Annotated in this window: 44 protein-coding genes (1 of these 44 cut by a window edge); 19 read left to right on the forward strand and 25 right to left on the reverse strand. The window is 42.1% G+C overall.

Features of this window, described 5'->3' with window-relative positions; all coding sequences use genetic code 11:
* Positions 1-28: 28 nt before the first annotated feature.
* From AB4298_RS00365 to AB4298_RS00390, 6 genes are all read right to left on the reverse strand, one after another.
* Positions 29-1,153 carry a PQQ-dependent sugar dehydrogenase gene (locus tag AB4298_RS00365; RefSeq protein ID WP_371985369.1) on the reverse strand — a complete coding sequence of 375 codons (1,125 nt, stop codon included), beginning with the start codon at positions 1,151-1,153 and terminating at the stop codon, positions 29-31.
* 370 nt (positions 1,154-1,523) lie between these two features.
* Positions 1,524-3,518, reverse strand: coding sequence for a flavohemoglobin expression-modulating QEGLA motif protein (locus tag AB4298_RS00370; protein WP_248999345.1), 1,995 nt, complete (start codon positions 3,516-3,518; stop codon positions 1,524-1,526).
* On the reverse strand, positions 3,502-4,539 hold the full coding sequence (gene gshB, locus AB4298_RS00375) for a glutathione synthase (protein ID WP_283107280.1): 1,038 nt from the start codon (positions 4,537-4,539) through the stop codon (positions 3,502-3,504). The genes AB4298_RS00370 and gshB overlap by 17 nt, the downstream gene beginning before the upstream one ends.
* Positions 4,540-4,987: 448 nt before the next feature.
* The gene (locus tag AB4298_RS00380) at positions 4,988-6,604 is read right to left on the reverse strand and encodes a PepSY-associated TM helix domain-containing protein (RefSeq protein ID WP_371985370.1); all 1,617 of its coding nucleotides are present in this window, start codon (positions 6,602-6,604) and stop codon (positions 4,988-4,990) included.
* Positions 6,601-6,864, reverse strand: coding sequence for a hypothetical protein (locus tag AB4298_RS00385; protein ID WP_248999347.1), 264 nt, complete (start codon positions 6,862-6,864; stop codon positions 6,601-6,603). Before AB4298_RS00385 ends, AB4298_RS00380 begins: the two co-directional genes overlap by 4 nt.
* A 2-nt stretch (positions 6,865-6,866) precedes the next feature.
* A complete protein-coding gene (locus AB4298_RS00390; RefSeq protein WP_248999348.1) occupies positions 6,867-7,184 on the reverse strand; it encodes a hypothetical protein in 318 nt (105 codons plus the stop codon).
* A gap of 132 nt (positions 7,185-7,316) precedes the next feature.
* On the opposite strand from AB4298_RS00390, the gene AB4298_RS00395 reads away from it, so the two are divergent.
* A complete protein-coding gene (locus tag AB4298_RS00395; protein WP_371985371.1) occupies positions 7,317-9,683 on the forward strand; it encodes a TonB-dependent receptor in 2,367 nt (788 codons plus the stop codon).
* 402 nt (positions 9,684-10,085) lie between these two features.
* Here the strand turns inward: AB4298_RS00395 and AB4298_RS00400 are convergent, their stop codons facing one another.
* The 4 genes from AB4298_RS00400 to glnD form a co-directional block, all read right to left on the reverse strand.
* Positions 10,086-11,135 carry a GGDEF domain-containing protein gene (locus AB4298_RS00400; RefSeq protein ID WP_371985372.1) on the reverse strand — a complete coding sequence of 350 codons (1,050 nt, stop codon included), beginning with the start codon at positions 11,133-11,135 and terminating at the stop codon, positions 10,086-10,088.
* Between the two features lie 358 nt (positions 11,136-11,493).
* Positions 11,494-12,963 (reverse strand): carbon starvation CstA family protein, encoded by a 1,470-nt coding sequence (locus tag AB4298_RS00405; protein ID WP_248999351.1) that lies wholly within the window; start codon positions 12,961-12,963, stop codon positions 11,494-11,496.
* Positions 12,964-13,455: 492 nt separating this feature from the next.
* A complete protein-coding gene (locus AB4298_RS00410; RefSeq protein WP_248999352.1) occupies positions 13,456-14,049 on the reverse strand; it encodes an HAD-IB family hydrolase in 594 nt (197 codons plus the stop codon).
* Positions 14,050-14,090: 41 nt separating this feature from the next.
* Positions 14,091-16,664: a [protein-PII] uridylyltransferase gene (gene glnD / locus AB4298_RS00415; RefSeq protein ID WP_248999353.1), complete on the reverse strand. Its 2,574-nt coding sequence runs from the start codon at positions 16,662-16,664 to the stop codon at positions 14,091-14,093.
* Positions 16,665-17,103: 439 nt separating this feature from the next.
* Here glnD and AB4298_RS00420 point away from each other — a divergent pair, with 439 nt between their 5' ends.
* Positions 17,104-17,529, forward strand: coding sequence for a hypothetical protein (locus tag AB4298_RS00420; RefSeq protein WP_371985373.1), 426 nt, complete (start codon positions 17,104-17,106; stop codon positions 17,527-17,529).
* Between the two features lie 35 nt (positions 17,530-17,564).
* Here AB4298_RS00420 and AB4298_RS00425 read toward each other — a convergent pair whose 3' ends face one another.
* Entirely contained in the window at positions 17,565-18,764 is a 1,200-nt protein-coding gene (locus AB4298_RS00425; protein ID WP_371985374.1) for a hypothetical protein, read from the reverse strand.
* 473 nt (positions 18,765-19,237) lie between these two features.
* On the opposite strand from AB4298_RS00425, the gene AB4298_RS00430 reads away from it, so the two are divergent.
* The 12 genes from AB4298_RS00430 (at position 19,238) to AB4298_RS00485 (ending at position 36,181) form a co-directional block, all read left to right on the forward strand.
* Positions 19,238-20,335, forward strand: a complete 1,098-nt coding sequence (locus AB4298_RS00430) for an efflux RND transporter periplasmic adaptor subunit (RefSeq protein WP_371985375.1) — start codon at positions 19,238-19,240, stop codon at positions 20,333-20,335.
* Positions 20,335-23,481 carry an efflux RND transporter permease subunit gene (locus AB4298_RS00435; RefSeq protein WP_371985376.1) on the forward strand — a complete coding sequence of 1,049 codons (3,147 nt, stop codon included), beginning with the start codon at positions 20,335-20,337 and terminating at the stop codon, positions 23,479-23,481. Before AB4298_RS00430 ends, AB4298_RS00435 begins: the two co-directional genes overlap by 1 nt.
* Before the next feature lie 163 nt (positions 23,482-23,644).
* Positions 23,645-24,559, forward strand: a complete 915-nt coding sequence (locus tag AB4298_RS00440; protein ID WP_371985377.1) for a hypothetical protein — start codon at positions 23,645-23,647, stop codon at positions 24,557-24,559.
* A 77-nt stretch (positions 24,560-24,636) separates the two neighbouring features.
* Complete coding sequence (locus tag AB4298_RS00445) at positions 24,637-25,149, forward strand: MerR family transcriptional regulator (protein ID WP_371985378.1); 513 nt, start codon at positions 24,637-24,639, stop codon at positions 25,147-25,149.
* A gap of 201 nt (positions 25,150-25,350) precedes the next feature.
* Positions 25,351-25,596 (forward strand): HP1242/YdcH family protein, encoded by a 246-nt coding sequence (locus AB4298_RS00450; RefSeq protein WP_371985379.1) that lies wholly within the window; start codon positions 25,351-25,353, stop codon positions 25,594-25,596.
* 157 nt (positions 25,597-25,753) lie between these two features.
* Positions 25,754-26,644 (forward strand): prohibitin family protein, encoded by an 891-nt coding sequence (locus tag AB4298_RS00455; protein ID WP_371985380.1) that lies wholly within the window; start codon positions 25,754-25,756, stop codon positions 26,642-26,644.
* 206 nt (positions 26,645-26,850) lie between these two features.
* Complete coding sequence (locus tag AB4298_RS00460) at positions 26,851-28,596, forward strand: DUF3859 domain-containing protein (protein ID WP_371985381.1); 1,746 nt, start codon at positions 26,851-26,853, stop codon at positions 28,594-28,596.
* A gap of 262 nt (positions 28,597-28,858) precedes the next feature.
* On the forward strand, positions 28,859-29,938 hold the full coding sequence (locus AB4298_RS00465) for a PepSY-associated TM helix domain-containing protein (RefSeq protein WP_371985382.1): 1,080 nt from the start codon (positions 28,859-28,861) through the stop codon (positions 29,936-29,938).
* Positions 29,939-30,224: 286 nt separating this feature from the next.
* Entirely contained in the window at positions 30,225-32,294 is a 2,070-nt protein-coding gene (locus AB4298_RS00470) for a M13 family metallopeptidase (protein WP_371985383.1), read from the forward strand.
* A 241-nt stretch (positions 32,295-32,535) separates the two neighbouring features.
* Positions 32,536-33,393: a glutathione-dependent disulfide-bond oxidoreductase gene (gene yghU / locus AB4298_RS00475; protein ID WP_371985384.1), complete on the forward strand. Its 858-nt coding sequence runs from the start codon at positions 32,536-32,538 to the stop codon at positions 33,391-33,393.
* Positions 33,394-33,620: 227 nt separating this feature from the next.
* Positions 33,621-35,108 carry a GIY-YIG nuclease family protein gene (locus AB4298_RS00480; protein WP_371985385.1) on the forward strand — a complete coding sequence of 496 codons (1,488 nt, stop codon included), beginning with the start codon at positions 33,621-33,623 and terminating at the stop codon, positions 35,106-35,108.
* Entirely contained in the window at positions 35,105-36,181 is a 1,077-nt protein-coding gene (locus tag AB4298_RS00485) for a hypothetical protein (RefSeq protein ID WP_248999368.1), read from the forward strand. Before AB4298_RS00480 ends, AB4298_RS00485 begins: the two co-directional genes overlap by 4 nt.
* A 74-nt stretch (positions 36,182-36,255) precedes the next feature.
* Here the strand turns inward: AB4298_RS00485 and AB4298_RS00490 are convergent, their stop codons facing one another.
* Together AB4298_RS00490 and AB4298_RS00495 are read right to left on the reverse strand one after the other, a co-directional pair.
* The gene (locus tag AB4298_RS00490) at positions 36,256-36,741 is read right to left on the reverse strand and encodes a cupin domain-containing protein (RefSeq protein WP_371985386.1); all 486 of its coding nucleotides are present in this window, start codon (positions 36,739-36,741) and stop codon (positions 36,256-36,258) included.
* 330 nt (positions 36,742-37,071) lie between these two features.
* A complete protein-coding gene (locus tag AB4298_RS00495) occupies positions 37,072-37,320 on the reverse strand; it encodes a hypothetical protein (protein WP_248999372.1) in 249 nt (82 codons plus the stop codon).
* 268 nt (positions 37,321-37,588) lie between these two features.
* Here AB4298_RS00495 and guaD point away from each other — a divergent pair, with 268 nt between their 5' ends.
* A complete protein-coding gene (guaD, locus tag AB4298_RS00500; RefSeq protein WP_371985387.1) occupies positions 37,589-38,953 on the forward strand; it encodes a guanine deaminase in 1,365 nt (454 codons plus the stop codon).
* A gap of 535 nt (positions 38,954-39,488) precedes the next feature.
* Positions 39,489-42,146 carry an extracellular exonuclease ExeM gene (exeM, locus tag AB4298_RS00505; RefSeq protein ID WP_371985388.1) on the forward strand — a complete coding sequence of 886 codons (2,658 nt, stop codon included), beginning with the start codon at positions 39,489-39,491 and terminating at the stop codon, positions 42,144-42,146.
* A gap of 88 nt (positions 42,147-42,234) precedes the next feature.
* Here exeM and AB4298_RS00510 read toward each other — a convergent pair whose 3' ends face one another.
* The gene (locus AB4298_RS00510) at positions 42,235-43,533 is read right to left on the reverse strand and encodes an NCS2 family permease (protein ID WP_371985570.1); all 1,299 of its coding nucleotides are present in this window, start codon (positions 43,531-43,533) and stop codon (positions 42,235-42,237) included.
* A 484-nt stretch (positions 43,534-44,017) separates the two neighbouring features.
* Between AB4298_RS00510 and AB4298_RS00515 the strand changes: the two genes are divergently transcribed.
* Together AB4298_RS00515 and gltS are read left to right on the forward strand one after the other, a co-directional pair.
* On the forward strand, positions 44,018-44,770 hold the full coding sequence (locus tag AB4298_RS00515) for a sporulation protein (protein ID WP_371985389.1): 753 nt from the start codon (positions 44,018-44,020) through the stop codon (positions 44,768-44,770).
* A 338-nt stretch (positions 44,771-45,108) separates the two neighbouring features.
* Complete coding sequence (gene gltS / locus AB4298_RS00520) at positions 45,109-46,332, forward strand: sodium/glutamate symporter (protein ID WP_371985390.1); 1,224 nt, start codon at positions 45,109-45,111, stop codon at positions 46,330-46,332.
* Positions 46,333-46,388: 56 nt separating this feature from the next.
* Here the strand turns inward: gltS and AB4298_RS00525 are convergent, their stop codons facing one another.
* The 4 genes from AB4298_RS00525 to AB4298_RS00540 form a co-directional block, all read right to left on the reverse strand.
* Complete coding sequence (locus tag AB4298_RS00525; RefSeq protein ID WP_371985391.1) at positions 46,389-47,279, reverse strand: DMT family transporter; 891 nt, start codon at positions 47,277-47,279, stop codon at positions 46,389-46,391.
* Between the two features lie 158 nt (positions 47,280-47,437).
* On the reverse strand, positions 47,438-48,535 hold the full coding sequence (locus tag AB4298_RS00530) for an alkene reductase (RefSeq protein ID WP_371985392.1): 1,098 nt from the start codon (positions 48,533-48,535) through the stop codon (positions 47,438-47,440).
* Positions 48,536-48,682: 147 nt separating this feature from the next.
* Positions 48,683-49,060 carry a lactoylglutathione lyase gene (gene gloA / locus AB4298_RS00535; protein ID WP_371985393.1) on the reverse strand — a complete coding sequence of 126 codons (378 nt, stop codon included), beginning with the start codon at positions 49,058-49,060 and terminating at the stop codon, positions 48,683-48,685.
* A 161-nt stretch (positions 49,061-49,221) separates the two neighbouring features.
* Positions 49,222-49,575 carry a DoxX family protein gene (locus AB4298_RS00540; RefSeq protein ID WP_371985394.1) on the reverse strand — a complete coding sequence of 118 codons (354 nt, stop codon included), beginning with the start codon at positions 49,573-49,575 and terminating at the stop codon, positions 49,222-49,224.
* Positions 49,576-49,731: 156 nt separating this feature from the next.
* On the opposite strand from AB4298_RS00540, the gene AB4298_RS00545 reads away from it, so the two are divergent.
* Positions 49,732-50,643: a LysR family transcriptional regulator gene (locus tag AB4298_RS00545; protein WP_371985395.1), complete on the forward strand. Its 912-nt coding sequence runs from the start codon at positions 49,732-49,734 to the stop codon at positions 50,641-50,643.
* A gap of 137 nt (positions 50,644-50,780) precedes the next feature.
* On the opposite strand, the gene AB4298_RS00550 is transcribed toward AB4298_RS00545, so the two are convergent.
* The 7 genes from AB4298_RS00550 to AB4298_RS00580 form a co-directional block, all read right to left on the reverse strand.
* Entirely contained in the window at positions 50,781-52,973 is a 2,193-nt protein-coding gene (locus tag AB4298_RS00550; protein ID WP_371985396.1) for an OsmC domain/YcaO domain-containing protein, read from the reverse strand.
* A gap of 218 nt (positions 52,974-53,191) precedes the next feature.
* On the reverse strand, positions 53,192-53,401 hold the full coding sequence (locus AB4298_RS00555) for a hypothetical protein (RefSeq protein WP_371985571.1): 210 nt from the start codon (positions 53,399-53,401) through the stop codon (positions 53,192-53,194).
* Positions 53,402-53,632: 231 nt separating this feature from the next.
* A complete protein-coding gene (locus tag AB4298_RS00560; protein ID WP_371985397.1) occupies positions 53,633-54,277 on the reverse strand; it encodes a flavin reductase family protein in 645 nt (214 codons plus the stop codon).
* Between the two features lie 11 nt (positions 54,278-54,288).
* A complete protein-coding gene (locus AB4298_RS00565; RefSeq protein WP_371985398.1) occupies positions 54,289-55,932 on the reverse strand; it encodes a cryptochrome/photolyase family protein in 1,644 nt (547 codons plus the stop codon).
* Entirely contained in the window at positions 55,929-56,102 is a 174-nt protein-coding gene (locus tag AB4298_RS00570) for a DUF2256 domain-containing protein (RefSeq protein WP_371985399.1), read from the reverse strand. The genes AB4298_RS00565 and AB4298_RS00570 overlap by 4 nt, the downstream gene beginning before the upstream one ends.
* Positions 56,095-57,489 (reverse strand): DASH family cryptochrome, encoded by a 1,395-nt coding sequence (locus AB4298_RS00575; RefSeq protein WP_371985400.1) that lies wholly within the window; start codon positions 57,487-57,489, stop codon positions 56,095-56,097. Before AB4298_RS00575 ends, AB4298_RS00570 begins: the two co-directional genes overlap by 8 nt.
* Before the next feature lie 107 nt (positions 57,490-57,596).
* Positions 57,597-57,671, reverse strand: partial view of a DUF3081 family protein gene (locus AB4298_RS00580; protein WP_371985401.1) — the 3' end only. It continues 180 nt past the right edge of the window; 75 of the gene's 255 nt are visible here — the last part of the coding sequence; the start codon falls outside the window, past its right edge; it ends in the stop codon at positions 57,597-57,599.

Below are 57,671 nucleotides of genomic sequence, written 5' to 3' on the forward strand. Positions count from 1 at the left end.
AGTGGCTATTTTGTTAGTGTCATAAACGTTAATCCGCGTGCTTTAATCTATATATATTGCCGCTATCAGTACTGAAATAGATATCACCTTTTGGGGTGACCTCGATATCACGAATACGCTCACCTAGCTCTGCCATAATTCTTTGTTCTGCAATCGCTTTTGCCGCATCAGAAACAGTGACCACATTAATGTGAGTCAGCTTTAATGCGCCCGCAAGTAGCTTGCCATTAAGCTCAGGAAACTTATCGCCGCGATACAGTGCTAAGCTGCCAGGCGCAATGGAGGGAATATACACTTTAACGGGTGGCTCAACGCCCTCTTTTAGTTTGCCATCGCCGACGCTTATTGGCCCCCAATATTCTTTACCATGAGAGGTGATTGGCCAGCCATAATTGGCGCCAGATTTGATGAGGTTAAGTTCATCGCCGCCACGGGGGCCGTGCTCTATCGACCACAATTTTTGTGTTGGTGCGTCGTAAACCAAACCTTGAGGATTACGGTGGCCGTAACTCCAGATCTCATCTAAAACCGCTTTGTCTGCGATAAATGGATTATCACTTGGTACGCTGCCATCGGGCATTAATCGTAAGATTGCTCCTGCATGAGTTTGCGTATCTTGACCGTTATCGCGTACGCCACGATCACCAATTGAAAAGTACAGACTGTCATTATCGAACGCTATACGGCTACCAAAATGCCGACCAGTATCTGAACGGGAGTTTGATACAAATACATCTTGCCAATCTGTTAATGTGCCGTTTTGATAAGTCGCTTTAGCAAGGGTGGTCGCACCCTCGCCTTCGATATCTTTGCTGTAAGTGAAGTAAAGGGTATTGTCTGCAAAAGGCGATACGGCAATATCGAGCAGACCGCCTTGGCCATCAGCCCATACATTGGCAGGTTTAAATATTGTCTTATGCTCACCCGTTTTAAGGTTAAGCTGTTTCACTATGCCATCTCTTTGGCTTATCAGCATGGTGCTATCGTCAACATAGGCCAGCCCCCAAGGAATGTTGAAACCACTAGCAACCTTTTCAGCTTCCAATGCTTGTGCACTGCCCACAGCTAAAAAAACCAACATCAATGCGCTGAAGCCTTGGGTTACTGTTTGATATATAGCTTGGCTTATGTTGTTACTTTGCAATATCGACATACCTGTCCTCCTACTTTTATCTGGCTTTTATTTAGGCCTTATTTTATCTGGCTTGGATTCCGGATTTTATCTTTTTTGTTCTAGCCTTTGTTTTAATTCTTATTTTAGTTGGTATTTTAGTTGTTACCTTAACGAAGAACCAAATTGATATAAACACAGTTGTTCTTGGTTTTTATGTTCCTAAACCTTAGCGGCAATCAGTAAGTTATTAAGCCACTATGACAAGTCTTACCTACATTCGACAATCATTATCAGCAGTAAACTCCCAAAAAACACTCTGTCACCATAGCGAGTTTAAAGCATAAAAAAACGCCTCATCCCATAAGAAATAAGGCGCTTTTATGCGAGTTACAGACGGCGTTAATTATGATTAACGGATCGCTGAAACCAAGTAGTCTATCACTGCAGTATCAGGCGTTGACTTGTGCTTTAACTCAAATAGCGGCACTGGCTTTTCAAGCATATTACGCTCAACCATTTCGCTGATAATCGGTAAGTCTAGCGTACCCGCTTTACCCACTAATAAATTATCTAGCGGCGTGGTTTTACTTAGGTTAACGATATCTCTAAAGCCTTTTAAGTAAAGGAAGTCTTTAGTGAAACCGCCGCCGCGATAAACACGCGTGGTTAAGGTAAATGCCTGCTCAGTTGTTTGACCATATTCACGCATCAAAGTCTGGAACGTCATCGAGAAGTCACGCTGCTCTAGCATTAAGTTCACTGCTATAACACGAAGAGCTAAGATCTTAAGACGATTCAGAGTTAAGTTGCCTGAACAGTATTCACTGTAAATAGCAACACCTTCTTGGGTGTGAGTATTGCCCACTAAGCCTAGAGATAACACGCGTAGCTTTTGGCGGCGAGCGTTAACTGTAGTCAACATATGCACGCCCAGTTCGTGGTTAGCAAAAGCAATAAGCTCCTTACCGGTGAACATGGCATCTTTGTTGATTAATAGACAGTTTCTTTCACTATCGACCATGGCTTTCGCAACGATACGTGATGACTTTTCAACTTTGCACTTAAGGCCCCAATCATCAGCCTGCTTTTGAAACGACTTAACCGCATATGTAGCATCGTAAGTCGGTTCTTCGTCGTCACCTTCGATATCTGGTGCTCGCAGTAAGAACTCGGCATTGGCGATGTCATCTTTATCTGGCTGGCCATAATACTTCAGCGAGTTATAGACAAAATCTTCGTTGCCAATTGAGCATAACAAATCGATTTTAGTCGCTAAGTTATCAATTACATGACGATAAAGCTGCTGAATATCGGCATCCATTACGTTTTCTACCGGTAGCTTATAAAGCTGCTCGCGGAATTGGTATGGATTGAGGTTTAACTGCTTATAGCTAAACTCTGGTGCCACTGCGCCTTTACGGGCTAAAAACTTTTTACGCTCACTGGCAATATTAATCGGGTTAATATATTTCAGTGTGGCTACGTTATTAGCTAATTTATATAAGCTTTTATCTAATGATAAAATCTCAGGTGATAATGTCGATGATAATAAATCGACGTTTCTCACTGATTTGCGCTTACCAAAGCGGCGCATAAAGAATGCTGCGGTTTCTGAAATCGCCTGCTTAATACCTGCTTTTAACTCTTCTAAAACCAGCGGGTATAACTCACCCGTCGTTTCGTCCATAAACACTTTTTTCACTTCAACAGGCAGCACTAGGGTGTTGTCGAAATGTGCGTTGACGTGAGCAATTAAGTAGCCGCGACCTTGAAACACTTCATCGGTTGCTGCGCGCACGTCAAGGTTAGGCAGCTCAATCTTATTTAACTGCTTTTCAAAGTGATGGCAAGTTGCGCCCCAACGTTCAACATCAATTTGGCTAGTGCCAATATTAAAAGTTGGCGTGTCGGCCTCAATACGCTGATGGTTATAAGAATGCGTGTCAAATACGATACTGTTTTTAAACTGCTTTTCAAGACGCGCAATCAAAGCGCTCAGTACGTTATAAAACGACTGATGCTTAGCATGACTTTCGCCGCGCTGCTTTGTACTGAGTGGCTTTTGCCACACTTGCTTGTCCCACGCGGTTTTAAAATAGGTTGAATGCGCCTTTGGGCGGTTCAAGTCATATTCAAAACGTGAGTCGTTACCTATCAAGACAATAGGGAATGATGACAGCATTTCGTCTGTGTATGGATCTTCTTCATAAAAGCGCTCTTCTTTGGTGAGTAAGAAGGTCTTTTTAAGGTCATCACGCAGGCGATGACCATTATGAATAGCGGTACATACTACTGGAGAATACTCATCAATCTTAACGATAAATGAGCCACCTTCGACTTCTGCATGAAAGCATTCACCTTTGTTAATTAACGCAATACACTCTTTCTCAGATAATGTGAGCATCGTCAATCGCCTTTCTAAATTCCGTTCTTCTTTGCGTTAATACTTCTTTTGCATTAACTACACTTTCAACAAAATCGATAACTTTCTTTTGTAGCTTAACGTTATTCAGCTTGTTGATACGCATAATGCCACCAGGACTTTGTACGTTAACTTCAATCAACTTTTCGTTGATAACGTCAATACCGACAAAGAACAAACCATCGCGCACTAGTTTTGGACCAATGTGCTTACACAGTTCTTTTTCTTTCTTAGTTAATACGTGCTTAACCACACTACCGCCAGCATGAATGTTCGAACGAACTTCACCTTGAGCAGGAATACGCTTCATGGCGCCAATAGGCTCGCCGTTTAGCATAAGAATACGCACATCGCCTTCTTCAGCGCCTTCTACATACTCTTGTAAAATAACGTAATTGCCGCCTTTACCACTGTTGATATAAAACTCTAGCAAAGAGTGAAAACTCTTTTGCGCTGCTTTCTCAACTAAGATCACGCCTTGACCGCCGTAACCATCAAGTGGCTTCATGATCATCTTGTCAGTCTTAGACTCACGCAATACTTCTTCTAAGTACTCTGGTGTTTTAGACACGTGAGTCACTGGAATGAAGGTGTTATTTGGATCGTCAAATGACGCTGTGTACAGCTTATTGTTCGCAATACGCAGACCGTCAATATCATTCATGATGAACACTTCATCACGCACCGAATCTAAGAAGTTCAGCGCTACGGTATCCAATGGTGGATTCGCACGCATGATAATGCTGTCAAAGCCCGCTAACGGTAAACGTAGCTTTTTGAACTGCGCTTTTTTATAGAATGAAACAATATTATTTGGCGTAACTTGTTCTTTATCGAACACTTGGCAAAACGCACTAGCTTCTGAATCACGCATAGTTAAGTTGCTAGTCGTCGCTAAGGCTACAGTGTGGCCACGAGCAACGCATTCGTGAATTAAACGCAATGTGGTATCAGTTTCAGGCTCGATACTCGTCCAAGGGTACATCAAAAATAAAATATTCAATGGGATCTCTTACAAAAGGGGAATGCTCTAAAGATCTTGGGCCGGGTGATGGCTTGGGGAGGTGTAGAGTATTCAAAATAAATAACACAATGACTCAGGTTGGGGACAACCCAAGCCAGACAATGGCATCTATCTATCAATACAAGTTGAACTAGATATGGTGGCGCTAATTTACACCATATTTTGAAATTGGAATATAGAAATATTCACACAAAATAAAATAATTTTATTCACTAAAAAGCCAACAAGTGCGCAACACCACGAACCTCGCCACAATAGGCTTTAAACCAAGCTTGTCCAACACCAAAACGCAACAAGCCACACAACAAAGTAACAGGCATATTTGATATGGGTTTCGGTTTTCCCCCATAAAGAAACGCAGCCAAAGCTGCGTTTTGATTCTGTTTAAGATGTGACGCCACCATATTACCGGCGCAGCAAACTCTCGCTATTGGTTTGGCAACACCGTCGTCAAAGGCTTTTCTATAGCTCGACTCGCTAAAGCACTTCGACGCTTTAAGAGCATACATCCAAAAATAATTAGCAATAACATCGCAATTTCAACACCTACAACAGCCTTAAAACCGCTTTGCCAAAGCTGGATAATTTGCTCACCAAATAAATACCCGTCAGCAATTAAGGTGGCACTTAAAATAACCACACTCGCCGCAATTAATTGTGTCAGGTATCGCTGTTTATTATCGACAATGTAAGCCATTATCATTGCTGTAACTAAACCCGCAATAAAGCCATAAACCAGCCAATCAGAGCGGCTTTGTAACCCCGCAGGCAAAATTCGCTCAAGTAAAAAAGCCAAGGCTGTCGCCACAATTAGTCCACCACAGCCGCCTAAGGTTAAGCCTCTGACAATACTGATACTGCGCGGTGAGACATTTTTCTGTAAAGCCCGCTTATCTAGCCATAACATGTTACCAATGACTATCATGGCACAAATTGCGATAGAGAGAATGAAGTACAAAATACGCACATCAACGCCAGCAAAGTCGCCAAAATGTAGGGTGGCAATAATCTCTCGGCCTTTACGAAACACATTGTAGTTATTGATATCGGTCTTATTGAGTAGCTCGCCTGTTTTCACTCGGTAAAAGAACTCGTCTTTTTGTGAAAAATTAGCAAGGTCATTACCGCGTAGTTGGATAATCGCGGACTCATCTCCATAGTTATAAAAAATGACATTTCTTAAGTGGAAATCTTGCCGTTCACGCATTTGAGCAATAATCTTATATGCGTTACTCATATCAATTGTTTGCTCTATTTGTGGCTCGTCAAATAAAGTAAAACCCGCATCTTTAAATAAGGTGTCTTGGTCGCCTTGATAGATAAATACCACAAAGGCAATTTGGTAGATAATCGCCAGATTAAATACCAAGCCACTAAAGGCATACATTAAGGTAAAAGGCAGCGTCATCACCCCAACCACATTATGTAAATCAAGTAATTTGTCACGGCGATTCTTATCGCTACGGTATAAGAAAAAGTGTTTGAACAACTTTCTAGCATGGATAAACACACCTGAAATCAACGCGAAAAAGAAGAACAAGCTAATGATACCGACAAGGTATGTCCCCCCAGGTAAATTAAGGTCGTAATGCAGCCGATATAAAAAGTCTCCAAGAAAAAAGTCATCTTTATTCGCCACACTAACGCCAGTATTAGGATCCACTAACAAAGACACCACTTCGCCATGTTCATCCTCTTTGCCCTCTTCGCGAACAAGATCTAAATAGACTTTGTAATAGGGGTCATATTCCGACGGCATTTGCACCATTAAGTGCTCTTGATAATCAAAATCATGTTGGGCCAATTTATCTTCGACAATTTGCTGCAGTGGCGCTGCAGTTTGTTGCACGCTAACCGGATAATGCGGCATAACCGCCCACTGCTTTACTTCTTCATAAAACAAGGTAACTGCACCAGCCCAAAATATGACAAACAGTAAGGGCGAAATAATCACTCCAATCCAGCTATGTGATTCGGTTAAGTTTTTTACCCACTGGCTCTGTGGTTTTTTATTGTTTTGAGAGTACATAGATTGAGTGTTCATAATGGAGACTGATACCAAAAAAGAAGAGAGTTAACACCCACTGACAACAGCAAAAATTTACCGCAGGCTATGGCACTGGTTTTGCCACTGTTAAAGCTATAGTAATAAACCATTGCCGCCACCCAGATAATAAAACCAGCTAATAAACCAATAAGCAGTTTGGTACCAATAGCGAGTGGAATAAGCAGATAAAGGCTCAACATGATACTGACAGACAGCAATAGCCCCCCAAAAAAAGCGGTCAGTGTTTTTGGCCACATAGTTAATTAATCCCTAATAAAAAAATACTTGGAAACACTACCGTTCCAAGTGAAAAAACCAACACACTTCGCTCCCGAACATGTGATGCCACCACAACTAACAACAGCCACATTGCCATCGTTAACAGCAAGCTAATTAGCATTGAAACTAACCAACCAAATTGCATTGCTAAACCTGTTATGGCTATTGCAGCAGTAATGACAAAACCTGGCCAAGCCAATGCCCTAGGTATAGGTTTATAGATAAGCCGCTGTTTACTTGAAGATAAGTAGCTAGCAAAGCAGCCAAGCCACAGTGAAAATACACTCACGAATATCATAAAACCACCAACACAAATACAAATGATAATAATTTGTATTAATTATCGTAAATACGTTATCAAATTACAAGATGATTGTGTTAGCATCGCCGCGTTTACAAATAACAACCATTATCATTTGGACGATAAAACATGCGATCATCTAACTTAAACCCTATCACCAGTGCAATTCGCTTTGGCTTACTCCTTCCAGCTTCTCTGACATGTTTATCTGCTGCAGCAGATAATGCTGTCGATACCACAAATATCGAGCGGATCATGGTGACAGGTCAGAAAATTGCTCGCACCGTACAAGAGACAACAACCAGTGTTGCGGTATTGACTGAAAAGCAATTAGAGCAAGAAAACATCAATGATTTTCGCGATGTGATCATCAATACCGCTAATGCTCAAGTAACAGGCAATCGCAGCTTTAGCATTCGTGGTATTGACGGCTTTAACGTCTCCGGAGGCGGTAACAGCTTTTTAGCCAGTGTGTATGTCGACGGTGCTCCTCTGCCAGAACGGATGATTTATGGCGGTGGTTTTTCTACTTGGGACGCTAAACAAGTAGAAATATTACGAGGCCCACAATCAACTCTACAAGGACGTAACGCATTAGCTGGCGCTGTGATCATGACTACCCAAGCACCAACGCAGGAGTGGCAAGGTAAATACCAGCTAACTGTGGGTGAAAATGGTCAAAGAGAGATTGGCGTAGCCATTGGTGGCGGCCTTATCGAAGATGAACTTTCATTTAGGTTTAGTGGCGAAAAGAAAGAAATTGACGGTTATATTGAAAACTTAGTGCGCAATGAGCCCGCCGATTATCGTGACGACGGCACTTATCGATTAAAATTACTTTATCAACCATCGGCACTGCCTGAGTTTTCAGCTCAGCTAGGCTATACCCGCAGCAATAGTGACTATGGTCATACTGCGGTTGAGATAGCACAAGGTCAAAATCCTTTTGAAAATCGCTATGTCTACAATAACGATGAAAGAAAAGAGACTGTAGATGCCGACATACTAGTGCTAGAGCTAAACTACGACTTAAATGATTATTGGTCATTAGGGTCATACACCACGTGGTCTAGCGTCGATACTCGCTTTACTTGGGATTCTGACTTCTTAGAGATTGAAGGCAGTCAATTCCCAGAAGATACTGGCAGTATTTCTAACTACAAAAATACTACCGATTCACTAAGCCAAGAGCTGAGATTGACCTTTGAATACGATGATTTTAGCGGCGTGATTGGTGCTTATTACTTCAATACCGATGTTGATGATCACTCTAACGGATTAAGTAATCTAAAACTAAACCGTTTAGGGCTCACTAGCGATATATTGCAAGCAAGATATGGGTTAAGCCAACCCATTGCTGATTTAGTGGTTGGCCAATACGCTGAGTTTAATCCTGCCCACACGAGCGCACTAACCTCGTCACAGCAGACAATTTCAAACTATGCGTTATTTGCAGATGCTGTTTGGAATATTACTGAAAAATGGGACGTTTTTGGTGGTATTCGCTTTGATCATGAAAAGCAACAAACACAAAATGATGCCCAATATATTATTTTAAATGCGGATAAAATACCGGATCCAGCCAGCTATATTGGAACACCTTATGAAGGTATTTCCCCGTTAATCGCCGGTATTAACCAGCAGTTTTATGATTTAGCGGCTAGTGCCTCAACAACGACTCCCGAAATTGAAAATGATTTTAATACCATCTTACCTAAGCTAGGTGTGAGCTATCACTGGACTGAAGACTTAATCACTAGCTTTTCGTACCAAAAAGGCTATCGCTCAGGTGGCGTAGGTATTAATAACGCTCGCGGTGATGTGTTTGAATACGACCCAGAATACACTGACAACTATGAGTTATCATTGCGTTCAAGCTGGTTAGACGGTGACTTGATTGCCAATGCCAACCTGTTTTACGTTGACTGGCGTGACCAACAAGTAAACGTGCAGCTCTCACCTAACCGTTATGACAATGAAACTGTCAATGCAGGTCAATCAACAGTGCAAGGGTTTGAGCTTGAGCTGAACTACCAAGTCACTAGCGAACTCGCACTTTATGCGTCTGTGGGTCAGTCAAAGACCGAGTTTACTGACTTTGTGATCACCATTCCCACTGAAACTACGCGAATAGTCAATGACTTATCCGGTCGCCAATTTACCGCTCCCGAGTGGACAGGTAATATTGGTGCCACTTACAGCGCCGATAACGGTATTTTTGCTAACGTAAATGCCAACTATGCCCAAAGCGCACCGGTAAAGGTTGACCCATACCGTGAAGGATATAAAGAGGGTGATGAACTGTTTGATCCTTACAATGACAGCCGCACTCTGGTCAATATGCAGATAGGCTATGAGTGGCAAAACGTCGGGATTTACCTGCAAGGTAAAAACTTATTTGATGAAGAATACATTACTAATAACTTCACTCGCACACCGGCCTTAGGCGAACCAAGACAACTAGCGTTAACCTTACGTGGCGAGTTTAGCCTTTAGCAAAAAAATGCAATAAACACATATAAGAAGGTCAACTCAATGTTGGCCTTTTTCTTAAACTAATCAGTATAAGAATTTGATCTACTCAGAGCGGTTTTTGGCAAACTAATTCAAGGCGAATAGCTGCAATAATGGTTATTCCCTTATAAAGCTAATCAACGCAGAAGTAGGCAGTCAAAAACGCTCCTGAAGGCGAGTTTTAGCGATTCTGATGCTGTGACTCTTAATAAACAAAGAAGGAGCTTGAACCTAGTTCAACTATGCTCTTCACTCGTTGCAAACCACATGGATGTAGTGAATGTCATTAATGCTGGAGCATTTAATGACTTTGCCTCAAAACCGCTAAACTCTCGCTAAGTGACTAAATGTTTATACTGATTGGTATTAATCGTTTGTCAGGCATTAGAGCTGCACGACCTTCTGAGCGTAAAACTCAGCAGGATCATTCACTTTAATTTGATCTCTGCCAGCTTGTTTTGCCATATATAAAGACGTATCAGCACGTTTAACCCAAAGCTCACTGTCTTCGTTTGCAATTGCCTCGGCAATGCCAATACTTAAGGTCACTTGCTCAATATCAGGGCATTGTTGCGCCAGCCCTTCTACAACACTTTTACGAATTTTTTGCACCGCTTTAAAAGCACTATCGAGCTCAGTGTTATCAAATAACAATAAAAACTCATCCCCTCCTAAGCGAAACAGTAAATCGGTTTGCCGGCTATTAACATTAACAAGTTCCACCACGGACTTAATGATTTTGTCGCCCATATCATGTCCGTGTAGATCATTCACTTTTTTGAAGTAATCAATGTCAATAACGGCGATGCAGGTAAGATGCCCTGCTTTCGCTCTTTGGCTTGCAGCTTGTAGACTAAGATCCATTTGATGACGGTTAAACGCCCCTGTTAGTGAATCTCGGGTGGATAAATAACTTAAGTTACCCTGCAGCTTTCTGACAGCCTCAATAACACATTGGGTAATAGCGGCACAAATTAATAGCGCTAAGGTAAAACGCAATGTGACCGTCACCGACTGGTGCGGTAATGCAGCAAATGTTGTCGCAATTATGATTAAGCTGTTTACCGCTATCGCCATCTTCTTAGGTACGAGAAGTACGATGGCCGTTACAATAGGAAACACCCAATAAGTGGCTAATGTGCCAAAGATATGCACGCTTAGCACTATGCTAATAACGAGTAAAAATAAAGGCAGTTGGTAACCAATGATCTTATGCTTTAGTCGTAAGACACCAAATATTTCAACCGCTAAGCTAAACTCAAATGCTAATAAAACACTAGCTAACAAAGGTTGGCCGATTAAAAAATTTTTGATACTAAGAGGAATAAAGGTCAGCAATGACACGATAAGAATAAAACTTAACACCCTTTTGCGGCTGTAAATATCAAACAGTCCTTCGTCTAGCGCTTTTTCCGTAAAACTCAATCTATCCATAAAACGGCCTTATGTAATCCTTGCCTGTGGACGAACGTCTTAACTACCAACGTACTTAGCCTGAAAATAAAAACAAGTAATTACTCTAAAAAATAGTAAAACCCGTGCTTAAAGTACTAAATAGCTAACCAATTATAAGTAATAATCACTAAAAACGCGTCAATTTACCGTAAATATACATAGGTATTGAACGAGCATTAATGCGGAAAGTTCTAACTAGAAGACAAGCTAAAGCGGCAATTTATTACAGAAAAAGAAAACACAGATGCTTGTCATTAACCCAAACGCTCGTTACATCTGTCTGCAGAGACATAAAAAAGGGCTGCATTTAGCAGCCCTAGATTAGTTGTATTTAAGCTTAGCCACCCGTGGCTAACTTACGTTTGTTGTGCACCATTATCAGGCCAATTAAACAAACCACTCCAACGGCAATACCTACCGGTTGACTGAGTGACTGTGGTAGCCCTAGGCCAATGCCTGCAGTAACAATGTATGACACTGTGACGCAGGTACCCACAATCGCAGGTAAACTCACTATCCAGTGGAAAGCCCCTCTATCAAACAAATATTTAGTGGCTAGCCACAATACGCTGGTTGATAGCAGCATGTTTGAGAATGCAAAATAGCGCCAGATTAATGAGAAATCAATCTTAGTCATGAAGTAAGCAATCACCAAAATAGGGATGGCTAACAACAGACGATTTCTCAAACTTTGTGGGATCTTAAACGCATCAATAATGGTTAGACGTAAAGATCTAAAGGCTGTATCACCAGAGGTGATTGGGAAAATGGCTACAGCAATAATCGCCATAATGCCACCAGCAACACCTAAATATGTCGTAGCGACTTGGTTAACAACTAAACCAGGGCCACCCGCATCTAGAATGCTTTTCAGCTCAACATAACCACCGGGGAAAGCGGCAATACCTGCTGTTGCCCACACACAAGCCACAATACCTTCAGACATCATAGCGCCGTAATATACTGGGCGAACATATTTTTCGTTAGTTAAACAACGCGCCATAATTGGCGCTTGAGTTGAATGGAACCCACTAATAGCGCCACAAGTAATAGTCACAAAAAGCAGCGGCCATACAGGCAGTCCATCGGGGTTTGGCGCTAATAAGTCATTGTTGTAATGGCTATGGTCAAAATAGGCAAAAATATCGCCCATCTCAGGCAATTGCGGCGCACTCACCAATAATGCCACTGCAATCGACACTGTCATTACAATCATCAGCAAACCAAACAATGGGTAAAGCTTAGTGATGATTTTATCAATCGGTAGCATGGTTGCTAAGAAGTAGTAGCCTAAAATCACTAATACCCAAAAGGTATTGTTAGCCAGTATTGTGCCTTCAAAGTAGTCGAGATTACTCAATAAGCCCGCTGGGCTCATAATGAACACTACACCAACAAAAAATAGCAGCATAGCAGTGAATATCAACATCACGCCTTTAAAGTAAACGTTAAAGTAATGCCCGGCAATTTCAGGCAAGCTCTTACCGTCTTCTTTAATACTTAATACACCTGAAAAGTAATCGTGTACTGCACCACCAATAATATTACCCAGAACAATCCACACTAGTGCGATTGGGCCATATAACGCACCAAGAATAGGACCGAAAATCGGCCCCACACCAGCAACGTTTAGAAATTGAATTAAGTAAGCTTTAACCGGATGAACCTTGACGTAATCAACGCCATCTTCAAAACGGGCTTGCGGAGTTTTTGCATTGGGATCGATACCAGCTTGGCGCTCTACAAAGGGACTGTAGAACTTATAAGCTAGCACTAGCGCCGCAATACAAATTAAGAATATTAGCATTTTTATAATCATCCATATTTGTAGGGTATATGTTGAGCATCGAGTGTTGTTCACTTAAGGATTTTGGTCAAGTAACAACTTGTTATACCAAAGTCGGGCTTGCTATCTAGCGTCTTGGTGTGAGAGGCAGTAAATAACACATCTTTACTATCCTTGGTGCTTAGGTCTTTATATAGTTTGGACTTTTTACTACGGGATTTGACTTAATTCGGCTTCAACTGTCCGTGAATGTAATCGTCTTATCAATGACTCCAACCCAAGCTGTCAACAAAGAGCCTGCATCGCAACACAAACGGGCTTCATCATTACAACAATAAATAGCGTTTTACTGACATTTATACATTGCAGGCTCTGCGCTAGGACAATCAATCGTATTCGAGTAGTAATTATAACTAGCAGCGGCAACAAGGGGGTCAAGGAGGGGCTGATATATAGCCTACAATAAACTAATTTAGTGTAGGCAGCATGATTAAGAGCGATATGCTTAACAAGCTAAAGGTGGGGTTTGCCTTTCATAAAGGCTTTGTCTGCTAGGGCTAGCATGGCCAAGTCTTCTTTGGTATCACCATAAGCGTAGACACTAGAAAACTGTGTTAACACAAACTGCTGGGTGACTTTGTCAGCCTTAGCGTTGCAGCTGCAGTCTCCAGCTAAATAGTGCCCAGTGTAACGCATACTATTACTGGCCATTTGGCTACAAATTAGCTCGATATTCATCATTTGGCACCATGGCTTGAGGTAAAGATCGAGCGATGCTGATACCAGTACTATTTTAGCGCCCTGCTGCTGATGCAGCTTTAATGTTTGCAGTGCATGCGAACATAGGTAGTTGGGGATGATACTTTGAGCATAACGCAAGCCAATGGCATCGACTTGCTGTTTACTGCGGCCAGCAAACGCAAAAAAGCTCACTACAGGCCTAAGCTTTCGTGGAGCTATCACTCCTAATTTATAAAGCAGATACAGCGGTGACATAAAGATAATGCCCAGCAATAGGCGGACTGGCGTTGCAGAAAATAGAATAAACTTGGTGTACATATCTTTGGTGGTCAGAGTGCCATCAAAATCAAATAGAACCAACTTCACCGCTAACTCCTCAACCAATTAATCGTACATTTTAGCAGGTGTTAGGCAATCTCTTCTTCAATTATATCCACTAGCTTAAGCTGCTCGTCGTGGCCAAAAGAGGTGTTGTCAGCATTGGACACCAAAAATACGTTTTCGGTACACTCACCTAAGGTACTAATTTTTGCTGAGTGAATACTTAAATTACGCTCGGAGAGAAGATTACAGATCTGCTCTAGATACATAGGATCATCTAAAGTGTTGACCTTAAGCAGCGCCCTATTCTTTTTAGTGGTATGCAGTACTGTCACCACTGGTGGGCTATCAAAGTTCTTTAATGCTCTATGGGTCACGAGCTTTCTCGGCCTATCTTTTTGATCGATAGCTCTGTGTATACGTTTAACGATTTGCTCTAGTCTTGGTTCATCATCGATCGGCTCATCTTTATGATCCAACACCTTAATTATCTCTAGGACTTGACCATTTTTAGTCTGCATCATCTGCGCATCTTTAACCTTGAGCTTTGAACTCGCTAAGGTTTTAAATAGATCGACAAATAGCTTAGGTCTGTCTTCGGTATAAACAAAAATACTAGTAAAACCATTGTCGCCATTTTTACCGATTAAGACGCGAGTGGTGCCCGGCTCGCCTTTTAGCACGCCTTGGCTAATATCAACAATATCTTCAACTGAGTTACCGCTGAAAAAGTTATTCGGCAAACTCTGCCAAAATCGAGTTAAACGTTCAGGTTCTACGCCCGCTTGTAACAGTTCGGCTTTGGCGTCACTTTGGTTTTCACGAATAACCGTACGCACCTCAAAGATGTTCTCAATACCTTGCTTTAATGTTTCGCGGATTGCCATATATAACTGAGTTAACTGGCTCTCTTGCCAATCGTTCCAATAGCTTTCATTGGTTGCCATCATATCTGCAATCGTAAATAAAAACAGTGCATTGAGCTTGCTCTGAGAACCAACGACTTTGGCCAAATGCTTAATTACATCCGGCTCACTAATATCTTGCGTTTGAATAGCACTAATCAATACATTTTGATTAGCCACTAACCAGTAAATAAGTGCTGTAGTTGAACCTTTTAACAGGTGTTCTTCTGCTAGCTCTTTTGCCTGAATAGCACTTAACTCACTATTCTCAATGACCTGCTTACCAGACAAGTGATGACAAAGCGTGGCAAAAACTAGTGCAAAACGATTACTCAAATTTTGATAAATACTGTATGTCAGGCTGTTTTTCTTGTTCAGAGCAAAGCTGTCGATGTATTGAATCGCTTTGAAAGTATGCTCATCGACTGTAAAGGCGTTATGCATATCAAACTGCATTTGGCCTTCAATGGCATGCCACTGTGAACAATAGGCCGCTAATACTCCATAGCGATGCATTAAGCCTAAACATTTACGCAGACCTTTAGGATGAGCCAATATGGCCAGAAACTCTTCACGGCAACCTTGGTAATCTTGCAGCTCACCGAGTAAGCGGCGACGAGTTTGGCGCAGCAGCCTTAATGTTTTCGGCGCAATACCCACAATATTATCATTGTCGGCAATCAGCTTAAACATACGCATGACTTGGCGTTTATCAATAAATGCCTGCGTAAACTTAACCTCTATCAAACCGTTACATACACTGAAGTATTTATCGATTGATTGTAGGTTTTCTCGCTCGGTTTCATTTAAAGTATCTAACTTAAATGAATCACAAATAATTTGGTTTATTTCACGCACACGAGTCATTGCTCTAAAGAGCTGACGCATCATTCGCTCAATAGCTAGCTGGCTATTATCACCCTGACCAAATTGCATAAACTCAGCCACTGCTGCTTGATGCTCAAATAACAGTACGTCTTGTGCAGATTGAGTGACGCAGTGTAGCGCCCACCTTACTCTGCAAATAAAGTCATAGGCCTCTAGTAGCTCATACACTTCGTCTTGATCTAAAAAGCCTATGGTCTTTAAGGCGTTAGCGTTAGCGAGTGAGAAGTGCTTTTGCGCAATCCACATAATTGTATGGACATCACGCAGACCACCTGGATTGTTCTTTAAGTTAGGCTCTAAATATAACGCCGTGTTTTGCGCCTTATTGTGCCTAAGTTCCTGCTCAACCATTTTGGCATCATAAAATGACAGGCTGGTCCAAAGCTCATTTTGATACAGCTGATCTTTAATGGTTTGCGAGTGTTTTTTCGAACCCACTAAACAGCGAATATCAAGCAGGTTAGTTGCAATAGTGATATCTGTTGATGCAGCTTCGATAGATTCAGAAAGTGTTCTAACGGTTTGACCTATGTCTAAGCCAAAATCCCAGAGGCGGGTAAGGAAAAGTGATAATTGTTCTTGCTGGGGTGGGGTTAACTCTTGTTCAACGATAATGGCTAAATCGATATCCGACCTAGGGTGCAATGCCCTTCGACCATAACCTCCAACCGCATTGAGCGACATTGAAGTTTGATGTAAGTGGTATGTCTTCCATAACGACACCAACATTTCGTCTATATGCTTAGCACGCTTTTTTAGCAGCGACTGCACAGGCAAAGTTAAAAACTGTGCATTAAGCTGTTCGTCGAAATTTTTAATATGAAACTTCAACTCCGACAGAGAATTCAGTTCCAATGTATTAGACATAATTAAGGACTCTTTAATCGCTAAACAACAGGTTTACACTAGCTCAAATTCCAATATTCCCCCTGCGGAATTTAATATCGCAGGCTAAACTAAAGCACCATAAAACATAGCTCAAACAGCTCCAGCAGCGACATAACCATAACAATTGCAAGACTTTTTTTCAACAAACCCAAGCTGAATGGCAGCTTTTATAAGCCTTATACTCGCAATATTCAGTCCGCTCAAAATAAGATCTTCACTAAAATGAGTTGCCAACAAACGATTACGATTTAATCACCATTTAGTGGCAAGCACCTTGAATAATAACAAATTAATGCCATTTACCTCGGGGCAATGATCAAGTAACCTTACATTGATTGCTGACACCGCTAGATAACCCTGACTCAGCAGTTTTATTCTCTAAAATACTGCAGGCTAATAACTCGCTAAAGGTCATCAAATGAATCAAAAAGTTGTATTGGTAAAAAGCTATTTTGCTAAGATCGCAACCGATAAACGCGAAGAAATGTGGGCAGCTAAGCCAAAAACATCTGAGTTTGAATACTCGACTTGTAAAATAGATATTGAGCGCCTTGATACCGATCTGCAACAAGCAATCGCTAGCCTAAATCAGCAAGGTTATAAAGTGATGCAAATTACGCCAGTGCTTTCTGGTGATTTTGCTTTTAAAGATCACTTCAGCGACCCGCACTTGCTTGGTAATGGAGTGAGTACTGAAGGCGGCTACGGATATGGTTTCTCTTATACCGACAGCTTAATTATTTTGGCGGAGCAAGTTAGTCAACCACACTGTGAGCAAGTAACGCCAGCTAGTGAGCCTCTACTAGAAGCTGACATAACTCCAGAACAGGAAACTAACGACTAAGCACGCGTTAGTTAGTATAAAATAATTGATGTGCGCTATACATTTTGAAATAGCACTTCGAGCGTAAACGTTAACACCACTTGGTTAATACGCTCGGAGAGCTCATCTTCTTTACTCCAACGGTACTCAGGAGTAACAGCAAAAAAAAGCCAATCACGAATAAAATTTTGTCGATAAGTGGCGCTTATACTGGCATTTTTCACATAATGATAGGGTTCATCGACACCATAAATACTGGCTTGATAGCTTAATGCCTGCTTGTTATTTATGTATTGATAAAGCTTAACGCTAGAACCAAATTCCCAACCATTATTTCGATTTTCATATTGTGCTACTGCACTCCAGCGCCCCACAAAGGTTTCGTTAAAAGCGTGTTCAATATCAAATTCAGTCGACTCCCCCGTAACCTTTTTTTCCTGATAAATCTTTTGGGTTAAGCGGGTAACAGTACTATCGGAAATCGGATAGGTATAGCGCCACCTTGCCTCAAGTTTAGGCTTTAAGTTGGCTTTGATATTAAAACTTACACGGCCTTTGGCATACCAGTCATACCTTAATCCAATATCTCTATCATTATTGTCATCTGGTGATTTCAAAAACGAAAATGGATCGTCCTCACCTGTTGAATCTAAGATCAGCTTTAAACGCTTGCTCGCTCCAGGTAAGTTCAATCGAGCGTTCAAGTTAGCTCGATACTTAAAGCCCTCTTCAGCGTAATAAGAAAAATCGTTATACCAGCGAATAATGGTTCCAGCTCGCGCATCATCCTCCACTCTGTCATCAACAAAAAAGCTATCAAACCAAATAGCTGGCTGACAAAACTTAGTGTTAAGGTAATCAAATGCCTTGTCTATCGCATCTTCCATTTGTGAATTGCTATAACAAGGATCTTCAGTTTTGGCAGCTTCTTCTAAGCTGTTAGCTTCATTAGCGTCTTGCCCCTCTCTAGCTCTCACTGTTGCAGGTTCTGTGACGCTAGCTTTTTGTTCTAGTTTGGAGGCAGGCTCTGGATCAAGCCGAGCTAAAAATGTTTTAACAGGAGACGGTACTGGTTGCTTGGATGGACTTTCTGCCAGAGGTAAAGCGGATTGCTCAGTTTTAATCCCTTGTTCTACTACGGGCTTAGCCTCAGTAATTACGCTTGTTTCAGGCAAAAGCTCTGACGCTTGCACTGCTATAGAAGCAGCAAGACCACAAAATAGTATAGCTAATGAAAACTGATGCTTAAACAACAAGATAAGAGCTCTAATCCGTAAAATCAATATGCTGCGATAATACCACCGATTACATTGCCATTACAGATTAAACATAAGTCCTACATACATTCAAACCTTACTTGCTTCAATGTAAGTAGATAATTCTACCTGGCAAAATATTGATTACCACAGCGATTAAAAAACTAACTAAAACTGACCCTTACAGCCATCCAAGCACGTCAGCGATTAAAACTTATAACAGCTTAGCGGTAGCGAGCTCTTACACATTAACTTCACATCTTCACAAGTAAACTGCACTTCATGCTTAGCTAATTAATGTTTTTAGTAATGCCATTTTACGGTTTAAGCCGTTTTAGACCTTGATTAGCTAGAGCACATTCAAATCTTAAAAAACATCATTATTTAAACTAGGTAATTTCACTATGACTCGGCATTATAATTCGCTCTTAGAGCAAAGAATCGAACCCGTAATATTTAAACCATGGTTGCCCTTGTCTATTCTATTAATTGCTATTGTTAGTTGCTTTGCAATTGCTGCCACAGCTCCAGTCTCTGCAGAAAAAGTTCAAGGTGAAACCGCCGTTAACGTCAATGTTATGACGATTACACCAAGTGTTTTTACACCGAGTTATAGCGCCTATGGCAGTGTCATTGCCGACAATAAATTAACCTTAAGTGCGCAAGTTGACGGTCAACTAACTTATCTCAGCAGTAATCTTGTAGAGGGCGGAATTATTGGTTTAGATGAATTGGTTTATCGACAAGATGACGCCGATCTCAACGCCATTTTATCTCAGCGACAAGCCCAATGGGAAATCGCCAGAGCGCAACTAGCACTGGAGCAAGGTGAACAGCGGATAGCTGAAAAAGATTACCAAATGATGCAACAAGACTTTAAAGATAATGACTGGAAAATTGATCTAGATTTACTACTGCGTCAACCGCAATTGAGCCAAGCTAAAGCTGAGATCAATATTGCCCAGAATGCTTTAAAAATCGCTGAGAGAGATCTTAGCCGCAGCCAATGGTTAAGTGATAAACGCTATATCGTTGAATCTAAAAACGCGACCCAAGGTGACTATCTGTCTAAAGGGGACAAAGTCGCGACACTTGTTGATATAAGCCAGTTGAGAGTGCCTATTTATTTACCTCGGGCACAGGCTTCCCAGCTACAATTAGGCCAAACTATTCGTTTAACTCAGCCGGATACAGGGCAAAGCTTTAATGCAAAAATCAGCCATATCGTGCCGATTTTAGACCCCTCTTCTCAATTGCAAAAAGTCTTTGCCCAATATCAGGCGATACCGCAGCAAAACAGCCCATTGATTATTGGTGATTTCGTTAAAGCCAACATCACTTTTGCACCTATCAACGATACCGTACGTATTCCGCTTGCAGCCATAGATAACGATCAAGTTTGGCTCGTCGGTCCTAACAAAACCTTACAAGCCAAAGCTATTAAGGTGCTGCATCAAGATGAAAGTCATGCGGTCATCAACAACGTATTTACGGAAGATGAGTACTTGATTACCAGTAAACTCCACCGTCCACTAGCTGGTTTAACTGCCAACATTGTGGAGAACTTCTAATGTCAAAGATACAAGCCCAAACAACCGCACAAACTCAAGCACTACCACTATTTCAACGATTGTTATCTTGGATGATAGATAACCCTGTTGCCGTTAATTTGCTGACTCTTTCGATCATTGTTTTAGGTGTTTACCGCTTTAACGACATAAATCAGGAAACCTCCCCCTCATTTAGAGTTGATGAAATTGAAATTAGCGCTAGCTTTCCCGGTGCGACAGTTAAAGAAATAGAGCAAAGCATCATATTACCTATCGAGCATCGACTTAAAGAAAATACCCGCATTGATAGACTGCATGCTAGTGCTACTCAAGGGGAAGCCTTAATCACAATAAGCTTAAATGATGGCGTCGACGTCAACAGCATGCTTGCCGATGTTAAAAATGACTTAGACAGTATTAATAGCTTTCCTGACAGCATGGAGCCCATACAAATTAGCCTTGTTGAAGAGTTAGAACCATTAATTGAACTGGGTATTTATGGCGATCTCACCGAAACGGAATTAAAGAATGAAGCCCTTACGTTAAAACGCGAATTACTGGCAAACTTCGATATTGCGCAAATCAAGCTTGAGGGCGTTAGAGACAGCGAAATTGTCATAGAAATAAGTCAAGATAAACTAAAGCAACACCAACTCAGCTTGGCGCAAGTCATAGATAAAGTTGCAAATTCAGTTAGCGACACCTCGGCCGGCAGCATCAGTACCAATGCCGGTGACATTGTTATTCGCACCTTGGGCCGTAAAGAACAATTAGCCGAATTTCGTGCAATTAGCATCTACAGTAATCAACAAGGTGCAGAGCTTACATTAGGGCAAATAGCTAACGTCAGTTGGGGATTTTCCCAGTCGGAGCAACCTTTTCTGGTTAACGGCAAACCGGCTGTAATGTTGGTGATTTACCAAAGCAAGCATGTCAAACCTATCGCCCTTAGCGCTGAGATACAAAACTATCTCAAGCAATATCAAGCACAGCTACCAATAGCGAGCCAAATAACAATATTAGAAGATCAAGCACAGGCATATCAAACACGCAGCAAACTGTTACTCGATAATGGCGTAATCGGTTTAATCTTAGTCATTATTGCACTATCGCTGTTTCTTGATACTCGATTGGCATTTTGGGTATGCATGGGGATCCCCATCGCAATATTAGGTTCACTGGCAATTATGCCAACACTAAATATTGCGCTGAATATGGTGACCTTATTTGCCTTTATTATCACCCTTGGGATCTTAGTCGATGACGCGGTAATTGTGGCCGAGAACATCTACCAAAAAGTACATGATGGCCTAGAAATAGACCAAGCTTTAAAGCAGGGTGTGCATGAGATGGCGCTGCCAGTATGCTTTTCTGTGGCCACTAATATTATTGCTTTTATGCCGCTACTGTTTGTAGCGGGCGAGCTAGGCAATATGTATAAGCCCATGACATTACTTATTTTTGCTATCTTTTTTGTCTCACTCATCGAAGCCTTGTTTATTCTTCCGTATCATTTAAAACAACTGAATAAACCAAAAAGGTTAACTCAGCTAGCCCAAATACAGCAGCGCAGTTTTAATGCTTTTGAAAAGCTGCGTGAGGGCCATTTTAAGCGTTTACTTAATCAGACACTGAAAAACCCTTTGAGCGTTATCGCGGTTTTTATTGCTGCGAGCCTTATCGTCTTTACATGGGTAGGTTCAGGACGAGTCGATAGCAGTTTTGTGCCGAAAGTTGAGTCGGAGCGAATCGATGTTGAGGTAGAGTTTATTGCAGGCAGCTCGCTTGCCGATAAAAAGCGAATTATGCAGACCATTGAAGCTGCAGGCGTACGAGCCTTTATTCGCCAAAAAGAGCCAGGCAATTATAAACATATCATGTTGTCGATTGAAGGCAGCGCAGGCTCAAGTACCTTCCAAATTCCAGCTGAAGAACAGCGCCAATATAGCGCGAGGCAATTAGTCAATAATTGGCGACAGGAGATAGGTGAAGTCGCTGGTGTAAAATCACTTTTCTTTGATTTTGAAGTCGGCCCTGGCGGCGGAAAAGAAATATCAATTGAACTTGCTAGTATCGACAGTGAAGCTCTGCAGGCGGCAAGTTATACCCTCATGGACAAGCTTCAATCTTTACAAGGGATCGCAGATATAGATAGCGGCTTAATCGATGCCCAACGCGAGTACACCCTCACCGTTAATCAACGAGGCTTATTAATGGGCTTTACCAGCGATAATTTGGGCTCAATTGTGCGCAATAGTTTGTATGGCAAAGAAGTCAGCCGCCAAATACAAGCTGGCGAAGAGTTAAAAGTACGAGTCATGCGCGATAAGCGTGAACAATATAAAGCCAATACGTTAGCTGACATATTGATAATCTCACCCTCAGGGCAACAGGTCTTACTAGGGCAAGTCGCAACAATTAAGCCTGAGTATTCACAGGCACAAATTGAGCGTGTAGACGGGGTTGAGCAAGTCGAAGTCAGCGCCAGCGTTATTCGAAGCCAAGCCAATGTGTCATTACTCGTAAAGCAGGTTGATGAACAGGTTTTGCCCAGTATTGCTCAGCAGTACCCAAATGTAGCGTTAGAGCTAGGTGGTAGTGCGAGAACTGAGCGAAAAGTAAGTGCCAATCTAACAAGTGGCATTGTATTAGCGCTATTTCTTGTGTTCGCTTTTTTAGCGATTTATTTTAAAAATAGCTTAGATGCGTTACTCGTTCTTAGTGTCATTCCACTGTGTTTAGCCGCTGCGATGCTCGGCCATATAGTGCTGGGGCATAGCTTTAGCGTGATGAGCCTATTTGGCATGATTGCGCTATCGGGACTCGTGGTTAATGGCTCATTTGTGTTGTTACTGGAAATCAAAAAACGTCAGCAACTTGGTTTAGCTATTATTGATGCGGTTTTGCAAGCCAGCCTTGCGCGCTTTAGACCGGTAACTATCACAGCGGTTACAACCACAGTAGGGTTAGCCCCGATGCTATTTGAAACCTCTGTTCAGGCACAATATCTTATTCCTATGGTAATAAGTTTAAGTTTTGGCACTCTATTCTCTCTTGCCACCATCTTAATTTACTGCCCTGCGATATTTTATTTAGCCGAGCGATGGCGAGCATCTAAATCAGTTAATCAAGGCGTTTATACTCTTGCTCCGAGCTCAATGGGTTAACAACTATCACTCAGCAAATCTAGGCTGTAAATCACTTTGAAAAGTAGAAGTGGTGCAGCCTTCTTTTAAGCAAAAGTGCTATTGATTAAGCATGATATTTTACGTCAGCGTATCTTTAGAATAGGATCCAATTCCAATACAGATATTAATGGATTAATAATCAGTGCTTTCCCGACTATCAAATACTCATTGCTTGTCACTTGCAGGGCTAATTAGCCTTGCCCTTGTGGCGCTTAAGGCCGCGATAATATTACTTTTTCCGGAGCAGCTTTATTTTTTTGGTAGCAGCATACCTGCGGATTATGCCAACAATGCTTACCTGCAAGATCAAAATCAGAGGTTTTGCTTCTTCTTACTCTTTATCTATGCGTTTTTTGCTAGCTACTGTGTTGTCGCAGAAACGAAAAACATATCCCTGCCTTTTATGATTTCAGTTTTGCTGCTGTTTGTACTGCTATCTATATTATCAGCCATGCTAACGCTAAGCACACCACTAGCAGAACCTGTCAGTGCCAGTTATCGCTATTGGCCAATATGGGTTATCAATAGCCTTACTGAACTCATGATTGCTGTTTTAGCCGTTGCAGGGCTAAAACATTCATGGCGACGCTTGGCTGCTAAAATCAATTACCAACAAAATATTGTCATGCTCAGTGCAATAGTCATCGCCTTTAGCATTACCCAATTTTACGTACCTGACAGGTATATGGACTGGAGCTTAACCTTAATAAAGCAATATAAAGAGCTGCTAACTCAATTACCCTATGAACTTGATGACCTTATTAGCATGTTTTGGTTCAGCCTACCTAAATATGTCATCTTATTTTCTATATCAATTGCTCTCTTAGCTAAACTTGGGCATGGTCGTCACTTTGTTTACGCCCTACTTTTAAGCTTTATCTTGTTGCAATTTGTCCTCAAAGAACTGCCGATAATATCAACGTTAGCCATCGCCTCAACAACGCAAGTAAGCCAAATACTTTTGCTTACCAACAGCTTTGCTATTGGGCTGCTTGTGATTATGGTTGGTTGTATCTCAAATACTCAAAGCAAAAGACTTGGTACAAGCAAAGCTTAACCGTAATCATTATTCTATTGACCTGTCTATAGGTATAGGCTTGAAACTCCACGCTGTCGTCAAGGCTAGGATGAAATATGTATACGGTTACCCAACTTGCAAAACGCGCCAATATCTCTCGAACCACTCTGCTCTATTATGAGAAAGAGGGGCTGCTGACTCCAGCTTTACGAGCTGATAATGGTTATCGATATTATGGTGAGGCTGAAGATAAAAAGTTAGCTGCGATAGTGTCGTATCGTGCATATGGGTTATCAGTAGCCAATATTGCAACCTTACTTAACAAAGAGAACGCACTTGAGCAACCTCAGCTATTAAAAGAACACTTTAATCAGCTCGAGCAAGAGGTTGCCAAACTTAGACAGCAACAGCGGGCCATTGTCATCTTATTGAAGGCCCCTGATTTATTGGAGAATGAAATGGTAAACAAACAACGTTGGGTAGAGATTATGCTTGAAGCAGGATTTGACGAAGCGGCAATGGTGCGCTGGCATCAAACCTTTGAAAAGCTTGAGCCAAAAGAGCACCAAAAATTCTTAGAGTCTCTCAGTATTGATGCTGAAGAAATCAAACGCATTCGTGCTTTGTAATATATCGCTTGGAAAATGCCTGCTTAATAGCAGGCATTTTTATGACGATAAGCAGCTCCCCTACCTCACCACTTTTTATCATTCAAAGCTCCAGTCATTACTAAAACAATTAAACCTTATATTGCCACCTTGAATTTAATCTAACGGTTGGCTTTACTTACCTAAGCAACAATACTGTTTATTCACTAGTTAGGGGTTGATATGTTAGGCGAAGATCACTCACTTATTCATGAGTTTCCTGAGTACCAAGATATTATTGTTAAGCTTTGTCAAAGTGATGAGGCTTTTGCAAAAGACACTAAACATTACAATGCGCTTGATAAAGAGATCCGAGTGCTTGAACTAAAAGGCGCCCCCATTGATGATGAAGCGATGCACCAACTCAAGCATGACAGAGCGGTATTAAAAGATGCGCTTTACCACCAATTAACTCACTTTAACGGTTAACCTCTCTAAACGGCATCAAAACCTTAAGTAAGTGATTGATGCCGCCCCGCCTTTTTGAGTAACATCCCAAGCACAAACGCAACCAATTAAGCACAACTGTTTCACCTATTAGCATTTACTGGTATCTTTGCGGCGCATATTAAGAAAGGATATCAAAATGCTGCAAAAAAACTCAAAATTTACCCAAATTACAAAATCATTTTCATTGTTAAAGATTCTGCCAATCTTATTGTTAATCGTCGCTATCTTTAATTCTTACTTTATCGTTGTTGAAGGCCACGTCGGCGTGGTAAAGCGTTTCGGTGAGGCAAAAGATCAGCAAAATCCAGGCTTACATTTCAAAATTCCTTTTATTGAAACGGTTGAAATGATCGAAGTGCGTACCCGTAAAAATGCCGAGAAAATGGCATCAAGCACTAAAGAGCAAATGCCTGTCACTATCGAAGTTTCGGTTAACTGGACGGTAAATAAAGAAGCTGCGCTTGACCTATTTAAGCGCTATGGCGGCTTAACTCAATTTGAGCAGCGTATTCTTGACCCACGTTTCCGCTCAGCCACCAAAGACACCATTCCGCAATTTGAAGCCGAGCAGTTAATTCAAGACAGAGCCAGTGCCATACAAGGTATTGAGCGCCGCTTAGCCGAAGAAATGGAAGGCTTCCCTGTTATCGTTGATAACATTCAAATTGAAAATATTATTCTGCCGCAAAAATACATCAACTCGATTGAAATCAAGCAGACCGAGAAAAACCTCGCAGCAGCAGAGGAACACAAACTTGAGCGTCAACGCTTAGAAGCGCTACGAGCAGTAAACACTGCCGATGCTCGTGCAAAAGGGATTTTAAAAGTGGCTGAAGCTGAAGCGCAATCAATCTTGCTTAAAGGTAAGGCTGAAGCCCAAGCGATTGAAGCTAAAGCAAAAGCGCTTAAAAATAACCCGCTAATTGTTAAATTAACAGAGGCGCAGGCTTGGGATGGTAGATTACCAAGCACCATGATGGGTGACGGCGCTATGCCAATTATGGATATTCGCGACACAAATAAGTAATGCATCATTCGCGATAAAATAAAAATGGAGCCTTTTGGCTCCTTTTTTATTTCTAGTGATGATATTGCTCGATCTAGCTCAAGCAATTCAAAGCCTTATCCCTAACCACATCGACTTTATGTTAGTTTGCCCGCCATAAATAATCTCAAATCTGGATTAATGATATTTGTTGTTAACCCAAATTGAAAAATAAGGTTCTGCACTTAATGAACGTATCGAAGTTAACCATCGGTCTACTTGGCTCAAGCCTGTTAGCCTTGAGCGGCTGCGCACTCAACCAAGCTCCTACGCTTGTTAGTGAGGTTCAATTTAAGGACCCTCAATTTGCAAAATGTGTACAAAAAAACGAAGTTAAAAATCTAGCTCAAATCACCGAAATTCAATGTAATAGTCAACAAATACGTAATGTTGATGAAATTCGCTTTATGCCTGCACTAAAAACATTGATATTACTCGATAACCAGATAGCTCATATCGATATCGGTGAACTAGAACAACTAGATAGACTTATTCTTGCCGATAATCAGTTAACGGATATAGACCTGTCTAACAACCCTAACCTTACTGCAGTCAACTTGTCAGGAAATAAACTCAGCGCTATTGATGTCAGCAGCAATCCTAAATTAAAAAGCCTTTATGCTTATAAGCTGCCATTGAGCGATATTGATTTATCAGCACAGCCAAAACTTAGAGATATTGGCTTAAGTCATCATCAGCTTACCGAGATAGATCTGTCTAATAATTTAGAGTTACAGGCATTGCGTTTGCCTATTGGAACACTAAAAACCATAGACTTATCGCATAACCTTAAGCTTACTCACCTCCATTTATCTAGCAACAAACTGACTGAGCTCAACCTAGAGTATCATCCAGAACTCAGCGTTGTTTCGGTTAGGAATAACCAACTCAAGCAGCTTGATCTCAGCCACAATCCACTACTGCTTAAAGTTAAAGCTGATTACAATCAAATTGATGAACTTAAGCTAAACCCCAACTCTCCTTTAAAAGAAGTTGAGCTTAATAGTAATCGCATCACCAGCTTAGATATCTCCTCTTTTACTCAGCTACAAAAAGTGATTGCCTTCAATAACCCACTACAGCAGCTAATCCTCAATGAGGAGCATTTGCCGCAAGTTATCTCAATTGAAGGTACACCGTTAGATATCAGCAATAAAGCTACTCATGAACAACAATCGCTATCCAATTTAATCTCGCCAAGAGTGAGCATTATAGAGGCTGGCACAATTAGCCAAAAAGGCACTCAATATAATGTGGCTGCCAGCCAATTAGTCACGCCAACCTTAGGTCAATACATAGGCTATCGATATTCAGTAAGCTTACCGAAAAATGCTCAAGGTCAAATTGACCCGCTTATTAAGAATCAGAGTCAGTTCCCAATAACCGTGCGTATGACTCACCCTGAAATTGTCAATCCTAAGAGTGGCAAAGGCTTTACTAGCTCAAGTTGGACCGACACCATGTTTAAGCATGATAAAAACTTAGCCATGTGGTATTTCGGTGAGCCTCATGAGCTTGTCACGGGTCGCTGGACATTAGAGATCCTTTATCGTGATTCCGTCGTTGCTAAGAAGTCTTTTATGCTGGTAAATATGGATGAAAAGCCCAGCACTATGGGCAAAAAAAATAAGGTTATTGAGCAAGGGTTAACGCTCGAAAAGTTAATCACCCGAGGTGAATATTACCTTTGTGAACAAGATAAATACCAACAATGCTTGGGCTTTGATGATGTAAAAAGCTGCGCTATCAGCATGCAACCTTTTAAGTCTCAATGCTTACAAGATGCACTCATCATGATTAAACAGCGCTCAGCACTCCCGATGAATGAGCAACTCAGGGAATTTTTTAGCCGCTACACGGCTTGCATGGGCAGTAAGTACATTCGAACGACAAAGCTTGATCCGGAGCAAGTTGGTGAGTGTTTAATCCAGTAAAAAACGGGGTTCAACATCAACTATCTTAAAGCCCGCAATTTGCGGGCTTTCTATTTGCCTAATTGTTAACCCTATCACGTGTCTTTACACTTCTTTAATTGCAGTTGAAAGTGAGATTGATTACCATTCTCGCAAGTTTTATCTAACTTATGCCTTTTGCTAAAAATAATATAAAAATCAATATGTTTATAGCAACAAGCTTAAGGTAGCCCTTTTTTGTCTTGGACCAACATTTGCCTAGACTGACATTGAGAATGTAAATATGAACGCAGTATCAGCTTTAAAATGGTTTCATAACTGGGTAGGTTTTTTCATCAGCATTACTATGTTGCTTGTACTCACTACTGGCGTATATCTAGGTAGTGTTGATATGTTTAAGCGACTCGATGATAAAGGTCAGCAATATGCGCCGTTATCCATTGAGCAAAAAGCGCACACTGTGGAGACCTTATTTGAGCGTTACCCTGAAATGAGCACGGTACGTTTTCCAACTGAGCACACGCCTTACATCCAAGCGGCCACTCGCGGTAAAACAGTGGCACTAGACAGTGAACTCAACGAACTGTCTGTAAGTTCATTTGGCGACATTCCTGGTTATCGCACCATTTTTTGGCTACACCGTAACTTCTTGCTAGAAGACTTTGGCGGCAAATACATTAATGCTTGGGCATCGTTACTTGGCGGCACTGTGACCTTAGTGGGAATTTACCTTTGGTGGCGTGTGCGTAAAGGCTTTAGATTAAAACAAAGTATTCCCACTAATACCCGTTCTAGCAGCCTAGTAAAAAGCCATATTCAGTTAGGTCTATTTATCTCGGTACCATTATTTATTTTATGTATCAGTGGCTTTTTAATCACGTATAAAAGTTTATGGACTGGCGCATTAAAGCAACCACAATCTGAAATCAGCTACCCAGTGAGTCAAGCAAGCAACTGGCAAAATCAGCTACAAACAGCGCAAGATTTATGGCCTGAGGCTAATCTGGTTTCAGTGAGCAAACCACGGGTTAAGAAAGGTGAAGTCGTTACCGAGTTAAATTACAGCATTCGTTTTGATAGCCACAGCGGTGTATGGCTTCGTGAAGCAGACCGTATGACCATGAGTTTCGAGCAAGGCATTATTAAAGATGTGATTAAACATAGTGACAGACCGCTATCAGGCCAAGTCGCTGCGTTTGTTAGACCACTACACGATGCATTGAATATGCCATTTAGTTACGCATTGTTTATTACTTCGGTATCACTAATCGGCAGTCTGATATTAATATTTAGTGCGGTGACTTTTTACCGCCGTATATTCAAAAAGAGCAAAAACAGCGTAAATAAGGCTATTACAGCTTAAACACATGCTCAATGACTGAAAAATAGCAGCCTTATGGCTGCTATTTTTTTATCTTTAGCTTGTCACCCTCTCAGATATTGCCGCTCGCTCAAACCTAGTAACTGATTGTTTTGCATGTTACGACCTTTAATGGGCTGAGCTGAACTCGAACGGGCAAATTCCGTTAAAGTTTGCTCACAATTCAAAGGTTGACATTTTATGCCAATTCTAGAAGATAGAAGCGTTAAAAATCATAATAATATTCGTTAATAAACGATAAGAAATTGACAAGGAAGCAAGAATAAAAATGAAAAAATCATTAATTGCAATCGCCTTAGCGACCACGTTTTTAGCGGGCTGTGGCGCATCAGATGTAAATACAGATACACAAACTGAAGTGACTAAAGCTGCTGACAATAAAGCAGAACTGGGCAGTTTTGGTGTTGACTTAGCTGCGCGAAATGAAGCAATTAAGCCTGGTGATGACTTCTTTATGTATGCTAGCGGTACTTGGTACGACAACTACATTATGCCTGCTGATAAAACTCGTTTTGGTGCATTTACCGGCCTTGCTGAGCGCAGCGAAAAGCAAGTTAAAGAAATTATCGACGATATCGCTAGCCGCAGCGACCTCAACGCTGAAGAGCAGTTAATTGCTGATTTTTATCAAGCTTACATGGACACAGATACCATCAATAAGCTTGGGATCACGCCAATTCAAGGCACACTCGATCAAATCAAGGCGATTAAATCAACTGACGATCTCACCAAAGTATTTGGTGAAGCTTGGCTAACTGGCGCTAGCTCGCCAATTGCTGGCGGCATGTGGTTTAACCGTTTAGACCCTAACCAATATGAAATGTCGATTGGTGCCAGCGGCCTAGGTTTACCAGATCGCTCTTACTACCTTGAAGACGCTGAGCGCTTTGTCAAAATCCGTGAAGCCTACGTTAACCACATTGCTGAAATGCTCGCTTTTGCCGGTATCAAAGATGGCCAAGCTCGCGCCGAGGCGATTCTGGCGTTAGAAACTAAAATGGCAGAAGGCCAATGGCCACGTGAAAAGCGTCGTAACCGTGACCTAACCCTTAACCAAGTTAAGCGTGCCGATTTGGCAAAAGAGTATCCTGGTTTTGATTGGGACGCCTACTTTGCAGAAACCGGTTATCAAGTACCACAACTAAATATCTCTCAGCCTGATCCAGTTAAAGCCATGATTAAATTGGTTAACACTGAATCATTAAAGGTTTGGCAGGACTACCTAACTTTCCACACAGTAAGCAACAACGCAGGTTTACTGTCTGAAGATATCTACGCCGCTAACTTTGGTTTTTACGGTAAAACCTTAAGCGGTCAGCAAGAGCCGCGTCCTCGTTGGAAGCGCGCTATCTCTGAAATGTCTGGCACTCAATCTCTTGGTTTTGCAATTGGTAAAGTATACGTAGCACGTTACTTCCCTGAATCTTCTAAGCAGCAAATGGCAGCGCTAGTTGAAAACCTTCGCACAGCAATGGGCGAGCGTATTGATGGTCTCGATTGGATGGGCGCTGAAACTAAAGTTAATGCGCACGCTAAACTAGCTGCATTTAACCCGAAAATTGGTTACCCAGATGTGTGGCAAGAATTTGATGGCGTAGAGCTAACCAACAAAGATCTAGTGGGTAATATTCAAAACCTGCGTCAATTCTTCCAAGCTGATAGCGTCGCTAAAGAGCTTAAAAAGACTGACCGTAATCGTTGGGGCATGACGCCACAACGTGTTAACGCTTACTACAACAGCTCGTTTAACGAGATTGTGTTCCCAGCGGCAATTTTACAACCACCGTTCTTCGATCCAAATGCAGATCCAGCCGTTAACTATGGTGGTATTGGTGCGGTAATTGGACATGAAATGGGTCACGGTTTCGATGACCAAGGTTCAAAGTCTGACGCAAATGGCATTCAGCGTAACTGGTGGACGGATGCTGACCGCGCAGCATTTGAAGCCAAAGCTGATCAACTTGCCGCTCAATACAGTAAGTATGAGCCAATTCCAGAGAACTTCGTTAATGGTCGCAACAGCCTAGGCGAAAACATTGGTGACGTAGGTGGTCTATCGATGGCTTACCACGCATACAAGCTCAGCCTTAACGGCAAAGAAGCACCAGTCATTGATGGTGTTACCGGCGATCAACGCTTCTTCCTAGCTTGGGCACAAGTATGGAAAGAAAAGCGCACTGAACAAAGCATGCTTAATCAGCTACGTGCAGGTACTCATGCTCCAGGTCGCTACCGTGCACAAGCACCACGTAACCACGATGCTTGGTACAAAGCATTTGACGTTAAACCAGGTGATGAACTGTATCTTCCTGAAGATCAGCGCGTACGCATTTGGTAATAGCAAGACACTATTAAGCTAACCGACCAATGCCAGTCAGTTATCTGACTGGCATTTTTTATGTCGAACCTTTATTGCCCGCTTTATTCAAAAGCTATCTCAATCAGATTAAACAGTTATATTCATAAAAGCGCTTAGGGGTTTTAAAACCGCTTTTCGACCCGATATCTATAATGTAAAGCCTAAACAATAAGCAAGCAGCTCAATATCAATAAAGCGGACTAAACCAATAGGATAAGACATGACAAACCAATACACACCAGCAAACGTTTGGACCATGGATAACGAAAATGGTGGCCAATGGGCAAGTATCAATCGCCCAGACTCAGGTGCAAGACATCAGCAAGCACTGCCGCATGGTGAGCAACCATTGCAATTACATTCGTTAGCGACCCCTAACGGCCAAAAAGTCACTATCATGCTAGAAGAGCTACTTGCTAAGGGCGTGACGGCAGCTGAATATGATGCGTACTTAATTAATATTGGTGAGGGCGATCAATTCGGCTCAGGGTTTGTCGATATTAATCCAAATTCCAAAATTCCAGCACTGATTGATACCTCAACTGACACACCAATCCGCGTATTCGAGTCGGGCAATATTCTGTTGTATCTAGCTGAAAAGTTTGGTCACTTTTTACCTAAAGATGTAGCTGCTAAAACCGAAATCATGAACTGGTTATTTTGGCTACAAGGTTCAGCACCTTATTTGGGCGGCGGGTTTGGTCACTTCTACGCTTATGCACCAGAGAAATTTGAATACCCAATCAACCGTTTTACCATGGAAACTAAGCGCCAACTCGATGTGCTCGATAAGCAACTCGCTAACAATGAATATATTGGTGGTGATGAATATAGTATTGCCGATATCGCTATCTGGCCTTGGTATGGCAGCCTAGTGCTGGGCAATTTATATAACGCTGCAGAGTTTTTAGATGTCACGAGCTACAAACACCTACTGCGCTGGGCAAAGCAAGTTGAGCAACGTGAAGCCGTACAGCGTGGTCGAATCGTTAATCGCTCATGGGGCGAAGAGTGGGAGCAACTTGAAGAGCGCCACTGCGCTGCCGATATTGATGCGGTGCTTAACAAAAAAACTTAGTGTCCGGCGATCCAAAATGCATAACGCCAGTCTTTGACTGGCGTTATGCTTTAAAAGTAACCATTTGATACTAATCGATACTTTTGTGAGACCCAAACCAAACTTCTTCACTTCTGCATATGATAATTTACTTACCGTTGCCAATATAAATGTGAAATAAACCCTTTGCATTTAATAAGTAACTCGCCTGAATAAAAACCGTTTATGAACATCAAAAGGATGGATGTGTGACCACAGCTAATACAGCCGAAGTAACTCACAGCTTTTCCCCCCTCACCAACGCTATTGTTGATAAAGCTATTGATAACGTTACTCGAAAACTTGTGGGCGGAGTAAGAAACAAAAACAACTCCCAAGCTGGCAGTAAGCACCCAAGTGTAAAAATAACAATCGAGGATACACTCGCTGCCACATCAGCAAAAGATGTCATGGAAGTGGCTAATAGAGGTGTCGATTGGAAAGAGATGATTAGCAAAAGCTTATCTCATGGCATTTCATTACTTTCTAGCATGCAATACGATGGTCAATTCACAGTAAAAGATGGTATTGCCGAAGGATTACACCAAGTGCCGGGGAAGCCAGGGGTTTATGTTGTATTCGATAAAACCAATACGCCCGTTTATGTTGGTGACAGTGCGAATATTCGTAGCCGCTGGCATGCTGGTCACCTGAATGAAAACCGCCAAAAACTCAGCAATGGCGAGCAATATAAATTATCAGATCAGCTTACAGAAGGTTGTGTAGTTAAGTTTATCTCATGTGAGTCAAAAGAAACTGCTGCAGCGATTGAAGCGCACCTTATCAAAGAGGCACAACCAAGTGTTAACGCCCGCGAAGAGCTACTTAATCAACAAGGTACTCGCTCCAATATTGAAGCAAAGAAAATGAAAGATGCTTCTGGTAGCACAGCAAGCCTTACTGCAGGTGCAGCTAAAGCCGCAGCAGAAAATGTCGGCTGGAGTATATTAGAAACTCTAGTCTCCACTTGTATTAAAGCTTTAAAAGATGAGTTAGTTGATATTGTTTCTGGCGGAAAAACCAAACTTAAAGATCGTATAAAGCGTCTATTTAATAAGATCTGGTCTGTTATTGCCAATATCCTGAAAAATCCTGGATCTATACTAAAAGGGATTTTTGAATTTATTGTTAACGCCTTTTCAAGTGCCATTCGCAAAATTTATCAATTAGCTCGCAACATTTACGACTTAGGTTACGCGGCGTGGCAGTTGTATAAAGGCCAAAAAACAATGGGCAAGGCCGAGCTTGTCGCAAAAATATCTGAAACTATCATTACCAGTGGCTGCTTAGTGATTTGGGATGCACTCGATCCTATCATTGAGGCAAATCTGACCGCACTCATACCGCCTATCGCACCATTTGCCCCCTATTTTGCAGCAACGATAGCCGCAATTGGATTTGGTGTGTCTAGCCATTACTTATCGGGTTTTGTGCCACAAATTGTCGAAAAAATTGTTAACTTCAACCCGATGCAACAACAATCGCTTGCTCAACAAAGAAGCGCCTGTGAGCAGCTGGTGATTAATGCAGAAAAAGAGTTAATTATGATTAATGGCCTTGAAGATTACATGCGCTCATCCCAAGAGCTATTACTCGACTTATCTGCACAAACTAAACAACTTGAGCAACATCAAGCCATCGAGCATTTCAGTATAGAAGACAGATTAAATAGCATTTCCTTAGGAGCAAAAGCGTGACATTAGTAAAAGCCAAACAAGAGCTTATTGAAAGACAAGAATACCAAGTCTTCTTTCAGGACTTTGAAAGCAACCTAACTAAGCTAACAGCAGCATTAAAAACGACTAAAGATGTGCAAAAGCTTGCCACTGAAATCAATAAAAAAGGATTTTGGAGTAATGCTTTTGGTAGTATTTCAGGCCGTAACGATAAAGATCTTGCCGCTATGGTTGAAAATCTTGGCGCAAGTTTAGAAGTCACCCAAAATATTCTAACTATCGTGCTTAAAGTACAAAATATTAAAAATGGATTTTTAAAAGATTTCCATGAAGCCTTAGTAGAAAAAATAGTAAAGCTAACCAAAGACGATAAAACATTAGACAGCAACCAAAAAGAAGCGGCACTTGCAATTGTCACCAAAATTGAGCAGCAAGTAAGCTATCAACTAGCGCAGTCTCAACAAATCGAAAATCATGAGCGTAAACTGATAGAGCTCGATGATTTTGTTGAAGTGAAAGATATTATCGACTCTGAGCAAAGCGCCAAAATTGCCCATCTAGATAAGACTTCACAACAGATTATTCAAGGTGCAGATACTCGCCAACAGTTGATCAATGAACTGCAACAAAAAAGCGAAGCTAAACGTAAAAAGGATTTGTCCCAAGATGTAGAGATCAGCCAGTTGTCAAAAATGGCTCACTCTCTGAAAGATGATAACGAAGCTAAAAGCCTAAAAGATACCTCTCAAGACAGTGCTATTGAAATGCTAAGCCAGCAAAAGGCTGAACTAAAGCAACAACACCTGCAAACAAGTGCACAACTACAGACGCAAAAAGAAGAACTTGTCGAACTAAATCAAATAGTCGAAACATTGTCGGAGCAACTATCAAACAATGAGCTCCGCACCACAGAGCTAACTCATAACTTAGAAAAAACAGCAAAACTATTAACGCAAACTCAACAACAACACACTGACTATGTCGCAGAGCAAGGAAAGCTATCTCAACGTTTAGCGAGAAACCTAATCCCCGTAGCAGCTTTGCTTGCCAGTGCAATCGCTATTTTCTTGATCCTGCAACCGCTGCAGTTTTAGCTTATCTTTTGTTGCAGTAAAGCAATAAAAAGGCGCTAAAAACTGTTTATTAGCGCCTTTTAAATATTTATTTACTAGCTCCCCACACCACAGCGACTTAGTCGCTTAATAATCTCTTCATGTTGTGGGTAGTCATTTAATAATGTTTCTTGGCTAAATAACTCAAAGTCATCAAAGGTAAAACCGGGTGACACCATACAACCCACTAAAGAAAAGCCCGGCTTGTTCATTGCAGAGCCAAATATACAGCCTTTAGGCACTAAAAATTGTGGCCGCTCACCAGCTGCTAAATCAAGGCCAAGCTGCGCAGTGGTAAGCACGCCTTGTTCATCAATCATATAAATCGTCAATGACTCTCCAGCGTGGAAGTACCACATTTCATCAGCAGTTAAGCGGTGAAAGTTCGACACCTCATTTGTGCGCAATAAGAAGTAAATGCTGGTCCAAAGTGCACGACTGTCGTCAAAGTTTTGCTCTGAGCGATAAGATGAGCGGAAGTAACCGCCTTCGACATGTTGTTCTAACTCAAGGTGTTCAATAAAGTATTCAGCGGTTTGCATTGCAATGACCTATTGTATTCGGTTAACAACATATTGTTGAAAACACTGTTGTAGGGAAGTTTTATCAATTGAGTACAGTATATAACTGTGCACCGATAAAGAGGCTTATTTGGCGCTTGGATAAAAATACCGCGCAAGTGTAATCCAACTGAGCAATAAAGGCTGCGACCATGATTAGAGTTTGTGATTCATGGTTATACCGACCACTAAAACACAATAAAAAAGCTCAAGGTAGTTAACCTTGAGCTTTAGGTTATTTATAATGTTTTACTCGTACACAGTCGCTCAAAATCTAGATGACGAAGGCTGTGCAGCTGGTCGTAAACATGCTTAATGCTTGCCCATTACGCCGTCACGAACCATCTCTTTTCCATTTTCGTAAACTTCGTCGCTTACCCAGCGTGCATGCAAAAGCTTCTGATCATTATCAAAAACAGCAACAAAATGACGTCCATCAGCTATGTTCGTCGCCATACCAACACCAGCCACCCCTTCAAGACCTATACCACCAGTTTCAACTGAAACTAAAAAGCGACGTAAGTCGTCTAGATTATCGATTACGTTTTGATCGTTATTCATTTTCAAATCTCTTTTACTTAGCTGTGCATAGCTCATCAATTACCCATGCATTTTATGGGGCGTACTTTACAGATCATAGCCAAAAATTGACAGCCTGTCTTACAAAGAACAAAACCTCTATTTGATGATTGAGCTGTTAAATTCAGCAATGACTTATTTAGTCTATTAGCCAGTTCACAAATAACAGTTAATTTTATTAATTTTCAATGTGCTCATGTAATACTCCCGCGGCATAGACCCTACATATAAATAAGATGGATGCACCAAGATGTCTGAGATTAAATTTGCAGTCCTAGGACAATACTTTCATTGCCCAACCAAAGGTGATTTTGAGTATGCACCAAAGGCATTAATTCAAGTTAATAGCCAAGGCAATATCGCTTCTGTGTTGACCGAAACTAATGCCGATTTCCAAACCCAAGTCAGCATATTGTCCAGCAGCAATCAGCTAATTGAACTTTCTTCAACTCAATACTTAATGCCTGGCATGGTTGATTTGCACGTGCATGCGCCGCAATTTCCTCAAGCGGGTAAAGGCCTAGACTTACCGCTTTACGATTGGCTACAAGATTATACTTTCCCATTAGAAGCCAAATTTTCCGATATGGATTTTACTAAGCAGATCTATCCAAGCCTAGTAAAGTCACTGCTTGCTAACGGCACTACTAGCGCGGTGTATTTTGCCACTATTCATAAAGACAGCTCTGTTGAGCTAGCTCGCGAATGTTTAAAGCAAGGCCAACGTGGCTTTGTCGGTAAAGTGAATATGGATGAAGCAAGCCAGTGTCCACCATTTTATATTGAAGCTTCTACTGCAGATGCACTGGTTGAAACTGAAGATTTCATCCAACAAGTATTGGCGCTTGAAGGTAATGAGCAACAATTGGTCTCGCCAGTATTAACCCCACGCTTTGTACCAAGTTGCACCAGTGAGATGCTACAAGGTCTAGGTGAGCTTGCTCAAAAATACCAATGTCACGTACAAACCCATTGCTCTGAAAGCGACTGGGCGCGTGACTATAGTCAGAAAATGTATGGCAAAACCGACGCCGAGATCTATCGTGATTATGGTTTAATGACCAACAAAACGATTCTTGCGCACTCGATTTTCTTAACCCCAGCCGATCACGCTATCATTAAAGAAAGCGGTGCAAGTATTGCGCATTGCCCGTTATCAAACATGTATTTTGCCAACGCTGCAATGCAAACCCGTGAAATTCTGGATAACGACCTAAAATGCGGACTTGGTAGTGACTTAGCTGGTGCACCAATCCCATCAATCTTTCACACTTGCCTTGATGCGGTTAATCATTCACGGGTTCGTGAAGATGGTACGTCAACTTACTTACCAGCCGATACTCGCGGCGAAAGTGGCAGTCGTATCTCATTTTTAGAGTCTTACTGGATGGCGACCGTTGGCGGTGGGCAAGCGATTGATGCTAAAGTGGGTTTGTTCCAGCCAGGGTATGAATTTGATGCCTTAGTGGTTGATATAGCAGTTGCGGACAGCAATATCTTTATTATTGATGAGATGGACAGCCCTAAGGATAAGCTAGAGAAAATCATTACCCTCAATAACCGTCAAAACATCTGTAAGGTGTGGGTTAAAGGGCAAATGGTCATCAATAAGTAATATCTAGATTGATGACGGGAGCGCTCTTCATTCTTAACGGTATTGGGCCTGTCTTAGGTCCAATACTGCTATTTCAAAAATAACCATCACTCTCCAGTTTTAAGTAAAGCCAGCAGAAATGCCTTACTCTGCCTCTCACCTAATTTTATTTGATAAACAATCTCTATTTTTACCCTTAAATTGACAACGATGGTTCATTTAATCAAATTAAAAAACCAACTATCATAGCAAACATAAAAGTAGCTAAAATCTTGGTTCATAACACTACAAAAACAATCAAAAGCAATCCAATACACCAACAAAGTGAAATCCTAGCAAAATTTAACCCCGCAAATACGGTGAGCCAAAAATCTATAAAAACCCTGATTCTGATTAAATAAGATCAAACGCACACTTATTAACCACAAAAAGAAAACTAAGCGTTCGCAAATGAGAAATGTGACATGGATCACAAATACCAAGTTATCAGTCTGTAACAATCCTCGCGCACGTTAACAAGAATTAACGGCTACATAATAAAAACGGGGTTGAATACATGGAAAAAGTTACAAAAGTGTCAGCGTTGGCGCTAGCAATCACTGCTGCATTACCTATGACTGCACAAGCCGATATTATGATAAGTGAATATGTAGAAGGCTCTGGCTTTAGTAAAGCCATCGAGATCTACAATTCAGGTACAGCAAGCGTAGACTTGTCAGATTACACCTTAGCCTATTACTCAAAAGGCGATGCCACAGCTAAAACTATTCTAAATTTAAGCGGAAACCTTGCTGCTGGTTCGGTGAAAGTGATCACCAATAACCATGCCGATAACGCCATAGAATTAGATGCTGCAATTGACTCCGTCAGTGCGGCAATTTACTTCAATGGCGATGATAAAGTTGCCATCCTAAAAGGAACTGAGCAAGTCGATCTGTTTGGTGAAATCGGCACAACTGGTGACTGGGCAAAAGATGTTACCGTTGAGCGTAATGCTAATGTGACCGCAGCTAACAGCACTTATCAAGCTAGCGAGTGGACGGTTAAGTCAAAGAACCTCTTTAGCGGACTCGGTGCACGCAATGGTAATTTTGCAGGTGGCGATATTCCTATAGAGCCAAGCTTTAGCTGCCTTGGTGAAACCATTACCCCAATCTACGATGTGCAAGGCGTTGGTCGTATTAGCCCACTGATCGAATCAGGTAAGTTTGAGTCAAATGAAGAAGTGACTATTAGTGGTGTGGTGACGGCTCGTGGTGAAAGCCTGTTTAAAGGTTTTTATCTACAAGAGATCAATGGGGATAACTCACCTTACACCTCTGACGGTGTATTTGTTTATTTAGGTGAAGCTCCAAGTGAAGCTATTCAGCCTGGCACTCAAGTGTGTGTTAAGGGCAAAGTTAAAGATTTCTATGGCCTGACTCAAATCGATATTAAAGCAGACAAAAAGTTTGTGATTGGCGAAAAAACTGACGTGCCAGCACCAGAAGCTTTTTACGTTGCTGATGGCGAGTCATTTGAGGATGCGCTAAACCGCTACGAAGGTATGCAAATTGTGCTTGATGCGGGTAGCGATATGAAAGTTACGCGTACTTTCAGCTATGACTATGCAGCAAGAAGAAACAATATGGTGCTTTCTCATAAAACACCATTGATGAAGCCTACACAGGTTTATGCCCCTCATTCAGATAAAGCGACAGCATTACAGGCAGCAAATCGTGGTAATGAGCTGTATATAGAATCTGACTTTAAAGCTAAAAATGGTGAGGTGCCTTACTTCCCAACATTCAATGCAGAAACAGGCTATATTCGTGTTGGTGATCAAATGACCAATATGACAGGCGTTGTTAGCTACAGCTATGGTGAGCCGCGTTTAGTCGTGACGAATGAAATTACTGCCGGTGACTTTATTCGCATTAATGATCGTACAAACGCTCCTGAAGTTGCCAGTCAGGGAGACATTCGCGTTGCTAGCTTTAACGTCCTAAACCTGTTCACCAGCGATAGCGATATTGGCGGTCCATTAAACCCAACTTGTAAAGATCAAGCTGATGCAGATGCAAGCCGTGGGTGTGGTCGTGGTGCACACTCATTAGAAGACTATCAGCTACAAAGAGCTAAAATCGTTAATGCTATTACCGAAATGAATGCCGATATCATAGGCTTAATGGAGATTGAAAATAACGGGTTTAGTGAGCATAGCTCAATTCAATACCTGCTCGATGCCTTAAACGCTGAAATGCCAGCAGAAGATGCCTATTCCTTTATTGAAGCTACTGATGCCGATAAGTATAAAGGTGAGTTCATTGGTGGTGATGCGATTGCAGTGGGTATTTTATATCGTTCAAGCAAGGTAACCCCAAGCGGTGATGCCTTTATCGTTGCAACACCAGAGCAACACGCAACTGAAGGTGTTGCTAGCCGTGATAATAATGGCACATTGGAGTACAGCCCTGCTTACGATAAGTTCCAGCGTCATAGCTTAGGACAAACTTTCCAAATCAATGATGAAAAACTTACCGTTGTGGTTAATCACCTTAAGTCAAAAGGTTCAGGCTGTTTAGAAGACTGGTTAGAGTTTTCAGAAAGCAAAGATCCTGCTGATCTGCAAGGTAAGTGTAATGAGTTCCGGGTTTCAGCAGCCAAAGTACTTGGCGAGTCTCTAAAAACTGTAGAGGGTGGTTTGCTTGTCATTGGTGACATGAACTCTTACGGCATGGAAGATCCCATCGCTGTATTAACCGATTACGATGCAGCAACAGCAAATCGTGAAATAGTGAGCGCAGCTTGGACCACACTAAATGGTGACGTATATGAACGTCAAGGTAGCAAGATTGATAAAGGCTATGGTCTTATCAACTTAAACACTCAAGCCCACGGCACTGCAACATTTGGCTATAGCTATAGTGGTGAGCTAGGTAACCTAGACCATGCACTAGCTAACAAATTAGTTGCCGATAAACTGGTAGCAATTGAAGACTGGAACATCAATTCAGTTGAATCTAGCCTGTTTGAATACCCAAGCAAATATTCAGGTGATCTAGAGAAGTCTGACAATGCATTTAGTTCATCGGATCACGACCCTGTGATTATTGCACTAAGTTACCCAGCACCTAAACCTGAGCCAGAGGTAAAACCTAAAAATGACGGTGGTTCATTGGGTTACTTTGGCCTAATGTTACTTGGTCTGCTAGGACTTAGACGTACACGTTAATCCAGTAAAGCAATACTAAAAAAGGCTCAGCGGAGTAATCCGCTGAGCCTTTTTATTTTGCTAAACATCAATGCATTAAGTATTGAAATTAATGACCATCAACAAAAGCAAATTTGATGATAAACAGCAGTGCCACTAACGCTACACCAGGGTGGATTTCACGCCAGCGATTGGTGCCAACTTTTAGCACACAGTAGGTAATAAAACCTGCTGCTACGCCTTCAGTAATCGAGAAGGTAAACGGCATCATCACTGCGGTAATAAAAGCTGGAGCCGACTCAGTTAAGTCTTTACCGTCAATTTTAGCGAGTTCTGATGACATCAAAATGCCCACATAAACCAGTGCGCCAGCAACTGCGTAACCCGGTACCATTGCAGCTAATGGCGAGAAGAAAATCACCAAAATAAACAAAAGGCCAGCAACAATCGCAGTTAAGCCTGTACGTCCACCAGCAGCAACACCTGCCGAGCTTTCAATGTAAGCCGTAACGGTTGAGGTGCCCATGTAAGCGCCAACAACTGATGTCGCAGAGTCTGTCATCAAGGCTTGTTTCATACGTGGGAAACGGCCGCGTTTATCGGTAAAGCCACATTTCTCTGTTACGCCAATCATGGTGCCAGAGCTGTCAAATAGGCTTACCAGCGCAAAAGAGAAAATCACTCCCATAAGTGCGACATCAAGTGAACCTGCTAAATCTAACTCACCAAAAGTATTAGCAATACTAGGCGGCATAGACACAATACCAGTGTACTCAATCTCGCCCATTAGAGCTGCAATAGCGGTGACGATTGCAATCGACACTAGTACCGCAGAATGAATACCACGAGAAGCTAAAATTACGATAATAAAGAAGCCTAGTGCACCTAATACACATTCTAGTGAGCTTAAGTCACCCACTGTAATCATGGTTGCAGGGCTTGCGACCACAATACCGGCGTTACTAAAACCGACCATGGCGATAAGTAAACCAATACCACTTGGAATACCAATGCGCAGACATTTTGGGATATTAGTTAAAATCCAAGAGCGGATACCAAGTAGAGACACGATGGCAAAACACACTGCCCCCCAGAAGATGGTACCCATACCTATTTGCCAGCTTACGCCCATCCCCACGACCACAGAGAAGGCGAAAAAGGCATTCAGGCCCATTGCTGGAGCGAGCGCGATAGGTAAGTTAGCAATTAAGCCCATGGCGATACAGCCAATGGCGCTGATCAGACAGGTGACAACAAAAACCGCACTGGCATCCATTCCTGCTGCTGACAAGATTTGTGGATTAACAAAAACGATGTACACCATAGTCATAAAGGTAGTGATACCTGCAATGACCTCAGTCGATACGTTAGTGTTATGGGCTGACAGTTTAAAAAATCGCTCTAACAAACCCGACTTTGCAGGTACTTCGCTAGAGTTTGCTGCCGTATTAGCAGCTTTTACATCGCTGTGCGGTGCATTACTTGGCGTACTCATAACTAGATTATTTCCATCTTAACTTCACTGTTGCCACGGTAAAAGCGACTGTAAAAAAGCCAATTTTCCATTCGCGGCGCGCGCACTTAATCCCCAGAACAGTAGTTCTGAAGATAACGATTAAACAATTTCGATTTAGGTAACGAAAGGGGCGCTATTGTAGAGTAGAGAGAGGGTCAAACATGAGTGATTCACATCACATATTACAGAGTTTTTTAGAGGGGAAATAAGCTTGCTGCGGCGCTTTCGATTATAAACTAAAAATATTAGCTGTAACCATTGCACTAACTCTGTTGTAGAAGTCTAACTAACCAGCTAAATACACAGTAGTTATTGAGCTAAACCATGCCTAATGCTAGTGTCAGCCTCAAGCTTGTTTATATCCAAGGACAGATAAATGCTAAAAAAACTTCTCGCCAGTGTCGGCATTGGCAAAGCAACCGTTGATACCATTTTGCTTGATGAACAATTACGTGCCGGTGATAGCTTTGCTATCGAAGTCATCATTAAAGGTGGCGATGTTGAGCAACAGCTAAACGGTCTAGAATTTGCCATTATGGCCGAAGCCAAAGCCGAGCAAGAAATCGGTGACAATGAAGTTAAATACAACAAAAGTCTCGTACTGCAAAGCTGGCAACCTAGCCTAGATATCACCATACAGCCAGGCGAAACCATCACTCATCAATTTGAGTTAGATCTGCATCCAGAGATCCCTGCTTCCAGTCTATTTGGTCAGCGTATTGCTAAAGTGTGGCTTCAAACCGGCTTAGATATTAAAAATGGCATTGATGGCTCAGATAAAGATCCATTAGTCATAGTGCCTTCAAATACTCAACTTGCGGTATTAGAACTCATTGAAAACAGCGGCTACCGTCTATTTAAGTCTGATATTGAGGTCGGTTACATTAGCGCGCAAAGTTTTAGTTCTCACCTACCTTGTTATCAAGAGTACGAGTTCAAACCGGAGTCTCGCTCTTTCTTTGGTGCTAAAGAGCTAGAAGTCACTTTTGTTGATAATGGCGCAGAAACTGGCGTACTCATTGAAATCGATAGAGCCTTTTCGGGTGATGGCTATCATAGTGTATCCATTCCGAACCATTGCGACAGTGTTGACACTGTTAGGCCTTATATTGAAAGGCTGCTGAGTTAAACAATTCAGACTGTTTAAAATAGGTAGATAAACAACACAAACTCGCTATTCTCTCCATTTCGAACTGCAAACAGAATATCTGACTAATACTGCGCTACAGCTCACTCCCACACAATAAAAGCTGCTACCAAGATCAAATATAAATAAATATTAATCCAAATCGTTCACTTTACGAGCAACCAGAGATATCCGAGAGATAAATAAGTGTGGCAGTATAAGCCGCCACTAAATAGGCGTAACAACATAAAAAACTATTAAAAACAAATCAATAAAACAAAAAGTCAGTAACAAATTGAAGGTTTTTTTATAACGACTTTATCTATTTTGCTAGGAGTCATATGAATACAGTCTTTACCATTGGCGAGCTCGAATCATTTTTAGTCGCGATTCTTGTGCTATTCATCGGTCACGCGGTTAACCGCTATATTCCAGTATTAAAAAAATACAATATCCCCGAACCCATTGTCGGCGGGTTAATTATTGCTGCCGCGATTACTGTGCTGCATTTTAATAATATTACGGTAGCCTTTAGCCTATCGATGCAAAACACCCTGATGCTGATGTTTTTCAGCACTGTTGGTCTAGCCGCAAACTATAAGTTATTGCTAAAAGGCGGCAGCAAGGTCTTCATCTTCTTGGGTGTCGCATCGCTATTTATTGTTATTCAAAACATTGTCGGTGTAAGTCTGGCAAACCTATTAGGACTAGAGTCCTTTATGGGCTTAATCGCAGGCTCTATTACCTTATCAGGTGGACATGGTACAGGCGCAGCTTGGGCTGATACTTTCCAAACCGAATACGGAATTAATACCCTTGAATTCGCAATGGCAGCGGCAACATTTGGCTTAGTCATGGGGGGGATTATCGGTGGCCCAGTTGCCCAGCGCCTTATCAATAAAAACAACTTAGTCTCAAGTTATGGTATTGGTGGTAACCACCATACCGATCACCCCGATCTAGTGACTTATGATCAGCTAGAAATTGACCGAGTAACCGCTAAAAGCGTACTTGAAGTGCTATTTATTATGCTCCTCTGTGTGGCTGGTGCTAAATGGACTAGTGCACTAATTGAAGCTGTTGGTGCTAGCTGGTTAAAGATGCCAGAATTTGTTTACGCGCTGTTTATTGGTGTGATTATTACCAACTTCACTGAAGTCACTCGTAGCTATAAGATCAATAGCGAATGTGTTGACGTGCTGGGTTCGGTATCGCTTGCACTGTTCCTTTCAATGGCGCTAATGAACTTAAAGCTATGGGAAATTTTTGATCTTGCGATACCGCTACTGCTCATCTTAGTGGTGCAAACTGCCGTATTAGCGTTATTTGCTTACTTTGTGACATTTAAGGTCATGGGCAGTAATTACGATGCAGCAGTCATGGCTGGCGGCCACTGTGGCTTTGGCCTAGGTGCAACACCAACAGCGGTTATGAACATGGGCGCCCTAGTTTCAAGAACAGGTCCATCACCACAAGCCTTTATGGTGGTGCCGATTGTAGGCGCCTTCTTCGTTGATATCGTCAACGCGATTATCTTAAAAGGCTTTATGATTTTTGTTGGTTAATCCCAGACTATAATAGTAAAAAGCCAGCTAAATTAGCTGGCTTTTTTTATCCGCTTTTATGCTGATTTAGTTAGCTCCATCTTTGCCAACTCCACCTTAGCGTAGTACCTAGAAAGCTTGATATAGATAATCAAAGACAGAAATATCACTCCGCCGCCGAGTAACTTTTGCGGCTCTAGAGTCTCACCTAGTACACTAATGCTAAGCAATAGAGTCCAAATCGGTTCTAAGATCATTAGCAACGCAGCAGTTTCCATGCTGACCTTGTACTGTCCCATTGTCTGCAATAAATAACGCACTGAAGTGGCCATAACAGTCGAAAGCACAAACCATACCAGCAATTGATTAGAAAACTCTACGACTTCAGGCTCAGTATAAAGTGTATATAACAAGCCGACTAAACCAACAACAAATAGCTGCAAACAGATAGATACTAGCGGTTTAAGCTTGCCACTAATACGCTTATTCATCACAAAATGTACCGACAACAATGCCGACGCGAGTAAGAACAATAACTGGCTCGACTCCATCTTCCAGCCATTGGTTAAGCTCATTAGCATCATGCCGCTAACACTGACAGGCAGCGCAATCCAAAAAGCGCGGTTAGGCTTAACCTGAAACAGTAACCAAGCGGTAAGCGGCGCAATAATCATCGCTAAGCTCATGATAAACGCACCCTCTGATAAGCCATCACTTATCGATACCGCATAAATCCAAACCTGTAACGCCAAGCCTAAAAACACCCCGACACCGCAGGCCGATAGCACTTGCCTAGCGCTTAGCTTAAGCAAACTTTTATAGCAAAAAGGCACTAAAATCAGGCTTGCGAGTATAAATCGACTCGCGATAAACATTTCTCCCGCCATCGATTGCACCACAACTTTTGAGGCAATCCAGCCCATTGCAGCCAATAAGGTGGCGATAAAAAGATACAACACTCCGCGCATTCTGAGCACTCTTAAAAAGGAGATGGATACGTTATTTTGATATGGAGAGAGAAGTGACAACATCAAAATAGCCAGCACAAAAACAAAATAGCAATCCCACTGATATGGGATTGCTATTGGTTTAGCACACTATTTTAAATTAGGAAGTACGGGTAATGCTACTGATTATATTCACTGTAATCAGTTAAGCCTTTTTCGCCACCACCAAACAAGGTCGCAGGGTCGTGCGTGGCAAGCTCAAATCCATGCTTAATGCGATTAGGTAAATCAGGATTAGCCACAAACGGACGCCCAAAACCAATCATATCGGCTAAACCATCTGCAACAGTTTGCGCCGCTTTATCAGCATCATATTTACCGGCGTAAATGAGTACACCATCAAACGCATCACGTACTGCACGTTTAAATGTTGCAGGAGTTTCAGGCGCATCGTCCCAGTCCACTTCAGCTAGATGTAAATACACTATTTTATGCTTATTGAGTAACGCTGCCGCTGCGGTGTATGTCTGTTCCGGGGTCGCATCGACAGTACCATTAAGTGAGGTAAATGGCGCTAGACGCACACCGACTTTGTCGCTACCAATGGCATCCACCATAGTCGCAACCACTTCATCTAGAAAGCGTAAACGGTTTTCAATGCTACCACCGTATTCGTCTGTGCGGTTATTCGCTTCTGAATCAATAAACTGATTTACCAAATAGCCGTTAGCTGCGTGCAGTTCAATGCCATCAAAGCCAGCTTCAATTGCATTTAGCGCGGCTTGACGATACTGAGCAATCACCATTTCAATATCGGCTTTAGTCATTTCGCGCGGCTCAACCACATCAACAAAGCCCGGCTCATCACTGCCATTATCAATAAATACTTTTACGCCTTCAGCTTTTAATGCCGATGATGAAATAGGCTGTTCGCCACCAATATTATCAGGATGAGTCACGCGGCCAACGTGCCATAGCTGAGCAAATATAACCCCGCCTTTAGCATGCACGGCGTCAGTAGTTTTCTTCCAACCGGCAATTTGTGATGGGCTATAAATACCCGGCGTCCACGCATAGCCCTGGCCCATTGGCGAAATTTGCGTGCCTTCGGCAACAATTAACCCCGCAGATGCACGCTGAGCATAATAAGTTGCCATTATGTCATTCGCTTCATTACCTGGCTGAGTGGCACGTGAGCGCGTCATTGGTGGCATAACAATACGGTTATTAAGTGTGTGGCGACCTAGTTGTACTGGTTGAAATAATGCATTTTTCATTTTCAATTCCTGTTAAGCGGCGCTGCTCAGCCTAAAAATAATATAAGACTTCTGCTGTTTGCTACGCGCTATTAAATTCTGATGACTGTGATAAATCTGTGCGGCGGACTAACGTGGTTAACTTGAGATATAAATTATCGTAATCAACTAGCTAAGCTGAATAAGCTCAATTTGATAGCCATCAGGATCGGTAATAAAGGCAATATGAGTCGAGCCACCTTTTACCGGCCCCGGTTCGCGAGTCACATTACCGCCAAGCGCTTTAATCTTGTCGCAAGCAGCATAAATATCATCGGTACCTAACGCCAAGTGGCCAAATGCAGTACCTTTTTCATAGCTGTTGGTGTCCCAGTTATGGGTTAATTCGATTGTGGTGCCGCCAGCTTCAAAGCCAACAAACACTAAGGTGTAGCGGTACTCAGTGTTGTCTGTTGTTTCAAGTACCTTCATACCCAACACTTTGTTGTAAAACTCAATTGATTTGTCTAAATCCACAACACGCAACATGGTGTGTAAAAACTTCATAATTAGTCCTAATCTAGAGTTCAAAGACATTGCTAAACTCGTGATGATTGCTCATTAGCAACCAGTCTATGGTCGCTATAGTAAGCCAATTAAAACTAGATAAATAATTATGATATTTTCTTATTATGATAATTATCTGTTATTAGAACAGCGCTTAGTGATTAGAAGTTAAGCATAAGTAGCGATAGAGCTAGCAGTAAGGTGATTGCAGCAGGGATCGCATCGGTCCACTTATCAAATTTATAGTGAAACCCAAGAGCACCAATAGAGGTAACAGCAATCATGCCTGCTCCTATCGTTTGCCATTGAAGATCGCCCCAATATAAAGCCACTAACAACAGCAGCGCGGCAGTAAACTCTATAATACCGACTGCAAACATTGCCGCTCTATTTAAGCCGTACTTTTTAAAGAAGCTGAGCTGAGTTTCAAAGATAAACTTCTGCCAGCCGAGTAATTTAATTGAACCTGCAAACATAAAAAATACCATCAGTAATAAAGAAATTGTTAACGTCATTATTTTGCTCTCCGCATAAGTAAGAATTGCATTTAATCATTCCAAGTAAAGTTAAAAAATAGCTATTTCAGACTTATATAGATTCCTATTTGGAATAGGTGGTAAAGTGAGTAAGCTAATAATGATATAAACGCTAATGAGTCAGTAGGTAATAACATGGATAAATACGATTGCCAGCGCCTTTTCATTCGTGTCGCTCAACTCGGCAGTTTTACGGCAGCGGCAGAAAATTTAAACCTGACACAGAGTGCTGTAAGTAAAAGAATTGCTTGGTTAGAGCATAGTATCGGCTTTAGTTTATTTCATCGTAATAGTCGGCAGGTAAACCTCACCAGCCAAGGAAAAGAATACCTAAGCTATTGCGATAAGCTGCTTGATGAAATGGGCTATACCGAGGCGCGCTTAAAAGGCGAGCTTAACCAAGTCAGCGGTGAGTTAACCCTGTCAGTGCCCAGCGCCATGGCGACTATTTTGCTAGCCAAACCGATAAACCAATTTATGCAGTTACATCCGAAACTGAGCATTAACGTGTCGGTGAATGACCGCTTAGTCGATTTAATCGAAACCAATATCGACATTGCGGTACGGGTAAGCAATTTAGCCGATTCAAACTATAAAGCGCGTTTTCTATTTAATAATCGGGCGCTATTAGTCGCATCCCCTGAGTATTTAACTCACCAAGCCGAGTTAAGTACTCCAGCAGATCTAGGCCAGCATAGATGCTTAAGCTATTCGTTAAGTGCCCAATCTAACACTTGGCAATTAACCGACAACGAGCAGCAAGTTACCAAAGTGAATGTCAGTAGTGTCTTTAGTAGTGACAGCGCAGAAATGCTATTAACCATGGCGATAATGGGCCAAGGCATTACCGCATTACCGAGTTGGATGGTGAGCCAAGCGCTTATGCGCCAAGAACTGCTACAAGTTTTACCTACCTTTAGCGCAGCTAACTTACCTATGTATGCGGTTTACAAGGCTAGTGAGTACCAACCTCAGCGAGTACGCGCGTTTATCGATTACTTAGTAGCTTATTTTGCCGATGAGTTTACAGATGGTGCAGAAGGCTAATATTAAAGACTTATGTAAAAGAGCTTTGATGACTCCGATAATCAATAATCCCCCCTACAAAAAAGCGAACCTATGAATGACCAAGGTTCGCTTTTAAATGGCTAATAAGCTAGCTAGTTAAAACAGCTTAACGCATGTTATTTAGCTATGTTTGCCACTTTAGCGCGGGCGCTGTGTAGCTTCTTGTAGCTTTCAATCAGGCGTAAGTGTGGCTCAATACCTTCTAGTGCCATGCTGGTTTTGGTTAGGCCGTAGAAACGCACTTCGCCGCTGACAGTGCCGACTACGTTTTGCATAACATCTTCGCCAAACATACGGTTGAAGTTATGGATAAAGTGCTCAAGCTCAAGCTCTTCGTCCATTTCCACTTCAAGTACTGCGCTAACCGCTTGATAGAACAAGCCACGCTCAACCGTGTTGTCGTTAAACTGTAGGAAACTATCAACTAGCTCCATTGCCTCTTCTGCTGCACCCAGTGCTAGATAGATTAAGATCTTAAGCTCAATAATGGTTAGCTGACCCCATACGGTGTTTTCGTCAAACACGATACCAATCATGGTGCGAATATCAGTGTAGTTATCTAGCTGACTTTCTTCTAAACGGTTAACTAAATCCACTAGCTCTTCATCAGAAAGCGAGTGCAGATTTAAAATATCTTCGCGGTATTCAAGCGCTTTGTTGGTGTTATCCCAAATCAAGTCATCAACTGGGTAAACCTCAGAGAAATCCGGTACCAACATACGACACGCTGATGCGCCGAGCTGATCAAACTCAGCAGTATAAACCTCTTTGCCTAAATCGGCCAAAATGCCAAATAAGCTGTCGGCTTCTTCTTGGTTGGTACCAGAGAAATCCCACTCACAGAAATCAAATTCAGCATTGCTACTAAAGAAGCGCCATGAAATCACACCCGTTGAATCAATAAAGTGTTCAACAAAGTTTTCAGGCTCAGTAACAGCCATGCTATTAAAGGTTGGCTTTGGTACATCGTTTAAGCCTTCGAAGCTACGGCCTTGTAGAAGCTCAGTTAAGCTGCGCTCTAATGCCACTTCAAAGCTTGGGTGCGCGCCAAATGAGGCAAATACACCACCAGTTTTCGGGTTCATCAGGGTCACACACATCACCGGGAACTGACCGCCTAATGAGGCATCTTTTACCACTACAGGGAAACCTTGCTCTTCAAGACCATTAATACCCGCAAGAATGCTTGGGTACTTTTCAAGCACGCTCATTGGCACTTCTGGCAGAACAATTTCTTGCTCGATAATCTGGCGCTTAACCGCACGCTCAAAGATCTCCGACAAGCATTGAACCTGCGCTTCTTGGATATTGTTACCCGCACTCATACCATTACTTAAGAACAAGTTCTCAATTAGGTTTGATGGGAAGTAAACCGTTTCACCGTCTGAGTGACGAGTATAAGGAATGCTACAAATGCCGCGATCGATATTACCCGAGTTAGTATCAATCAGGTTTGAACCTGCAAGCTCGCCCTCTGGGTTGTAGATCTCAAGGCAGTACTCATCAAGAATGCCTGTAGGCAGTGAATCATCATCAGTTAACGCGAACCATTTCTCGTTCGGGTAATGTACAAATTCACTGTTAGCAATCTCTTCACCAAAGAACTGGTCATTGTAGAAGAAGTTACAGTTTAGACGCTCGATAAACTCGCCCAATGCCGAGCACAGTGCGCTCTCTTTGGTTGCGCCTTTACCGTTGGTGAAACACATAGGTGATGCTGCATCACGAATATGTAGCGACCACACGTTTGGCACGATATTGCGCCATGATGAGATCTCAATCTTCATGCCTAGATCAGCCAGCATACCTGTCATGTTGGCAATGGTTTGCTCAAGCGGTAGATCTTTACCTAAGATGTAAGTGCTAGCGTCGCTATCATCTTGCCCCATCAGCATCGCATTCGCGTCGGCATCTAGGTTTTCAACGGTTTCAATCTTAAATTCTGGGCCAGTTTGTACCACTTTTTTTACGGTACAACGCTCGATTGAACGCAAAATGCCTTGGCGATCTTTATCAGAAATATCGTCTGGTAGCTCAACCTGAATTTGGAAAATTTGGTTATAACGATCTTCTGGGTCAACGATATTATTCTGTGATAATCGAATGTTTTCAGTCGGAATATCGCGCGCTTTGCAATACACCTTAATGAAGTAAGCCGCACACAAAGCAGATGATGCTAAGAAGTAATCAAATGGACTCGGTGCAGAGCCATCACCTTTATAGCGGATTGGCTGATCGGCGGTGACGGTAAAGTCATCGAACTTGGCTTCTAATCTCAGATTATCGAGAAAGTTAACTTTGATTTCCATTAGATATGATTTCCACTTTGTTGCGAGCGTTGCCTATATAACAGCTTCAGGGTTTGAATCAATTGCTCAATAATGAGCATCTCGCTCAAACGAGTGCTAAGGCTAAATAAACGAATTGGGTGAATTATCGATGTTTTTGGCGCATTAGTCTTGGGTTAATTAACTAAAAGCGCAGATTACGGTAAATTAGCGCCCTGCCGAGCAGTAAAAGTTTACAGCTATTCTTCTGATTCACGTTTAACTAAAACAAAAGTCAGATACATTTTGGTCGGCAGCGACAACACCATGCCAAAGGCCACACATACGGCGCTAATGATAATACCGCTAACACCCATAGCATGAATCGTGTCGTTAAAATTATGCAGGTAGATCCCCAATAAAATTAAGCAAAGCCCAATTGAGATACAGACTTTAAGCAGAGTAATCAGCTTACTGTCGCTTAACTTGCAATCTAATAGATTCTTATTTAATTGCTTACGGTTTAATAGCTTGAGATCTGACACTCATCCCCCTGCTCAATCAAGTACAACTTGATTATGCAGGCATGATGTTTTTTTGTGCTGATACAGATCAAACTTAGATAAGCTAGCGCTAAATAACCTTTAAATATAAATAGCCATTAAACTAAAAAAACTGCGGGTTGAATGAACTGAAACCTGTCAGGCATCTATCGGCAGTGTCACCAAGGCTTTATCTGGCTTAGCATAACTTAAGCGCGCCAATCTTTGGGTTTGGTGATAGCTATCAAGCCCTGAAACGGCAACACTTTCCAGCGCTTCAATATCAATATAACCATCGTCTTTTAGGCCTGACTCATCCACTATAATATGAGTGATCTCGCCTATCACTAAGATTGTACCGTTAATTGCCAGCGGCATTATTTCTCTCAGCTCAAGCGAAAATTTAAGCTGACTTTGCGTAACAAAAGGCGCCTCAATACCCGCAACAAATTCAGCAGATAGACCGACTTTTTCGAACTCAGACACCTCTGCGGCATAACGCGCTGAAGTTTGATGTGCCTGACGATAAATCTTGGCTGACACATGGTTAATGGTATAGCAGCCCATTTGCTCAATATTGCTTAAGGTATCGCGCGGCACGCTATCTGGGCGAATAACCATCCCCATCAATGCAGGGCTAGCACCGAGGTGAAAACACGAGCTAATTATCGCCACATTGCTATGCCCGTCTTCACTTATCGTTGCGACTAAATTGGCGCTTTTAAATCCAGATAAACTATTAATCAAGCGTGCACGCGCGCGTTGCTCCATCTTATCTATGTCATCAAACCCGATATGTTTCATTATCAATATCCTTATAAATTATCGATATGGGCGAGTAAATGCTCAGCCCGCTGTAAAATAAGTTGCTGTGTCTGCTCTGGCTTTTTTAGCCAGTTTGCATAAACCATACGCGTGCGTGGATTAGCCTTAAAATCATCAATATGCTGCTGCATAAAATGCCAATAAAGAGCATTCAACGGACAAGCATTATCGCTGTGGCTTTGCTTAACCTCGTACTGACAACCGCTGCAGTAATCACTCATTTTATTGATGTAGTTACCGCTGGCGGCATACGCTTTAGAGCCCACAATGCCGCCATCGGCAAACTGACTCATACCACGGGTGTTGGGCATCTCGACCCATTCGATAGCATCGATATATATGCCTAAATACCAAGCATCCACCTCATCGGGATCAATACCAGCGATTAAGCAAAAGTTTCCAGTAACCATTAGTCGCTGAATGTGGTGTGCATAGGCATAATCGAGCGATTGCTTGATAGCGTGCTGCATACAATTCATTTTGGTGTCGCCATCCCAAAACCAGCTTGGCAACTGACGATTAGCAGCAAGGTGATTAAGGCTGGCGTAATCTGGCATATTGGCCCAATAAACTCCCCTAACAAACTCGCGCCAACCTAGAATTTGCCGTACGAAACCCTCTATTTGCGCCAAGGTGATGGCGCCATCACTTTGCTCAAAATAGGCTATAGCAGTGTCGACCACCTGCTGTGGGCTTAATATTTTGGCATTGAGCGCAAACGATAACCGCGAGTGATACAGGCTCCATTGCTTTTTGTATTCTGCAGTCGTGACTTGTTCAACTTTGGCGTCTGAACCGAGCGCTAACTCGCCATTTACAGGCGCTGCGGTCATGTCTAACTCATGGGTCATCGCATCTTGAAAGCGACCAAAATTGACTAAACAGTGACGACAAAAAAACTGCAATAGTTCATTAGCTTGTTTGCGTGTTGTCGGCCACAACAGCTGTTGGTGGGCAGCCCCAATCGTGCAGACATGATGGCGCTCTAGCCTAGCTAATATGGCGCTGACATCGTTAGCAAACATCAGCGGCGCTGGCACAGCGTCAAAGTCGGCCTTTTTGAGCTTTTGCCGATTATCAGCATCATAATTCCACTGACCACCAGCAGGCTCATTACCTTGCATTAATAGATCAAAGCGGCGACGCAGCTTGCGATAGAAATGCTCTAAACGATGCTTTTTACCCGGTGCAAAATAATCACCAAGCTCAGCATCAGTCAAATAAAAGTGCTCAGTTTCAAACGCGAGACTGGTAATCTCCAACGAAGCGGTAAACTGCGACAACTGCTGACGCAGCCGATATTCATCGGGTAATTGATAGTGAAACTCGCTCACTTGATGCTCTGTAATTAACTCCATCAATAACGCCGGTAAATCCGCGTATTGCGCAGTGTCATCAAGAGTCAGATGTAGCACCTGCTGCCCAGCTTGTTGTAAGGCTTTTGCAAAAGCCTGCATGGCAGCAAAAAAAGCACAAACCTTTTGCACGTGGTGTTTGGCATAATCAGTTTCTTGTTGTAGCTCAGCAATCACATACAAGGTGTTATCGTTTTGCAGCTGATACCAAGAGTGAGCGGCATTGAGTTGATCGCCTAAAATCAGTCTTAATGTCTTGCCCCGCCTTGAATCACTCATACGGCTTCCTTTTCATTATTGAGTAAACCATGATTAACTTGCTTTCTTTGTCCTGAGCAGCGCTTTGAACAATACCTAACCTGCTCCCAATCCCTGCGCCACTTCTTGCGCCAACTAAATGGTCTTAAGCACACCACACACACTTTTGACGCAAGCTTTGGTTTACTCATCTGCTAATTCCTGCGATAACATTGCTGGCATTATCGGCCAGTCTGCGGCATCAACAGAATCTAGCGTGGCCGTCGCCTCACCTTGCCAAAGCGCAATAAACTCGCCAGTGGGATCATAGATATTGGTTTGTTTTTGAAGATTAAAATGACGACCGCCACGAGGATCTACACCGACTCCAGCAATGTACTGCCAATTGCCCCAATTAGACGCCACATCATAATCAAGCAATTGCTGCTCGAAATAGGCTGCGCCATAACGCCAATCGAGGCCTAATTCATGAACGAAACAGCTCGCAACAATTTGTCGACCTCGATTAGACATATAGCCAGTAGCATTCAGCTGAGCCATACAGGCATTAACAATGGGATATGGCGTATTGCCGTTGCACCATTTGGCAAATCGTTCCGCAAAATAGCTGGTCAATGGCGCGCTACTCGCCATGCCCTTAAATTGAAAAAGTTTTACGCCTATACGCTGCGCCAACCAATGAAAATATTCACGCCACAACAACTCAAAACCAATCCAGTAACTCGATTCACTCGGACCTTGCTCTAGTTCAAAATGCTTAAGCGCGTTCCATACTTGCCGAGCAGACATATTGCCATTAGCAAGATACGGACTAAATTTGGTGGAATTGTCAAAGCCATCTAGTGCATTACGCGTGGCTTTATAGCTGTGTGGGAGCGATGTTAAAAAGTAATGGCTCAGATGCTGCTTAGCAGCCAACTCGCCAGCCTTGAACAAAGTACTTGCAGCAACGTTGTTATCTGATAACCAGTCTTTACTTACTTTAAACTGTGCTGAAGCCTCAGTTAAGCCAACGGTTTTAGGCAGCTGCTGTGGCCAAGTTTGGCAAGGTTTTGCCACGGGTAATAATGACTTTTCCAACTTGCGACGGAAACAAGAAAAACTCGTAAACACGTCACCAAGGGAACTAATTTGCTCAGCATCAAACAAGCTGTTGCTCCACCTTGAGATAAAGTTAACAGACGCTTGTTCGTTTGAATCCTTACTCCACTGTAACTCAAGGCGCTGCCAATTATATTGTTCGATATAGCCTGCAGAAGCCGTACGCCCCACTAAGGTAAAACCTTCATTTTTAATTAACGCTGACAAGACGCTATTTGGCTCACCAGTTAAGATCTGCAATTGATGGCCATAGCCTTGCAGTTGCTGCTTAAGTACAAGTAACGACTGAATAATGAAACAAAGGCGGCGCTGCCCCATCGCGGCCTGTTGGTAGCGAACGGCAATAAAGTCCTGCGGGTTAAAAATATAAACCAGCGCCACAGACTCAGTATGTTGCAGCACATAGTTAAGGGCTGGATTGTCACTTAGCCTTAAATCATTGGTGAAGCAAAAGAGTGCTTTTTTGTGCGGTGACATGCGCTTGCCTATCATTGCTACTGGTAAGGGGTATTACGTAGCAACATAGAATTGAGATTCATTTTTTATCGGGTTCTGTGGTAAAAAACTAATTATGTTTAACAAGGTTATGGAGGATTAAGCTGTCTAAATCGCGTTTGAATAAGTGTATTAAACTCATTATAGGTCAACCGCTTTTGATA

The sequence above is a fragment of the Shewanella sp. 10N.261.52.F9 genome (assembly GCF_041471165.1).
GTDB classification, from domain to species: domain Bacteria; phylum Pseudomonadota; class Gammaproteobacteria; order Enterobacterales; family Shewanellaceae; genus Shewanella; species Shewanella marinintestina.

What these genes read in the sequence shown, in the direction of transcription:
- AB4298_RS00365 (WP_371985369.1), bottom strand. Translation starts at nt 1,153, where the DNA reads ATGTCGATATTGCAAAGTAACAACATAAGCCAAGCTATATATCAAACA.
- AB4298_RS00370 (WP_248999345.1), bottom strand. Translation starts at nt 3,518, where the DNA reads ATGCTCACATTATCTGAGAAAGAGTGTATTGCGTTAATTAACAAAGGT.
- AB4298_RS00380 (WP_371985370.1), bottom strand. Translation starts at nt 6,604, where the DNA reads ATGAACACTCAATCTATGTACTCTCAAAACAATAAAAAACCACAGAGC.
- AB4298_RS00385 (WP_248999347.1), bottom strand. Translation starts at nt 6,864, where the DNA reads ATGTGGCCAAAAACACTGACCGCTTTTTTTGGGGGGCTATTGCTGTCT.
- AB4298_RS00390 (WP_248999348.1), bottom strand. Translation starts at nt 7,184, where the DNA reads ATGATATTCGTGAGTGTATTTTCACTGTGGCTTGGCTGCTTTGCTAGC.
- AB4298_RS00395 (WP_371985371.1), top strand. Translation starts at nt 7,317, where the DNA reads ATGCGATCATCTAACTTAAACCCTATCACCAGTGCAATTCGCTTTGGC.
- AB4298_RS00400 (WP_371985372.1), bottom strand. Translation starts at nt 11,135, where the DNA reads ATGGATAGATTGAGTTTTACGGAAAAAGCGCTAGACGAAGGACTGTTT.
- AB4298_RS00405 (WP_248999351.1), bottom strand. Translation starts at nt 12,963, where the DNA reads ATGCTAATATTCTTAATTTGTATTGCGGCGCTAGTGCTAGCTTATAAG.
- glnD (WP_248999353.1), bottom strand. Translation starts at nt 16,664, where the DNA reads ATGTCTAATACATTGGAACTGAATTCTCTGTCGGAGTTGAAGTTTCAT.
- AB4298_RS00420 (WP_371985373.1), top strand. Translation starts at nt 17,104, where the DNA reads ATGAATCAAAAAGTTGTATTGGTAAAAAGCTATTTTGCTAAGATCGCA.
- AB4298_RS00435 (WP_371985376.1), top strand. Translation starts at nt 20,335, where the DNA reads ATGTCAAAGATACAAGCCCAAACAACCGCACAAACTCAAGCACTACCA.
- AB4298_RS00445 (WP_371985378.1), top strand. Translation starts at nt 24,637, where the DNA reads ATGTATACGGTTACCCAACTTGCAAAACGCGCCAATATCTCTCGAACC.
- AB4298_RS00450 (WP_371985379.1), top strand. Translation starts at nt 25,351, where the DNA reads ATGTTAGGCGAAGATCACTCACTTATTCATGAGTTTCCTGAGTACCAA.
- AB4298_RS00455 (WP_371985380.1), top strand. Translation starts at nt 25,754, where the DNA reads ATGCTGCAAAAAAACTCAAAATTTACCCAAATTACAAAATCATTTTCA.
- AB4298_RS00460 (WP_371985381.1), top strand. Translation starts at nt 26,851, where the DNA reads ATGAACGTATCGAAGTTAACCATCGGTCTACTTGGCTCAAGCCTGTTA.
- AB4298_RS00465 (WP_371985382.1), top strand. Translation starts at nt 28,859, where the DNA reads ATGAACGCAGTATCAGCTTTAAAATGGTTTCATAACTGGGTAGGTTTT.
- AB4298_RS00470 (WP_371985383.1), top strand. Translation starts at nt 30,225, where the DNA reads ATGAAAAAATCATTAATTGCAATCGCCTTAGCGACCACGTTTTTAGCG.
- yghU (WP_371985384.1), top strand. Translation starts at nt 32,536, where the DNA reads ATGACAAACCAATACACACCAGCAAACGTTTGGACCATGGATAACGAA.
- AB4298_RS00490 (WP_371985386.1), bottom strand. Translation starts at nt 36,741, where the DNA reads ATGCAAACCGCTGAATACTTTATTGAACACCTTGAGTTAGAACAACAT.
- AB4298_RS00495 (WP_248999372.1), bottom strand. Translation starts at nt 37,320, where the DNA reads ATGAATAACGATCAAAACGTAATCGATAATCTAGACGACTTACGTCGC.
- guaD (WP_371985387.1), top strand. Translation starts at nt 37,589, where the DNA reads ATGTCTGAGATTAAATTTGCAGTCCTAGGACAATACTTTCATTGCCCA.
- exeM (WP_371985388.1), top strand. Translation starts at nt 39,489, where the DNA reads ATGGAAAAAGTTACAAAAGTGTCAGCGTTGGCGCTAGCAATCACTGCT.
- AB4298_RS00515 (WP_371985389.1), top strand. Translation starts at nt 44,018, where the DNA reads ATGCTAAAAAAACTTCTCGCCAGTGTCGGCATTGGCAAAGCAACCGTT.
- gltS (WP_371985390.1), top strand. Translation starts at nt 45,109, where the DNA reads ATGAATACAGTCTTTACCATTGGCGAGCTCGAATCATTTTTAGTCGCG.
- AB4298_RS00525 (WP_371985391.1), bottom strand. Translation starts at nt 47,279, where the DNA reads ATGCGCGGAGTGTTGTATCTTTTTATCGCCACCTTATTGGCTGCAATG.
- AB4298_RS00530 (WP_371985392.1), bottom strand. Translation starts at nt 48,535, where the DNA reads ATGAAAAATGCATTATTTCAACCAGTACAACTAGGTCGCCACACACTT.
- gloA (WP_371985393.1), bottom strand. Translation starts at nt 49,060, where the DNA reads ATGAAGTTTTTACACACCATGTTGCGTGTTGTGGATTTAGACAAATCA.
- AB4298_RS00540 (WP_371985394.1), bottom strand. Translation starts at nt 49,575, where the DNA reads ATGACGTTAACAATTTCTTTATTACTGATGGTATTTTTTATGTTTGCA.
- AB4298_RS00545 (WP_371985395.1), top strand. Translation starts at nt 49,732, where the DNA reads ATGGATAAATACGATTGCCAGCGCCTTTTCATTCGTGTCGCTCAACTC.
- AB4298_RS00550 (WP_371985396.1), bottom strand. Translation starts at nt 52,973, where the DNA reads ATGGAAATCAAAGTTAACTTTCTCGATAATCTGAGATTAGAAGCCAAG.
- AB4298_RS00560 (WP_371985397.1), bottom strand. Translation starts at nt 54,277, where the DNA reads ATGAAACATATCGGGTTTGATGACATAGATAAGATGGAGCAACGCGCG.
- AB4298_RS00565 (WP_371985398.1), bottom strand. Translation starts at nt 55,932, where the DNA reads ATGAGTGATTCAAGGCGGGGCAAGACATTAAGACTGATTTTAGGCGAT.
- AB4298_RS00570 (WP_371985399.1), bottom strand. Translation starts at nt 56,102, where the DNA reads ATGAGTAAACCAAAGCTTGCGTCAAAAGTGTGTGTGGTGTGCTTAAGA.
- AB4298_RS00575 (WP_371985400.1), bottom strand. Translation starts at nt 57,489, where the DNA reads ATGTCACCGCACAAAAAAGCACTCTTTTGCTTCACCAATGATTTAAGG.